Genomic DNA, 56,246 nt, shown 5'->3' with positions numbered 1-56,246 from the left:
TTTGTTTTTGAAAATTCAAAAATATATATAGAAGTTTGTTATTATGAGGATGTTGTAACCGGCAAGATTGTAGAATACGAATTGCGTTATACCGTTAATCCTATATATGAAAAAATCGCAAAAGGGGAATGGCAGCCTGATGAGTGGTATGCAAAAAGTTTTAGTTTTACCGATTTGTCTGAGCTAGAGGAGTAAAACCTATTGAGATGATGCCAAGTTCACCGTTGGATACGGTACAAATACAAGAAGAAAAATTACATGACAATATCGTGATCGGTGTATGCCTCTCGTTAGTGGGAGGCTTTTTGGATGCTTACTCTTATCTATTAAAAGGTAAGGTGTTTGCAAATGCGCAAACCGGTAATCTTGTGTTGCTGTTTATCTCTGCTGCAAATGGGGAACTCCATAAGTTTCTTAAATATATCATACCCATTGTTACGTTTGCGTTCGGCATATTTATTTCAGAATTTCTAAAAAGCAAACATTATGTCAAAAATTATACCCGAATGACAACGGTATTGGTATTTGAAGTATTGGTTATTGCCGCAATCGGATTAATCGGCACGTCTTTTCAGCATGATATTATCAATTCCGTTATTTCTTTTATTGCAGCGCTGCAAGTCGCAAACTTTGATAAGGTTGACGGTAATCCGATAGCCACCACGATGATCACCGGCAACTTAAAAAGCAGTATGATAAATCTTGCAAAGTATCGTGCTGTAAAAGACATCAAATATTTGCACTCTTTTTTTAAGTATCTCCTCATCATCGCAAGTTTCGGTATTGGGGTTATGATTGGTTTTACTACTATAAAATACTATGCGGAAAAATCGATTTTATTGTGCGAACTCTTTATTATTATTGCATTTGTGATGTTGCAAAGAGAGGAACGCTTATTTTAGACAATGCAGTTGGCATTGTCTAAAAACGCTGCGAGTTTGCGTAAGCGCAAACATCGCGTATTAACGTGTGCGCTACCGCGCACGAATGCAACAGTTTCCAAAATTGATATTTTGTCCGACTGTTGCATTTTAAGGAAGGGCTTACGTAGTGTGAAATTTTTGACTTTTCACCGTAACTTTTAAACCGTCTGGTTGCCGGTTTTGAAAAGTGCGTTAGGTAGACGGTAAAAAAATGCTCTGGTATACTAGCGCCTACTATGAAGGAGTTTTTTAATCCATACCGCATTATGTACGGGTTTGGAATCATTGCATTATGCGTTGCTTTAATAATGAATATTACAACCGTTATTCCTTTTGTTTCGTTTATTCCCGGAGTAAAATGGATTGAGATTGCCGTCAACGGTTTTTGTCTGGTACTTTGTTTTATATTATTCATTTTTCCTCATTATAAAAAACTTTCATATATTCTTTTTTTTCTTGAAGGCGGAATGACCACGCACATCGGGTTTATCGGCATCGGTACGCTGCTGTTTATAACAGGTATTATTTTCTGTTTTATTAATGGAGATTTTATCCTAAACAGAAAGAGAAAACTGATTATTCTTGGAATATATTGGATAATTATTGTGTGCGGGTTGTATCTGTCTTTCGGTTTAAAGCTCTTTTTATTTGAAATTGCAGTGAGTTTTTTCTATTTTGCCCTTTTTGCCTGTGTGTATGACAGACTTTCAGAAAAGTTATCCTATCTGCTCCTGCCGACAGAGGTTGTTGCCGCAAAAATTGAACTGCCGCCTAAGGGGTCTTCTTTAAAACTTTCACGCTATAACCTTTCGGAGCGGCAGCAGGCCTTTATCATTGGGTCAATAAAGGAAGGAGAAACATACGAAGTTCTTGCGGAACGCTATAACGTCAGTGTTTCTGTTGTCAAAAAAGACATGGCAGCCGCGTGCAAGCTGTTCGGTGTTACCAACCGCGAAGCATTGCGTATTTTACTGCTACAATACAAGTGGTAACACCTCTGCTTCAATTTTACCGATAAGCCGTTGGGGGCAGTTCATTCAAGTTCTCGCATTGTTTCCTCCAACGTGAAAGCGGTTGATTTAATTGGTAATTGGTAGTTTTAATGTGTAAGTGGTAATGTATAATTGGTAATTATCCATTAGTTCAGCGCTTCGACCTCGGCTTGGGAAAGACCGGTTGCCTGCATTATTTTTTGTACGGAATCACCAAGCTGCTTTAAGATCCGCGCTGTTTCAAGTTTACCTTCTTGCCGCCCTGCATTAAATTGAACCTCTGAAATAGTTGCAATATCACTTTTTAATTTCATCCGTGATTCATAGAGTTTTCGTTCTTCGGGGGTCAAACTGAGAACGTCTATTTTCTCATTCAGCATCTGCAAGATGGGTGATGTCATCGCTAGCATAGTTCTTACCTCCTTATCATCTGTGTTTATAAACTGTAACCAGTTTATCAGTTTTTGCTGTTTCTCGGTAGAGCCTTTCTGTATTACGAATTGACTTGCCAACGAAAGATTTAAAAAATGGATTTCTAATAACTCAGTCAACTGCTGATAACTTTGCTGCTCTAAGATACGATAAGCAGAGTGTATCTGATTATTTAACTTGAATCCTTGCGAAACCAGATTGATCGTAATACACTTGGTAAGACTCGTATATGGTTCGCCTTCTTTAAAGTCTTCGCTATACATTTTTGCCCAATAAAATAGGGTTCTAGGAATAAACTCAAGAGACCACGAATTTTGGATTTCAATGTCAATAGTCGTCCCATTGTTTAAGCGAATCTTCACGTCCAAGATACCGGTTTTATCAGTTACCACATCTTTGGCAAGTTCCTTATCCAGCAATTCAAGACCTTCAATCATACCGGCAGGAATATCCAGTACGCATTCAAGGAAGTCTTGCAAACAAGCTTTATTTTCTTCCGATCCGAGTAATAGCTTAAAAAGATAATCGTTTCTGAGGGTCAGTGTCTGTGTATCGTTCATTGTTTACACCTCCATATTGTCTATATATGTCATAGGTGTAAAAACGGCTAAGAAAATGGAGAAAAATTACAAAAAAAACCGCCCCCATGCCGAAGTTTCCTCCAACGTGAAAGCGGTCGATTTAATTGGTAATTCATAATTATGAATTATGAATTATCCATTGAATTAAACTCCTTCAAACTTTTTTCTTTGTTCGGCTTCGTTGGCGCCGGGAACAGCCATCGTATTAAGTGCGGCAGCTGTAGTGTAGTTGCCGTAATACGCTTGCGGTACTTTTATGCTCTTTTCGCCGAGGGCTGTGCAGTTTTGGAATGCGTTCTCTAAAGAAACATTGACGGGATCATAATTGCATTTAAGCGTAACCGATGTAAGAGCTGTACAGCCTGAGAAGCATTCCTGCATATTCGTAATGCCTGAAGGAACCTCGGAAACGTACTTTAAGCTTGTACAGTTGCTAAAGCACTTTTGCATCCTTGTAACGCTTTTAGGAATATTACGCACGCTCACAAGGCTTTTGCAGGCACGAAAGGATATATCGGTAAGACCTTCTACTTCCTTTGGTAACTCAAGTGCGACTTTTTTAGTCGGATGGGCTTTCAGTTTGTCACCGAGCTTGCACGAATCGTTGTAGCGCTCTTCTAAGTCCGCTTTGGTAAGACCGGTTACTTCGATGTAGTTTACGTCTGCGGCGGAAGAGTTGGTGCCTGCAAGGAAAGCACTAAGCTCTGCGTAGGCAACGCGTACGCCGAACTTTTTTTCCGTTGTTTTCATTTTATTGGCATGGTCCTTGTAGTCTTGCAGCTGCCCCGCCGGTACTTTTATGCCGCCGTCTTCGAGCGAAGCACAGTTTCGGAATAAATCGGAGAATGAACCGTCTCTGTAATTACATTTTAGTACAACAGACTTAATTTTACCGCAGCCTTCAAAGCAGTAGCTTATAAACTGAGCAGTTGCAGGAATTTCGGGTGCTTCTATAAGGCTGCCGCAGGACTGAAAGCTCCCCTGCATATTCGTAACGTTTGCCGGTAGTGCAGGTGCCTTTGTAAGACTGCCGCAGTTCTGAAAGCACTCGTTCATATTCGTAACCGTGTCCGGTATTGCCGAAGGTGCTTTTGTAAGACTGCCGCAGTTTTGAAAGCAGGCGATAATACCTGTAACGGTTGCAGGAATTTCGGGGGCTTCTACAAGGCTGGTGCAGTTCGCAAAGCAGCGGGCAATATTCGTAACGTTTGCCGGTAGTACCGGCGCTTCTGTAAGGCTGGTGCAACCCTCAAAGCAGCTTAGCATATCCGTAACGTTTGCCGGTATTGCAGGTACCTTTGTAAGACTGCCGCAGTTCATAAAGCACTGGCGCATATTCGTAACCGTGTCCGGTATTGCAGGTACCTCTTTAAGGTTGGTGCAGTCGTAAAAGCAGTTTTGCATATTCGTAACACCTTGCGGTATTGCCGGTGCTTTTACAAGACTTGAGCAGCGATTAAAGCACTGGGTAATATCCTGAACGCTTGGCGGTATTGCAGGGGCCTCTGTAAGGCTTGAGCACTCCGTAAAGCAATTGTTCATATTCGTAACGCCGTCCGGTATGTTACGCACTTGCACAAGATTTGTGCATTGTTGAAAGCAGCTGCTCATATCCGTAAGACCTTCTACAGTTTTGGGCAGTTTAAGTGCAACCTTTTTAGTCGGGTTGTCTTTTAGGATTTGTCCGAGCGGGCCCGGGTTGGGATATGTTCCTTTTAAGTGTTCCGCCTTAAGACCGGTTACTTCGATGTAATAGATGCCGTCTGATGCAGGGCTTGCGGTTGTTAGGCAGTTCTTTAAGTCATCGCCGTTTGTGCCGTATGCTACTTTCTTGTATTTGGTAAAGCTCACTTTTACCGTCGTTGCCTCTGTGATTTTGACTTTTGCCGTTGTGCTTCCTTCCGTGCCGCCTTCTTGTAGTGCAGCGCTCGGCGTTACCGTCCACGTATCGACCATATAATCAGTGTTAGGCGTTGCGGTGAATGTTACGGTTTTATCCTTCTCCACGTTTATAGGGCTTGTCTCGGTTTCGGCTTCGCCTTCCGCCTTTGCCTTGAGCGTGCCGCCTGAGCCTTCTACGCTAAAGGCAGCGGCGTATGTAAGTACAAAGCTCACGCTGACTGTTGCAGGCTTGGTTACGGTGAGCTTGTACTCTGTGTTTGTGCCTGCTTCGGTGATGGGCTTGCCGTCGAGCATCCAGCTTTTCACCCTGTAGCCGTCGCTGGCTTTAGCGGTGAATGTTACCTGCTTGCCGTGTTCGACCTTATCGTTCGTGTTGATTACGGTACCGTCAACTTCCGCTTTCAGTGTGCCGCCGGTGCCGTCTATGCTAAAGGTTACGAGGTATTTCTTTAGCTTAAAGCTCACCTTTACTGTCGTTTCTTTGGTGATGTTTACCTTTGCCGTCAGGCTGCCGTTTGTGCCTGTTCCTGTTTCAAATGCATCGCCGGTTATGTTCCACTTATCGACTTCGTAGCCGTCGTTAGGTGTTGCGGTAAAGATAACCGTCTTATCTTTTTGAACCCCGCTGCCGTTTGTAATCTCTTTTCCGTCTACCGTTGCATTAAGCGTGCCGTTACTGCCGTCTACACCGAAGTTTACGGCGAACGTTCCGGGAGGGAGTTTTTCAAAACGTACCGTTACGGTTACCGCTTTCTCAATTTTAAGCTGATAAGAATTGTCGGTGCCGTTCACGGCATTGCCGTCAAGCGTCCAGCCCTTTACCTTGTAACCCGTGTCAGGCGTTGCAGTAAAGGTTACGGTTTTGTTCGCTTCTACTTCGTTACCGCTCTTTATTTCCGTTTCACCTATCTTTGCAGTAAGGGTGCCCCCCCCCCCGTCTACACTAAAGGTTATTTTGTACTTGGACGATGATGTCGGCTTACTTCCGTTTGCATTGGGGCAGCCGGTAAAAAGCAGTACTAAAAATGCAGCTATGATGAGCGCCGCGGCTCCTCTCAAGGTGTGCGCCTTTTTATTGGTTCTCAATTTTGTCATATAGACCTCCTGTCTTTTTTAATGGGTAATTCATAATTATGAATTCTTAATTCTTAATTACAAATTACCCATTAATTTTTACTTCTCATCAAACCGAAACAATCCGCTTGATACTATTATCATTACTCGATATTATCATCATTGCAGATAAAAATGTGGGCTTTTGAAAAGAAAGAACCGCAGTTGCCGCAAAAGAACCATGGTTACTCAATGAAAATGGAAGATATCATTGTTATTGAAGGATTTGAAATCGTCTGTTTACCGGTTTTGAAAATTTAGGACAACATTTCATGCAAAAGGATTGTGTATGATATATGCTGAAAAAGAATATCTTCTAAAAAATAACCGCGTATGTACACTGCGGAGTGCAGCTGTATCGGACGCAGCTGTAATGGTTGAATTTTTGCAGATAACCAATGAAGAAACCTATTTTATGTTGCGGTATCCGGAAGAGATTACACTTACCGAAGAGGAAGAAATAACAATCTTAAAAAACTGGGAAGAGCAGCCGAATAAATTGCTGCTGCTCGCTTTGATAGACGGTAAGGTTGTCGGCAGCTGCGGTATTGCTCCCGCTGCCGAACATCTTAAAACAAAGCACCGCGGACGCTTGGGGATTTCCGTAAGAAAGAAGTATTGGGGCATCGGTATCGGCAGTCTTCTTTTACGGGAAATACTATCCTTTGCAAAAAAGAATGGGATTGAGCAAGTTGAACTGGGTGTTTATTCCGACAATTTACGCGCGCAAAAGCTCTATGAGCGCTTCGGCTTTACCGAATGGGGACGGTTGCCCCATGCGTACAAATTAAAAGACGGTAGTTATCGGGACGAAATCAACATGGTGCTGCATCTTTAAAAGAATCAGTCAGTTTCTCTATTTCTTTGAATAGAATGTATGTCCGGTACATTAACCACCCTCAGGGCAACCGCATTATAAAATATTTTCAGAGGTTGCCTTCCTTCTGTGCGAAATTTCATAGGTATAAGGTGAGCGTCTACAATGACGCCGCTCACCTTAACCGTCAAGTTTTCTTTCGAAAACTTGCGTATTGCTGTGTGCGCTTTTCGCGCACGAATGCAACAGTTTCCAAAATTCATATTTTGTTCAACTGTTGCATTTTAAAGAAATAAAATTTCGCACATTTTTCCAGCAGACGGGTAAACGCCCTGCATCATTCTTGCCAAACAGAGGCATATTGCATATACTCTTTCAATATTATGGAGACCTCTAAAAGTTTCCGTTTTTAGAGGTTGTCCTTAGATTTATTTGCGAGACGCCTTTAACCGTATGTTTGAAAGGTTTCAAGCCGTATTAAAAAAGGATAGACTATGCCCAAGATCGATGTAAACGAACAGCTTTTTTTCAACTTGTTAGGAAAAAAATACGATTATTCCCCCGAATTTGAACATTTATTAAGCTCTGCAAAAGCGGAGCTGGACGAAGCGCCTTCCGCAGCGGCACCTCAAGATGAACGCATTATAAAAATTGAATTAAACGATACAAACCGCCCCGACCTATGGTCAACAGCGGGGCTTGCTCGCCTTTTGCGTATGCACACGGGAGGCGCTTCAAACAAAGCTCGGTATCAAGCATTTTTATCGACATTGAGTGAGCGAAAGGATTCCGGAAAACGGACAGTAACCGTAGACCCCGAATTACAGCATATCCGCCCCTTTATGACGGCGTTTGTCATTTCGGGCAAGCCCATCGACGATGCTATGTTGAAAGATATTATCCAAACGCAGGAAAAACTGTGCTGGAACTTCGGCCGGAAGCGCCGTTCCGTGTCGATGGGAGTGTACCGCAGCGAACTGATCAATTGGCCGGTACACTACCGCGCTGTTGACCCGCACACAACCTCGTTTACGCCGCTCGGCTTCGATACCGAAATGACGTGTGAACGCATTATCACCGAACACCCGAAAGGCAAAGAGTACGGTTGGATACTCAAAGATATGAAGAAGGTACCGCTCTTATCGGATTCAAAGGGCGGCGTGCTTTCAATGGCGCCGATTATCAACAGTGCGGAGATCGGTGCGGTACAGCCGGGGGATGCCGACCTGTTGGTTGAGCTGACCGGTACCGATATGCCCTCTTTGCTGCTTGCAACCAACATCGTTGCCTGTGATTTTTCCGATGCGGGATATATGATTTTACCGGTCAGCGTAGAATATCCGTATGAAACCGGCTTCGGTAAGACGATTACCACGCCGCTTTACTTCCAAGAGCCGACAAAGACGACGGTTCATGCCGTCAATAAACTCCTCGGAACGGAGCTTTCGGCGCAGGATATTGTGGAAGCGTTGGAGCGTATGGACAACACCGTTACCGTCGAGGGGGATTGCCTGTCGCTGATGCCGCCTGCATACCGAAATGACTTTTTACACGAAGTGGATATTATCGAAGACGTGATGATGGGGAAAACCGTCGAGTTCTTTGAACCGGAAACGCCGCGGGAATTTACCATCGGGCGGCTCTCTCCGGTTACCCAGCTGAGCAGAAAGATTAAAAGTTTGATGGTAGGATTCGGCTATCAAGAGATGATTTTTAACTATCTCGGTTCAAAGAAAGACTACATCGACCGCATGAATATAGACGGAGCGGCGGTAATCGAAATTGCAAACCCCATGTCGGAAAACTATCAGTTTGTCCGCCCGTCCATTATTCCGTCGCTTTTATCCGCAGAAACTGTTTCGGGCAATGCGGTCTATCCGCACCGCATCTTTGAAACGGGAAAAATCGCATACCTCGCTCCCGAAGAAAATACCGGTACGCGCACCCGCCAAAGCCTCGGCTTCTTGACTGTAAACCAAGACGCTAACTTTAACGAAGCCGCCAGCCTTGTCGCCGGTCTACTGTACTATCTGCAAATGGACTACAACGTATGCGAAACGCATGACCCGCGCTTTATAGAAGGGCGGCAAGCGGGGGTTCTTGCCGATGGAAAACAGATCGGTATTTTCGGCGAGCTGCACCCGCAAGTGTTGGAAAACTGGTCTGTTACCGTGCCGGCATTTGCGGGCGAACTCGATATTGAAAGTATCCTCGGGTATCTCTAAAAAATTTGAGGTTTTAGAGGTTTTCTCTTACACTTCCGAGCGCTGACCGATAAAGAAAAAACACATTCCGATAAAACATAGTGTGTATGCAAGCAATAACAGCAGCGGCGACAAGCTGTAGGATATGTCGGTAAGCAGGGCAATGATGAGGCGGGCGCAATACCGTCCTGCCTCTACCAGTCCTGTTGCCAGTACAAAAAAGAACGGGAATGCCAGTGCCCACGTATGCTTAAATTGCCGGTGCGGCGGAACTCTGAAACGCCATGCCAGTACGAGCATATAAATCGAAATAATCCAAATAAGAAACACATCGATAATTCTTGCTAATAGTTCCCGATGATATATTTGTGCAGGGAAGCCGTATTGTGCTCCTCGTTGCCGAAATGCATAGAGCTGAGGGAGTGTCATGGATTTTTCACCTTCGTTGGCCGCTATAATCAGCTGAAAATCATTGTATGAAAACGGCAGCCGCAGAGATGTCTGCCGCTCAATCGGCATTGTTCCTTCCAGAACGAACGGTTTTAACACTACTGCATCACGTTGCTTATCCACAGCGCGGAACAGCATGCGGAGCATAGGTACTCCATCTGCACTCTCAATCGGGATAAGTTTAATGAAAGGGATTCGAGACCGATAAAGAATCTTACCGTCGGCGGCGTATTGTGTAAGTTCACAATTCCTTCCATATATTTCCTTGATACCGTTGTTGGTAATATAAGAGAGCCCTTCTATCGTTATCTGTGCCGATGCCCTTGTACCCGAAGCAGGCACGGTAAAATGAATATTACGTACTGTTTCAAGGAGCGGCAGAGAGGCTGTTTCATCAATAAAGAAAACCTCTTCCAATACTTTTTTTCGGGTAATATCTATAAACCGGTCTATATCGGGGTCTTTTTTGAACGGATTATTTTGCTCAAGCATTCGCTTTGCATTCACAAATTGATAGTATGCTTTGATGTAGTTTCCCTGCTGGAGCATCTCGTATCCGGCTTTTTTCGCTTGGTACAAGCGGATATCGAATTCGGCGGTAAGCTCGGCGATTCCTTTTTCAATTTGATTCCATGCCTGTGCTGCCAGCCGTAAAGCTTCTTCGCGATAAGGTGCATTTTCGGCACTCAGCTGATATGCTCTCATGGCATAATAGTGTGCGGTGTAAAAATCATATTTGTTCATAAACCGCTTACTGATGAATAGCGCCCCTTCCGCTGTTAAGTTTTCAGGCTCGACAGTTTCGGAAGATTGCTCGATTTTGTTGTTTTGCTTGCGCTCAGCATTGTATGATTCGTACGATATCTTCGCCTTATCAAAAAGCTGTAATGCTTCAGGATTGTTTTTCCAGATTCCTAACGCTGCCTTCGCCTTATCATACGCTTTTTCGGCATCTCCGTTGCGTAATGAAATATCAGTCTCTTTTATAAAATCGTAATAATCCTGTGTTTTAAGTTCACTGTAGCGCCGATAGTCCACCAGCAGCGGCGATATTATTTCTATCAGTATGATATAAATGGTAATGCACGAGAAAAGCATAATAAATGCTTTTTTTAAGTAACGAAGTAATATGTCGGAAAATCTCGGAACGGTATTTTGGCCGCATGTACCGAAAATAACAGCATATCCTATCAATATGGCGGAGACCAGCAAGCTCGGCATAATCCGTATAAATAAGATGCCTGTTTCCGCTAATTTCCGGCTTAGTAAAAACTGCGGTAGCACATCGATTTTTTTGAAAAAAAACACATATATGAGGCAGCATCCGAGTCCGATCACAAAGTGAATAAAAATGGACAGCCAACCTTTTAGCATCTCAGGCATTTTTATGCGGCGCTCCTTTTTGGGTCTTTGAAGATATCAGCAGCATTTTTAAACCGCCTATGGAATGGAACACTACGGCAACGATACACAAAACAAGCGAAATTCCGTATATGCCGTTTTCCGAATTTGCTATATGGAGATTAAAAAGCGCCGCTCGAAATCCTTCCAGCTGCATATACGGATATACGAGCAACAAGGCGCCGGAAAGGAAAAGTAAGAAAAGAAGGTTGAGCAGATTCCATCGCGTTATGATGCATACAAACCAAAATGAGCTGACGCAGAAAAAAAGTGCACTTACGAAAAAGAGATATGTCGCAAAATTCAACATATAGGCAGCGTATACATCAGAAAAAAGGCTGTCGGATCCCTTTTGTAATAAGGTTAAAAAAATCGGCTTATTTATAAAAGCAGCCAACGCTTTACCGATGGGCGCTGTTGTTTTATAAGCTGCCATTGCGTTTTCGATGATGGAAAACTGCGCATAACAGGCCGGTATGACAACCGTTACGGTAAATATTAAGCACACGAGGAACAGCGTAAGGGCTACGCTCAGCTTTGCAGGGTGCCTCATTAAAAACGTGTACACCCCAATAATGGCGACCATTACCGCAAAGGGAAGCACATAACACGCCTTTTGCACCATGCAGAGAAGCAGGAGCCCCGCTGATTCTGATGCAAACGGGACAGCCATTTCATAACGCACGGCTATTCCGCCGAAAAAGGCAAAGATAACAACAGCGCTTACAAGGCTTACGAAAAAAACGCAGGGAACCAGTAGAGCATTCTTCATAGGTATCCTTAGAGTAGCACGTTATAGCGACAATCTCAAGGGTGCCTTTTGAAATAAACGGTACGGATGCCTTGTGGTTAAACAGCCTACTGCGTTTGCTCTGTCATTATCCTGCCGTTTTTGATGAACAGCGAACGGGTGCAGTACCGTTCAACTTCATCTTTATTGTGGGAAACAAAGAGGACGGGGCAAGCGGCGCGCTCGAGCGTTGCTTTTAAATCTTCGTGGAGGGAATCTTTCAGTTCGTTATCGAGGGCGGAAAACGGTTCGTCCAGCATAATCAGTGCGGGGGAGGCGGCGAGGAGACGCGCAAGGGCAACCCGCTGTTGCTGTCCGCCCGAAAGCTCTTTCGGATAGCGTCCTTCAAAGGAGGCAATATGTAAAAGCTCCAAAAACTGATCGGCTATTTCTTTTTTACGGTTCCGGTCTTTTATTCCGCAGCAAATGTTTTCCCGCACTGTCATATACGGAAAGAGCGCATACGACTGAAACATGTAACCGGCGTTCCGTTCCCGTACCGGTACATTGATGTTCCGCTCGGAATCGAAAAGAACATGCTCGTTTAAGACAATTCTGCCTGAATCGGGTGTTAGAATACCGGCAATGGATTTCAGCGTCATAGATTTTCCGCCGCCCGATTCTCCGAGTAAGCCGACAATTTCCCCCTGCGCGGCTGAAAGACTTACATCAAGGGTAAAACCTTTCATTTTTTTTACAATCGATGCTTCAAGCTTCATACCCGTTTTTCCCTCGAAAACATATTCATGATGAAAAGCGCCGCGCACGAAACGGCAGTAATCACACCGACCCATACCCACGCCGTGTGCATATCGCCGCCCGCGGTCGCAAAGTAAATAGCCATCGGGATGGTTTGAGTACGGCCGGGGATGTTTCCGGCAACCAGCAGCGTCGCGCCGAATTCTCCAAGCGAGCGGGCAAAGCTCAATGCAAGCCCTGCAAGGATGCCCGGCCATGCTTCCGGCAGCATAATGCGGATAAAGATGGCAAGCTCGCTCATACCGAGTGTGCGCGCCGCCCACACATGATCCTCATTTACCTGTTCCAACGCGCCCTTTGCTCCTTTATACATCAGCGGAAACGAAACGACGATCGAGGCAATAACCGTTGCCTGCCATGTAAATATGAGCGAAATTCCTGCTTTTGCGAGCAGCATACCGAGTGGGCTGTTTCTTCCGAATATGACGAGCAGGAAAAAGCCCAGTACCGTCGGCGGCAATACCATCGGCAAGGTAAAAAGCACATCGATAAGAACGAGTAATTTACCGCGGATATTCAAACAGAGCCGCGCCGCTGCCGTTCCCAGTATGAATACGAAAATCCCGGAAAGAACGGCTGCGCGCAGCGAGATAAAAAGCGGCGCGTAGTCAAACATAGTGTAGGTAATCCTTGAGTATCAGTCCGGTTTCAGCCGAACTGATATAAACGATGAACGTTACTTGGAAATAACGGTGAAACCATAGCGCGCAAAGACTTCTTTTGCCGCGTCGGAGAATAGGAAGTCTACAAACTTCTGCGCTTCTGCCGCGTGTTTGCTTGCCTTTACGACACCGATCGGATAAATAACTTTTTTATGACTGCCTTCGGGAGCGGTGGAACAGATGGTAACATCCTTGCTGATTTTCGCATCGGTTTCGTATACGACGCCTGCATCGACGTTGCCTGTTTATACCCACGAAAGGACTTCGCGGACATCTTTTGCAAAGATAAGCTTGGAAGCAACCTTATCGGTAAGGCCGAGATTTTGAAAAATCTGTTCGGTATACTGCCCGACCGGTACGGATTTCGGTTCGCCGACGCCGATTTTCTTTACGGAGCTTTTGGCGAGGTCTTCAAAGAAATCAAGGGCGGCTGCGTTTTTGGGGGTAATCAGAACAACCTTGTTTTCAAGGATGTTCTTTACACTTGAATCTATCATCATCCCCTTTTCCTTGAGCGCATTCATCTGCTTAATACCGGCGGAAAAGAAAACATCTGCCGGAGCGCCTTGTTCAATCTGCTGCTGCAAGGCTCCCGATGCACCGAAATTCGAGGTAATGGTTACCTGCGGATTTTTTTCGGTGTACATAGCCGAAAGATCCTGAATACAGTTTTTCAGGCTGGCTGCCGCCGAAAGCATAATTTCCGTTTTTTCGGCAGGGGCAGCCTTCTCTTTGCTTCCTCCCGCGCAGAGCGGGGCGAGTATGATGCTGCCGATAAGCAGCGCTACAACGGTTTTCTTCATAAGATCCTCCTTACGTGATTGCAAAAAACTCTAAAAAGAATTTCTCTGAAACTCTGAAAAGTTTTCGCAAAATGTTTCAGGCATCTTTAAAAACGGAAGTTTTAAAGATGCTCTTTTCTATCTGCCCCGGCTTGCAGCGCAGTCCTGCGTGCTGCCGGTAAGCATCAAAAGTGCGTGATCCAAAGCGGGCAGAATGCAAGAAAGGTTTTCTTTTACCGCCTTGGGACTTCCGGGAAGGTTGATAATCAGCGTGCGTTTTCGTATGCCCGCGATACCGCGGGAAAGCATTCCGTGCGGTGTTATTTTCATGCTTTCCGCACGCATTGCTTCTGGGATACCGGGGACGGCGCGGTCGATAACCGCAGCGGTCGCTTCAGGGGTTACATCGCGGGGAGCGAGTCCGGTGCCGCCTGTTGTAACGATAAGGTCGGCGCTGCCTTCATCGGCTATGCGTACCATCGCCTTCCGCAGCGCTTCGTACTCGTCGGGGAGCATTACCGTAGCGGTAATCTCATATCCTTGACCGGTGAGTATTTCGGCTATTATAGGGCTGCTTACATCTTTACGCAAGCCCTGAAAGCACCGGTCGGACGCGCAGATAATAGCCGCTCTATACCGGGTAGGGCTACTGTTTTGGACGGTGCTGTCGGTTACGGGCATAAGCCGCCCTCTCCCAAGAGCGCAATATCTTCAACGGTAATGGGGTCGCGGGCAAGGATACGCGGCAACAGCCGATCGAAGACGGTGCGCTTGGCATACATCACACAGCCGGGCAGCCCCGCGATAGGAACATCGCCCGCGTATGCCAACAGCATCATTGCGCCGGGAAGGACGGGGGCACCGTAGCTGACGATACGCGCGCCGCTTGCGCGGATAGCGGCGGGGGTTTTATCGTCGGGGTCGACACTCATGCCCCCTGTGCAGAGTACCATCTGGGAACCTGCTTGTATGGCTTTTTGTATCTCCGCCGTAATAGTTTCCACGTCGTCTCCGGTGTTTACGGTTTTTAACGTTTCCACGCCGTACTCTGCCAGCTTTGCCTGCACGACCGGTGCAAAGGTATCTTTAATAACCCCTGTCAGAACTTCGTGCCCCGTTACCAAAATGGTACAGGTTTTGATGCTGTAAGGGATGACGGACATCAGCGGATTGGCGGCATCGGCAATCGCAGCCACCTCAGCCATTTTTTCTTTTTCGATAAGAAGCGGAATAACCCGCATTCCCGCCGCCGTCTGTCCTTTTTTAAGCGGCACATAATTGCGCTGCGTTGCAATCATCACCTTGCCGAGCTTGTTGATTGCAAAGAGCCGGTCGGTATCGATTTTAAGCATACCGTCAACCGTTGCCTTCAACTCAATCTTGCCTTCCTTGGGGGCGGTTTTTTCCAGATTTTTCCCCATCGCCGCTGCTGCCAGAACTTCAGCCCCTTCATCCTCATGCAGCAGGTTTTCACTCTTTTCCCAAACGAACAAGTGTTCCTTGCCCATCGAGCGAAGCACCGGAATGTCCTCCTCCGTAACAATATGTCCCTTTCTAAACCGAGCGTCCTTCGACACCCCTACGATAATCTGAGTCAGGTCGTGGCACAACACATGCCCGACCGCCTCGGAAAGTGGTATTTCTTTCACTACGATGCTCCTTTATTCGATCCTGATATTCTTTACGAATGCGGTAAAGTCTTGCTGTGCGTTGGTGAGCTGCTCCGTTGCGGTTGTGATGTCTGTTTTCAACTCGTCCAGTTCGGTTTCGAGCTTGAGCAGCTTGGTTAAGAACGCTCTACCCTGCTGACTTTCAGAACCGACCGCCTCAAGATTCCTACGTACACGGTCTTGTTCCTTTCCGATTTCCGTCTGACGATCCTGCAAAGTCTTTAGGGCTTTTTCCGCCGCGGAAACCTTTTCTTTCTCCGTTATAATAGACGCAAATGCCTTCCGTACTTTTTCGGGAATTTCGGCATTGGTCGTGTAGGAAATGAATGTATTTGAATTCATATCGAATATTTTTTGAGTTGATTGATAGGTGCGAGCTTCTTCTACTTTTAGCTCGGTACCGGTATTGCCTGCAGCTTTAAACTTAAACCGATATTTGTTTGCAGTCGTTTCCGCAAGAGCTTGTTTTGATGTCAGCTCAAACCCTGTGTTCTTCGCGTGTTCGACGATAACGGTTCTCTCTTTTTTATTGGCATTTCGTATCAAATAAATCGTGCTTTGGACTTGCCGGTACGACGTTGTCATCACTCCGTCAGCCATCTTTACGGTTTCAATCGTCCTTGTGGAATCGGCTCGCTTTGAACCGGTTACTTCGATATCGTCTCCGTAAGCGATCAGGCGTTTTTCAGCTTCGGGTAAAAACTCCAAAAGAGCATCGCCTGCATATTCACCCCCGTCAAGAACCGTAATGGGGCCGGCAGGAAGTTTTAAGCCTGATGTGTTTTCAATACTGATGCAGAACTTAGGATTAACACGCTCGTTGTATGGAATGGATGAAAATACCGAATACTTTTCCGCAGGAAGAGAGGCAAGAGTGAGCGGAATCATCATACTTTGCTGCCGCTCAAGCGTAACGGGTTTTGACGGCGTAAAGGCAAACATTTCTCCCGCATCACCTGCTTCGGTCTGATTTTCAAAATAGGCGGAATTGTTTTTTTCCTGTAAGTCATCATACTCCGCTTCATCATATTCTGCGGCGACATATCCATAAGCCTCTTTTTTCATCATCGCCGACCGTTTTTCCGCAAGCGGCATAGCTGCGGCATATTCGACCGCTCTATCAGCCGAATCAAAAGTTTCTGCTTCGGCGGCTTGTGCAATTGCAAGCGGCACTTCGGGGCGATACGTATAGTAGGGGGCATAGAGGTTTTGCGTAAAACCGACCGGCCTTCCCGTTGTGAGGGTAAGCGTAATATTCTTCCAGTCGAGGTCGGTTGAATTGTCGATAATCGCCCATGCCTGAAACGCCGCTTTATCGGTACCCATGTCGAGCCGATAACTTGCTTTCCATACCGGCGCTTCCATAACATAAGAAAGACCGATTTTCCGTTCACCTTGCGCATCGATTTTAATGTCCAGTTTTTTGCGGTTCTTTGCCGAAGCGTCGAGGATAAGCGCCAAAGCGGTGTTCAAATCTTCATTTCGTTTTTTATCGGTAAATGTGAAAGACTGAATGTCCGAAAAGGCGATAATATGAATGCCGTCTTTCGCTGCAAGCGAAATAAAGAAAGTATCCGTTTCTTTTGAGCTGTTTTTATCGACGCTTAAAATCTTTCCGATAATTTGATGAGGCGTAAACAGTTCCACTTCGGCGCCCTTTTGCGCTTTTAAAATATCGTAGAGTGTTGTAGCGGCGGAAAGGTCTATTTTTAAACTTTCCAGCGTTTTTCTCAGCGTGTCCTCGGACTGATAATTGACTGCTAAACTTTTTGCGCACGGATCCGTAACGACAAGAGACTTTAGCACATCGTTAATTTGAGCGGGCGAGAACAGAAGTTCTATATTCCCCGAACCGGAAACCGTCCCTTCATGCACGTAATGCGCAACGCCTGATGAATACAGCGTTACCTTTTTAAGCGGAATATCATCCGTACTAAAATTTTTTGCAGTATCGGCTACAGCGCCGACTATACAGGCAGCGGATAAAATCGTAAAAATCATATTCTTCATTAAGGCTTCCTTATTTATTTCCTGATTTTACCATACCTTCATACTTTTGGGACAGCCCCATTTTTTTTCGGCAAGTAACCTCTGTTATTCTGCGGGGATATCCTCAAAACAGCCTGATGCGTTTGTCCGACAATGGCTTGACATTTATTATTCAAAATAGTATAGTCGCTCTGTTCAATTGGATAAACGGCTAGAGTCCGCGTATCCGGTATTCTTTAAGAGTTTTCCGGTACCGTAAAGCCCCTTTTTGGTGCAGGTTTCCGTGTTAGCTGCTTTCCTAAGCGGCTAAGGGGTTCGCCCTATTACTCTGCAGGATGCCAAACCAGTCATCGGAATGGATTCTGATGATGATCAGGTGGATCCGAATAAGGCTTGTCGAATTGCTATGACGAGCTTGCGTAACACGTCTTTTGTAACGGTGTTTACTGTCTGATTATCCCGCATTCTATTCTTTTCTGTATTTGGTATTCGATTTTAGAACATTTTTTTTTCATTTTCAATATGGAAATGGTCTCGCTGTTTGATGGGCGGGGTTTTGTTAGTTGCCTATTGTCTGTTAGGAGGATTTACATGGCAAAGGAAAAGTTCGAGAGAACAAAAGTTCACATGAATGTTGGTACCATCGGTCACGTTGACCATGGTAAGACAACTCTTTCGGCAGCGATCACTACTCATTGTGCAAAGAAGTATGGTGATAAGCTTCTTAAATATGATGAGATTGATAATGCGCCGGAGGAAAAGGCTCGCGGTATTACTATTAATACTCGTCACTTGGAATATCAGTCCGACAAGCGTCACTATGCGCACATCGACTGTCCCGGACACGCCGACTATGTTAAGAACATGATCACCGGTGCTGCTCAGATGGACGGTGCAATTCTTGTTGTTTCGGCTCCGGACTCGGTTATGCCTCAGACTAAAGAGCATATCCTGCTTGCTCGTCAGGTTGGTGTTCCTTCTATTATTGTTTTCCTTAATAAGGTTGACCTTGTTGATGATCCTGAGCTTATTGAATTGGTAGAGGAAGAAGTTCGCGAGACGCTTGAATCTTACGGCTTCCCCCGCGATACGCCGATTATCAAGGGGTCTGCTTTTAAGGCATTGGCTGACGGCGCTTCCGTTGAAGACACTGCTTGTATCGATGAGTTGCTTAATACTATGGATAGTTATTTTGCCGATCCTGTACGTGATGATGCAAAGCCTTTCTTGATGCCGATTGAAGATATCTTTACGATTTCGGGACGCGGTACTGTTGTTACCGGACGTATCGAGCGCGGTGTTATCAATCTTAACGACGAAGTTGAAATTGTCGGTATTAAGCCGACGAAGAAAACTGTTGTTACCGGTATCGAAATGTTCAACAAGCTGCTTGATCAAGGTATGGCCGGTGATAACGTTGGTCTCTTGCTTCGCGGTATTGATAAGAAAGAGGTTGAAAGAGGTCAGGTTTTAGCTAAGCCGGGCACTATCCAGCCGCATACTAAGTTTGAAGCGCAGATTTATGTTCTTTCGAAGGATGAAGGCGGTCGTCATAGCCCGTTCTTCTCGGGTTATCGTCCGCAGTTCTATTTCAGAACGACCGATATTACCGGAACCGTTACACTTCCTGAGGGTGTTGATATGGTTAAGCCGGGTGATAACACTAAGATTATTGGTGAGCTGATCCATCCTATCGCTATGGATAAGGGGCTTAAGCTTGCTATTCGTGAAGGCGGCCGGACTATCGCCTCCGGACAGGTTACGGAGATTTTAGCGTAATAAAAAAACAAGGCGGTCGGGTAGGCGCTATTCGGCCGCTTGTTTTTGTACGGAGGAAATATGGCTAAGGAAAAGATTCGCGTTAAGCTTCGCGGATTTGATGTTGAGTTGGTTGATCAAAGTTCTAAAGCGATTGTGCAAGCTGTGCAGAAAGTTGGGGCAAAGGTGTTGGGGCCGGTTCCGCTTCCTACGCGTATAAATAAATTTACCGTGCTTCGTTCTCCGCACGTAAATAAAAAATCACGCGAGCAGTTTGAAATGCGGACGCACAAACGATTGATCGATATTATTGAGCCTTCTGCAGAAGTGATGAACGCTTTGATGGCGTTGGAGCTTTCCGCAGGGGTTGATGTAGAAATTAAACAATAAAAGAACGGTAGACGGCATTTAATCAGGATGTGCGTACCGGAGAAGCGATGAGTTTCTCAAGGAGTTGTGAGTTATGGTTGGTCTGATTGGTAAAAAAATCGGCATGACCCAGTTATTTGATGATGAGGGGCGGCTGACACCCGTTACCGTTTTGCAGGTAGTGCCGAATACGGTGGTTGCGGTAAAAGATGCGGATCACTTCGGTTATGAAGCGGTTGTGTTGGGAACGGGTGAATTAAAAGAAGGGCGTGTTTCAAAGGTATATGCAAATCAGTTTGCAGAAGGTGTCGCGCCTGTCCGTCTTTTAAAAGAATTTAGAGGTTTTGATAAAGAAGTTACTGTCGGTGCAAAAATCGGCGTCGAAGTTTTGGAATCTGTTCGGTATCTTGATATTACCGCAATTTCAAAAGGAAAGGGCTTTCAGGGTGTTGTAAGGCGCTATGGCTTCGGCGGCGGACGTGCTTCTCACGGTTCAAAGTTTCACCGTGAACCCGGTTCGACAGGGCAGTGTACCAGTCCGGGGCGATCGTTTAAAAACGTGAAGATGCCCGGTCACATGGGTGCCGAGCGAGTAACGGTACAGAATTTGAGGCTTGAAAAAATAGATCCCGAATTGGGCGTCGTTATGGTGCGTGGTTCCGTTCCCGGTAAAAAGGATGCGGTTGTGTTCCTTAAATCCGCTGTAAAACGGGAAAGATAACGGCAGGAGAAGAGGATGGAAAAGAAAGTCTATTCGATTGATGGTAAGGAATTGCGGACAATTGAACTTAACGATGCGGTGTTCGGTTTGCCTGTTAATGAAGATGTCATTTACTATGCCATTACAAATGAATTAGCAAATATGCGTGTCGGTACGGCGTGTACAAAAGGTCGTGCTGAGGTAAACGGTTCTAATGCAAAGCCGTATAAGCAGAAGGGTACGGGACGTGCTCGCCGTGGTGATAAAAAATCACCGCTTTTAATCGGCGGTGGTACGATTTTCGGGCCGAAGCCGCGTGATTACGGCTATGCAATTCCGAAAAAAGCAAAACGGTTGGCGATGAAGTCTATTTTAAGCTTAAAAGCTCAGGATGAAGATCGCCTTGTTGTTATAGAAGATTTTACGGTTGAAACCGGTAAAACGAAAGACCTGGTAAAGATATTGCAGTCATTTGTTCAGGATGAGCGCGCGGTGCTTGTGTTGAAAGATGATGATGCGATGTTGAAGCGTGCAGGAAGAAATATCCCTACGCTGTCGTTTTTAACGTATAACCGTTTGCGTGCGCATGATCTGTTTTATGGACGGAAAGTGCTGATGCTTGAGTCTGCTGCAAAAAATCTTTCGAGCTTTTATGCGGCTGAGGGGGCTGAGTAATGCAATATACTGATATTATTATAGCGCCTGTGCTTACGGAAAAATCAAACGAGATGCGTGAGCAGCGTAAATATGTTTTTAAGGTGGATCCGCGCTCTACAAAGGTGCAGATTAAGGAAGCAGTACGGAAGCTTTTTAATGTGAAAGTGCTTAATTGTGCTGTTGTAAACGTCGACGGAAAAATGCGTCGAGTTCGCTATCGGGCAGGTAAGACTGCAAGCTGGAAAAAAGCTATTGTGACGCTTGCTGAAGGCGAATCGATTAAAGTTTTTGAAGGTGCGTAACAGCACTTATCGCTGCTTTGAAGGGGAAGATAAATGGCTCTTAAATTATATAAGCCTATAACACCGGGTATGCGCGGTCGAATTGACTTGCTGCGTGATGAAATCACTGTGCAGAAACCTGAAAAAAGCCTTACAACCGGAAAAAAATCCAATGCGGGGCGGGATAGCCATGGGCGTATTTCCGTTCGGCATCAGGGCGGTGGACATAAGCGGAAGTATCGTGAGATCGATTTTAAACGCAATAAGTACGGTATTCCGGGTACGGTTCGAACTATCGAATATGATCCGAACCGTAGTGCAAATATCGCATTGATCTTTTACGCCGACGGCGAAAAACGATACATCCTTGCTCCTAAGGGGTTGAAGGTTGGACAAAAGATTATGAGCGGAACAATGGCTGCACTTGAGCTTGCGAATGCGTTGCCGCTTGAATCCATACCGGTCGGTTTTACCGTCCATAATGTTGAGTTGACGCTGGGAAAGGGTGGGCAAATGGCTCGTTCCGCCGGTGCTGCTGCGCTCATTGCTGCAAAAGAAGGTGATTATGTAACATTGCGCCTTCCTTCAGGTGAGACCCGCTTAGTGCATAAAAAATGCTATGCAACAATCGGTGAAGTTGGAAATGCCGATCACATGAATATCAATTTGGGAAAGGCGGGGCGTGCACGTTGGCGCGGTATTCGTCCTTCCGTACGCGGTATGGCTATGAACCCTGTCGATCACCCGCTTGGTGGTGGTGAAGGACGCGGAAAAGGACGTAATCCTGTTACTCCGTGGGGTCAGCCTTGTAAGGGATATAAAACCCGTAAGAAGAAGAATACTTCGGATCGGTTTATTGTTTCACGGCGGAAGTAGGGAGTAGAGAATGTCAAGATCTGTTAAAAAGGGCCCTTTTGTAGAAAAAAGCCTGTACAAAAAGGTTGTTGAAATGAGCAAGACGGGAGATCAGAAAACAAAAAAGATGGTTAAGTCTTACTCCCGATGCTCCACGATTATACCTGAGATGGTTGGTTTTACTATTTCGGTATACAACGGTAAATCATGGATCCCTGTGTATATCACAGAGGAATTTGTTGGACACAAGCTTGGTGAGTTTGCTCCTACCCGTATTTTCCGCGGGCACGGCGGCTCGGATAAAAAAGCGGCGAAAAAGTAGGTGGAAATAATGGCTGAAACAACTGCAAAAAACGGTTACCGCGCTACGATAAAGTATTTTATTGCTTCTCCGACAAAAGTTCGACCGGTTGCGAATGTGATTAAACGCAAGTCTTATACCGATGCAATGGCGATCTTAGAGCACATACCCAATAAAGGGGCAGCGCTGATTTCACAGACGGTTAAGTCTGCTGCTTCGAATGCTTTGAACGGTAATAAAAAACTGGATGAAGATATGCTCTATATCAAAGAGATCCGTATTGATGAAGGACCGAGACTCAAGCGCTTATGGTGCCGCGGCCGCGGACGTGCGGATGTTCAATTAAAACGAATGTGTCACATTACGGTAATAGTTGACGAAAAGGCGGGAGCGTAAGTATGGGACAGAAAGTAAACCCTATCGGGTTAAGACTTGGAATTAACAAAACATGGGCGTCTCGCTGGTATGCAAGTCCGAGAGAATACGCAGATTTGTTGCACGAAGACTTAAAGATTCGCGCAATGCTCCAGACGATGCCTGAGTGTAAAAATGCGGATGTCGCCGACATCGAAATCATCCGTCATCCTCAGCGTGTAACAATTGTTATTCATACTGCGCGGCCGGGTGTTATCATCGGAACGAAAGGTGCCAATATTGAAAAAATCGGCGCTATTATTCAGAAAGAGCTGAATAAAAAAGTTCAGATCAAGATTAAAGAGGTGAAGCGTGCCGAATTAAATGCTTCTCTCGTCGCCCAAAATGTTGCTCGTCAGTTGATGGGGCGCGCCTCTTTTAGAAAAGCCTTAAAGCAAGGCTGCTTTTCTACGATGAAGGCCGGTGCACAGGGAATTAAAATCCGTGTTTCAGGCCGTCTCGGCGGCGCTGAAATGTCCCGAACCGAAGAAATGAAGGAAGGGCGAATACCGTTGCACACACTCCGTGCGGATATCGACTACGGTTTTGCGGAAGCGCATACCACCTACGGGAAAATCGGTGTAAAAGTTTGGCTCTATAGCGGTATGATGTACGGCAGCGACCAAAAAGATGACGCCGGTTTATTGTTAAAAAAACAGCGCAAGGAACGCGCTCCTCGGTCGGAAAAAGGCCGCGGCGAGCGTGCGGAAGCAGGGAGGGATTAAGCGATGGCTTTAAGTCCTAAGAGAGTAAAATACCGCAAGATTCAGCGCGGTAGAGTTAAGGGAAACGCAACACGGTGTAATCATATCGACTTCGGTGAATTTGCATTGGTATCGCTTGAACCCTTTTGGCTGACTAATCGCCAGCTCGAAGCTGCTCGTGTTGCTTTAAACAGAAAGGTAAAGCGCGGCGGTAAGTTGTGGATACGTGTATTCCCCGATAAGCCGTATACAAAAAAACCGGCTGAAACACGTATGGGTAAAGGTAAGGGGGCTCCGGAATATTGGGTCGCTGTTGTAAGACCCGGAACGGTGCTGTTTGAGCTTACCGGTATTGATCGCTCGCTTGCGGAAGAGGCTATGCGTTTGGCAGGAAGTAAACTTCCGTTTAAGACCCGCTTTGCCGAGCAGCCGCGCGATAACTAAGATGGAGTTTTCCGAATGAAAAAGCCGAACTATAAAGATTTATCCCTTGCCGAATTGGTGGCAAAGCGGAGCGAACTTAAACAAAAATATATGGATTTGAGGTTTCAGTTTGTAGTGGGACACGTAGAGAACCCTATGCTGAAACGGTCTATGCGCCGCGAAATTGCAGCGCTGAACACATTTATCCGGCAGAAAGAGCTGTCCGGTGTAAGTGCAGAGTAGGAGCAGGCCCGTGGAAGAAACAACGGCAAAAAAGAAATCCGGGAACCGCGAGTTTGTTGGTTTGGTAACCAGCGATAAAATGGATAAAACCATTGTTGTGCAGGTCGCTACCAAGAAACTTCATCGGCTGTATAAAAAGTATGTGCTCAATACAAAAAAGTATAAGGCGCATGACGAACAAAATACAGCTCACATTGGTGATACGGTGCGTATTGTAGAGAACCGTCCGATCAGCAAGGAAAAATGCTGGCGTTTGGCGGAGATTATTGAGCGTGCAAAATAACGAGTAAGGAGCGTCTATATTATGGTTCAAGTAGAAACAAGATTAAACGTTGCCGATAACTCGGGTGCAAAAATTGTACAGTGTATTAAGGTGCTCGGCGGATCTCACCGCCGGTATGCCGGTATCGGTGATATCATTGTAGTAGCGGTAAAGGATGCCCTTCCGACGTCTACAATTAAAAAGGGTTCTGTAGAAAAAGCGGTTATCGTCCGCGTTTCTAAAGAATATCGCCGTCCTGACGGGACATATATCCGCTTTGACGATAACGCCTGTGTGTTGGTCGATGCGAATAAGAACCCCAAGGGTAAGCGTGTTTTCGGGCCTGTCGCGCGCGAGCTGCGTGATATGGATTTTATGAAAATCGTATCGCTTGCGCCTGAAGTTCTATAAGGAGATTGAGCATTTATGGAAGGAAAAATCAAGATCCGTAAGAACGATACGGTAGAAGTGATTGCGGGAAGCGAGAAAGGAAAGCGCGGCGCTGTATTGCGTGTTTTACCTGAAAAGAATCAAGTGATTATTCAGGGCATCAATATGGGGAAAAAAGCAATGCGCAAGCGTTCTCAGCAGGATCAGGGCGGAATTGCCGAAATCGAGATGCCGATACATATTTCAAATGTCATGATAGTCGGTAAGAAAAGCGGCGTATCTCGCATTGGATATAAGATGGACGGCGATAAAAAAGTGCGTTTTTGCCGTAAGGGTGGAGAAGTATTATAATGAGCAATTATGTGCCACGGCTTAAGAAAATCTATACGGAAACGATAACGCCTGAGCTTACAAAAGAGTTCGGCTATACTACGGTTATGCAGGTGCCGAAGCTTGTTAAAATCGTACTCAGTATGGGGGTTGGCGAAGCATTGACAAATAAAAAATTGCTTGATGCTGCAGTAACCGATCTCGGTATTATTACCGGCCAAAAAGCGGTAAAAACAAAGGCAAAGAAAAGTATTGCTAACTTTAAACTTCGTGAAGGACATGAAATCGGGGCAATGGTAACATTGCGCGGAGCCAAAATGTATGAATTTTTGGATCGCTTTATTAATATTGCGCTGCCTCGTGTTAAAGATTTCCGCGGTGTCAATCCGAATGGGTTTGACGGGAGAGGAAATTATTCATTAGGTGTTACGGAACAGATTATTTTCCCTGAAATCGACTTTGATAAAATCGAAAAGATTGCAGGTTTGAATATCAACGTCGTAACGACGGCAAAAACCGATAAAGAGGCGCGGGCGCTTCTTTTGAAGTTCGGCATGCCCTTTAGAAAGTAAGAGAGGTTTTCATGGCAACAACAGCAATGATAAATAAGGCAAACAGCACGCCGAAGTATTCCAGCCGCCAATATAATCGCTGCAGAGTATGCGGCCGTCCGCGCGGATATATGAGAAAATTTCAGATGTGCCGTATTTGTTTTCGCAAATTAGCAAGTGAAGGCCAGATACCTGGCGTTACAAAATCAAGTTGGTAGGAGGTAAAAAATGAGCGTTTCAGATCCCGTCGCAGATATGCTTACAAAGATTCGGAATGCAGCGGCAGCCGGTCATGAGAAAGTCGATGTGCCTTCTTCAAAGTTAAAACTTGAAATTGTGAAGATTTTGAAAACCGAAGGTTTTATTAAGAACTTTAAAAGACTTAACGAAGCCGGCGCAAGTACGATCCGGATGTTTTTAAAATACGATGATAATGAATTACCCGTTATTCATGGTATTGAAAAAGTGTCTACACCCGGACGCCGCGTATATTCAGGATATAAGATGCTTCCCCGCGTATATAACGGGTACGGTACTCTTATTCTTTCAACTTCGGTGGGCGTTATCACCGGCAAGCACGCAAGCGAAAAGCAGGTTGGCGGCGAGCTTATCTGCAAAGTTTGGTAGGAGGCGACTGTGTCAAGAATTGGAAAACTTCCGGTGGCTGTTCCTGCCGGAGTAAAAATCAATATTGCCGATGGTGCGTTGACCGTTGAAGGCCCCAAGGGGAAACTTTCCCGTACCTATAATTCGCTGGTACAGGTAAAGCTTGAAAACTCTGAGGTTTCCGTAACGCGGGTGAACGATACCAAAGAAGCCCGCTCGTTTCACGGTCTGTATCGGAATTTAATTCACAATATGGTCGTGGGCGTCAGTCAGGGCTTTTCTAAAACCTTGGTCGTTAACGGCGTCGGTTACCGTGCCGAAGTGCAGGGTAAACTGTTGGTAATGGCTTTGGGTTATTCAAACGATTTTATCGCATTGATCCCCGAAGGCATTGAAGTAAAGGTTGAACCGCAGGGAAATAAAATTATTATCTCCGGTATTGATAAGGAAAAAGTCGGCGAATTTGCAGCGCAGATCCGTAAACTCAGATTACCCGAACCCTACAAGGGAAAGGGTATCCGTTATGAAACCGAAGTCATTAAGCGCAAAGTCGGTAAGACCGGTGTTAAATAAGGATAGGTACTATGTTTAAAAAGCGAATCGAGAAAGATAGAAAGAGATTTAAGCGTAAAGTTCATATCCGTAAACGGATTTATGGAACAGCTGAACGTCCGCGTATGACTGTGTTCCGCAGTAATAAGAATATTTCGGTGCAGGTTATCGATGATGATGCACGCATTACCATCGCTTCAGTTTCAACGCTTGAAAAAGATTTTAAGCCGTTGAAGGCAAACACTGAATCAGGGGCAAAGATTGGGGAAGAACTCGGTCGCCGCCTTAAGGAAAAGAATATTACGACGGTTGTTTTTGATCGGAACGGTTATCTGTATCACGGAGTGGTGCAGGCAGTTGCAGACGGTGCCCGGAAAGCGGGAATAAATTTCTAGGAGCGGATATGGATCGTCAGAAAGATTTTAACAGAGACAGTTCGCATCGCGAGAAGGAACTGGTAGAAAAGCTGGTTAAGTTAAACCGGACTGCAAAGGTTGTAAAGGGCGGCCGCCGTTTCTCTTTTTCCGCTTTAACGGTTGTCGGTGATCAGAATGGACACGTGGGATACGGCTTTGGCAAGGCGAATGATGTAAGCCAGGCCATTAAGAAGAGCATTGAAAAGGCGAAAGCCAATATGATTTATATCCCGCTGAAAAACGGTACTATTCCGCATGAAGTGCAGGCTAAGTTCAAGGGTTCTTCGGTATTGCTTCGCCCTGCTCGTTCCGGTACGGGAATTATTGCAGGCGGTACTATTCGTGCAATTATGGAAGCAGCCGGAGCAGCGAATGTTCTTTCAAAATCCTTGGGGTCAAACTCCGCAGTAAATGTGGTGCGGGCGACTTTCGAGGCTGCATCGGGATTAATGGATGCTAAAACGATTGCTAAGAACCGCGGAAAGTCTATTACGGATGTCTGGGGGTAAACTATGGCAAAGAAAATTCGGATTACGTTAGTTAAAAGTACCATTGGACAAAAAAAGCCGGTTCGCGCGACCGTCCGTTCCTTGGGGCTTGGAAAATTGCATTCCGTAGTTGAGCACTCCGCTTCTCCCGCCATCTTAGGTATGGTACGGGCGGTTTCTCACTTAGTTGAAACAGAGGAGCTTGATTAATGTCTGATTTTATATTGAATGCGCCGAAAGGGGCAAATAAGAAAAAGCGCATTGTCGGCCGCGGTTCTTCATCCGGTCGTGGAACGACAGCCGGTAAGGGAAACAAAGGCCAGAATGCGCGCTCCGGCGGTAAAACCTATATCGGTTTTGAAGGCGGACAAATGCCGTTGTATCGCCGCGTTGCGAAAAAAGGCTTTTCCAACTATCCCTTTAAGGAAACCTATTCGATTGTAAATTTATTTATGATTGATGAAAAATATTCCGATGGGGAAACCGTTAATAAAGAAACGCTGAAAGAAAAGGGGCTGCTGAAAAAGCAAACGGCTTTGGTAAAAGTGCTCGCTTCCGGCGATATTACAAAAAAGTTGACGGTTGATGTAGATAAAGTTTCCGCACAGGCGCAAGCAAAGATTGAAAAAGTCGGCGGGACAGTCGTTAAACAGAACGGCTAGGTAGGCGGGCTTCATACATGGCTAACAATGCACTTGTAAATGTATTTCGGATAAAAGAATTACGCGACCGCATCCTGTTTACGATTGGAATTTTGATTGTATTCCGCTTGGGATCGGTACTTACTATTCCCGGTATTGATCCCCACGCCTTATCGGCATATTTTCAATCGCAGGTACGGGGAAATGCTTTTGTCGATTATATGGACTTCTTTGTCGGCGGGGCGTTCTCCAACTTTTCCGTATTCATGCTTGGCGTTATGCCGTATATCTCAACTCAAATTTTGATGCAGCTTGCGTTGTTCGTATTTCCGAGTTTGAAAAAGATTGCGGAAGATGACGGCGGCCGGAAAAAGATACAGGTATGGACGCGAATCCTTACCGTGTTTGTCGCGTTGATTCAATCGTATGCGGTAACTTTCTATGCCTATTCGATACCCGGCGCTATCGTGCTTCAAAGCCGGTTTATGTACATCTTTGTTACGATGCTTACCGTAACGACGGGTACTATGATAACGGTTTGGTTGGGCGAGCAGATTACGGCGCGCGGTATCGGAAACGGTATTTCGATGATTATCTTTGCGGGTATTATTGTCCGGTTACCCCATGCCGTTTCGCAGATGATCCGGCTGGTGCGGCTCGGAGAATTGAACCTCGTTTTTGTCGTTATCGCGTTGATTATGTTTGTCGGTATTATCGTACTGGTTGTTTATGAGCAGCAAGGGCAACGGAAGATACCGGTGCACTATGCGAAGCGGGTTGTCGGACGGAAAATGTATGGCGGTCAAAACACCTACATTCCGTTTAAGATCAATCCGTCGGGTGTTATTCCGATCATCTTTGCCTCATCGTTTTTGACGTTCCCGATTTCGATTGCGACAACGATAGGACCGAATGTTCGCTGGCTGAACAGTCTTGCTCATTTCTTGCGCCCGAACGGTTTGTGGTACAATATTTTCTATTTGATCCTTATTGTGTTTTTTGCATATTTTTATACACAGATTTCGTTAAACCCCACAGAAATTGCAAAGCAGATAAGGGAAAACGGAGGCTCTATTCCCGGAATTAGAACCGATAAAACCGAGGAATACTTGCAGCGGATTTTAAACCGGCTGATTTTACCCGGTTCGTTGTATTTGGCGCTGATTGCTGTCTTGCCGACTGTAATACAGACCATTTTCGGCTTCCCTCAATCGATTTCGATGCTGATGGGCGGTACCTCGCTTCTCATCTTGGTTGGCGTTGATCTTGATACGATGAGTCAAATCGAAGCGCAGCTTAAAATGCACCATCACGAGGGGTTGGTAAAACGAGGAAAGCTCAGATCACGGAATCTGTAGTATTTCGGGAAAGGTTATTCTTTTGTTAAGGAGTGTAAAATAAAAGCCGTATAAATAGCACGGCTTTTATTTACCCAAGTTTGCTCGATCGCAAACTTGTATATCATCTGCACGTTCTCACTTCGTTACGAACGTGCGTAAAAAGTCAATCGAAAGTTGATACTTTCTTCTTGACTTTTTATGGGAGAAAAACAATATGAAAGTAAGAACCAGCGTAAAGCCTATTTGCGATAAATGTAAGGTTATTAAACGCAATGGAATTGTGCGGATTATCTGCACTAATCCCAAACACAAGCAGCGCCAAGGCTAATGGAGGAAACTGAAGAATGGCTCGTATTTCTGGGGTCGACCTCCCCAATAAACATGTTAATATCGCGTTGACGTATATCTATGGAATATCTCACTCATCTGCAAAAGCAATTTGCGAAAAGTCGAAAATTGATCCGATGCGGATGATCAACGATTTAAATCAAGATGAACTTGCCGCTATCCGTGCCGTTATCGATCAGGATTACAAGGTTGAAGGTCGGCTTCGCACCGAAGTTGCCTTAAACATCAAACGCTTGATGGATATCGGTTGCTATCGCGGTCTTCGGCATCGAAAGGGTTTGCCCGTCCGCGGACAACGTACAAGAACCAATTCCCGTACTCGCAAAGGTAAGAAGAAGACCGTTGCAGGTAAGAAGAAGTAATTTTGGAGGATAAGCTGTGGCTACAACTGCAAAAAAACGAAAAGAAAAGAAAAGCGTATATGAAGGAAATGTCTATATTCAGGCAACCTTTAATAATACCATTATTACCATAACCGATTTGAAGGGCAATGCGCTGTCTTGGGCATCCTCCGGCGGTCTGGGATTTAACGGTGCGAAAAAATCCACCCCCTTTGCTGCACAGACAGTCGCGGAAACGGCTGTACAGCGTGTTCAGCAGTATGGATTACGGGAAGTTCACGTATTTGTGAAGGGACCCGGTGTCGGCCGCGAATCCGCAATTAGAACACTTGGCGTTATGGGGTTAAAAGTTCGCTCTATTAATGACGTAACCCCTATTCCGCATAACGGTTGCCGTCCCCGCAAGACCCGCCGCATCTAATAAAAAGGAGTTTAAATGGCTCGTAAAAATCTTTTGAAAGGATTCAAAAAACCAAAAGGTCTGGAATTTGCGGCAGATGTCTCGAATGACAGCTATGGTAAGTTTACGGCGTCTCCCTTTGAAACAGGCTTCGGTACAACGATCGGCAATTGTTTGCGGCGTGTTTTGTTGTCTTCGATACAAGGGTATGCTATTTCCGCTGTAAAGATTACCTCTTACGGTGATGATGATGTTCCGCATGGTATCTCAAGCGAGTTTGAAGCAATTCCAAACGTAACCGAAGACACGATGGAAGTTTTGAATAACCTGAAACAAATGCGGCTGCGGCTCCCGAATGAGATTGAGCAAGATGTCTTTTTGTTTGATTTTAAAGGTCCCTGCTCTGTTAGTGCAGCCGATTTTGCAAAACCCGGTCAACTTGAAATTTTATCCGGCGATCTCCATATTATGGAGTTGATGGAAAATGCTCATATTGAGATAGAGGTTCAGGTTGATTTCGGCCGCGGTTATGTACCGGCAGAAACGAATGAAAAATACGTTGAAGTGGTCGGAACAATTTCGTTGGATACCATCTTTAGCCCGGTTCGGAAAGTCAGCTATGAAATTCAGCCGTGTAGAGTAGGGCAGCGCAACGATTATGACAAGCTTGTACTTGAAATCTGGACGGACGGTACGATACGGCCTGAAGACGCTTTAGCGGAAGCTGCAAAAATCGCGAAAGAACATTTTACCGTTTTTGTCAATTTCAACGAAAATGAATTGCTCGGTGATGATGAAGCCGATGAAAGCGATGAAATGATAAAGCAGTTGCTTGACACACCGATCACCGAGCTTGATCTTTCCGTGCGGGCTTCCAATTGTTTGAAAAACGCAAACGTTTCAACAATCCGCGATTTGACAATGATGACCGAGGATGAGATTTCGAAAACTCGAAATGTCGGAAAGAAGAGTTTGCAGGAAATACAAGAAAAGTTGGCGGAACGTAATTTGAGTTTGGGTATGACTGATTACAGTCATTTAAAGAATTCGATCAAGTTATCGAGACAAAAGGAAGAAACAGATGAAGCATAAAAACGGCTTTAATCCGCTTTCACGTACCAGTGCACATCGCCGCGCATTGCATCGTAACATGGTTACATCACTGTTTAAGTACGAGCGGATTACTACGACAAAACAAAAGGCGATGGAGATTCGGAGAACCGCAGAAAAGCTTATTACCCGTGCTAAGGTCGATTCAGTACATAATCGGCGGCAGGCTGCAACCTATATTTGGGATGAGGCAATCTTGAATAAATTGTTTACCGACATCGGTCCGCGCATGAAGGATCGGAACGGCGGATATACTCGCGTACTTAAATTAGGGTTGCGTGAGGGTGATGCCGCACAGGTCGCAATTTTAGAGCTGGTTGACTATACGCTCGATAAGAGCACGAAGAAGTCGGCAGATGCAAAGAAAGACGGTGCAGACAAGGGCGCTGCAAAGTCAAAGGCAGCGGAGGGCTAAACTATGTCGAAAGCACATCGCGGAAAGGGAATTAAAAGCGTTCCCAATCATGGGCGGGGAACCTGCCCCGTAACCGGACAGACCGGAGTTAAGCTCTTGTATGAGCAGGAAATTGACGGAAAGAAAGTCAATATCTCTAAAGTCGGCCGTGCAATGCTGAAAAACAAGAAGGCCGCCGAAGCTAAGGCGTAAATAACGCTACGCTCTGAATAAAAACGCTCGCTCTGCCGAGCGTTTTTTTATGCCCTATTGTTTTTACCGATACAAAAGAAAACACTATTATGATAATTAATTTGTGTAAAATTGCCGCTGCAAAACCTTATGGGACTATTTGTAAATTAGCCGGTAAGGCATGGATACCGGTGAAAGGTTTTGAATCGCATTTGGATGAAGAATTGGCTTTGCAGACGGGCGGCGCTCTTGAGCATATATGGCGCTTTTCTTCTGCTTCTGAAAGCTTGACTGATTTTAAGTTAAATGATAGGGCAGTTCAATCAAGCAAGCTTGTGTACTGTGAAGATATACGGCAGGAAGTATTTTGGAAGCAGCTGTGTTGGGAAGAACCGTTTGTGGTGCGGTTCCGCAGTATCGGGGAGGCGGCGAAGCTGTTGCGGGGGATTCAGCGGAATTGGGCGCACTATCCGCTTAGCTGTTTTAGGCGGGCGGAACTGATCGGAGAAAAACTGCCGTATATCAGCAAAAAAGAAAAAACGTTTCCTTATACCGTGTCGCTTGCCGGTATGGGGGTGTGGTCGCTGTTGGATGAACATACGCTGGTTGCATCTGCAAAAACATCTTCCCCGTTTCCGCTCGGTGTTATCCGCTTTACCGAAGATCATCAAAATCCGCCGAGCCGCGCCTATCTTAAATTATGGGAAGCCTTAACCCTGTTAGACTTTTACTATCGGTGTGCTGCAGAGCAAAAGGGAGAGGCTGTTTCATCGGTAATACCGGTAGACTGGGCATTACCTCAGCGCGGCTCCCATTGTGTGGATGCGGGGGCCTGTCCCGGCGGTTGGACATGGGCGCTGAATAATCTGGGGGCAGAGATAACTGCTATCGACCGAAGCCCGCTGGCGGATTTTTTGATGCGTGAACCGCGGATTACCTTTATGCAGCATGACGCATTTACATTAACTCCCGAAAGTCTCGGTAAACAGGATTGGGTGTGTTCCGATGTTATCTGTTATCCGCCTCGCTTACTGGAATGGGTTGAGCGGTGGCGGGCAAGCGGCCTTTGTTCAAAATTCATCTGTACAATCAAAATGCAGGGGGCTCCCGATTTCGATACCATCCGCCGCTTTGCGGAAATTCCTCACTCAAAAATCGCTCATCTTACTGCAAATAAACACGAACTGACGTGGCTATGCGCTCCGTTTATCGATGGGGTAGGGGAAGCCGCATTAAATAATGGGTAATGCGATAATTGTAAATTATTCTATAAATTGCAAGAGGTATTGCCGTACAGAGAGCAGAATGGCTTTTGCCGATGGTAGAGCGCAAGGAATATCGCAAGGTTCTCGCCAAGCAAAGCTCGAAACAGCTAAGCTATTAAAACAGCTTGGTGATTCTGTACAGAAGATAATGCAGGTTACCGGATTAAGCAAAGCGGATGTGGAAGGAGCCTAAAAACGAAGCTTTCTCTATTTTATAGAGCACCATATTCCGCTTGGGAATACCGAGGAGCGCATTTATTCAGCACTTCCCCTTACATTTTCCGATATTGTCTATAATTACAAATTCGTCCGGTATTTACGCAAAAAATTCCGAAGCCGCCGGGCGCGTATAGTTTTGTTCCAGCATAGCTTTATGCGCCAGGAACAGCGGGTCGTCGAATGATTTTGCTTTTGTGCGGCAATGCACAATACAGGCTTGGCACTTTATGCAGATGCCGGGGACTAACGAAACATCATTTTTGTCGATAGAACCCATCGGGCATACGGCCGCGCAAACGCCGCAGTTGTCGCATTGCGCCTTATCGGTAACCGGTTTTGCCTTTAAAAAATTGACCGGCTTTCCGTCGGTTCCGAGCGGCACATAATAGGCGGTGAGCGCCTCGTTTCTTTTTATCGAAGTATTGGAGAGCGGCTGGCCTGATTGTTGAAGTTTTTCAAAAACGGTATCGGCAAAAGCGGCTATATGTTCCTCATCGGCAGCATCCGGCCGTCCAATGCCTACCTCGGCAAAAGCGTGTCGGCATACGACTGCGCCGGCAGCGATTACCGAAAAATTATTTTTTTCCAATTCCATGTGAAGCTCGCTCAAGGAATTGTCAAAACTGCGGTTTCCAAAGGTAACCACCGCTATTGCGCGTGTTTGCTCCCCTTTAAATAGGGTTTGCACAAAGGGCAGTACCTTATTCGGAATGCGCCCTGCATACGTCGGCACGCCGAAAATGACCAAATCTTCAGACGAATACGTTCTGGTATCGGCATGAGCCGCCGGCAGCGTAAAGTCATCCGATTCAACCGGCACGGAAAGTTTTTGCGCCAACCGACCGGCAATCAATTCGACTACCCGCTTGGTATTGCCGGTAGGACTAAAAAAAACCGTTTTTATGTTTTTAATTGATTGCATACTCTTTATCCTTTTTTGAAAAATTGCGTAAAGTTTTTAGCAATCATCCCCCGGCGCAGAGCATCGGAGAATGAACCCCTCTGCATGCATAACGCTTCATGCAGAGGGAATACTTCCTATCGAGAAAACTCGCTCTTCATATATCGCTATCAGTTTTCAGGCTCCAGTTCAATACGAGAACCGTCATGGGAATATTTATATGCTTTTCCGTTTGCATGTTCAAGCATATAAATTTGAGGGGGAGTTTTAAAATGCCATGTAAGGGTTGCTTCATCCTGCTCATACACATCCCTGCAAAACCATGTTTTTCCAGCTTTCGTTGTCTGGTATAGTTGGTTTCCACGAGCCAATCGGATACGCTTCAGTTGCCCGCCGCCCTCTATTGGATAAGCTCCTATTTCAAGCCCGGTAAAAGACGCCTCACCCGGAACATCACACAGTATTCTTCCCGTAATAAAAATATTCGTATCATTTTCAACCACATTAAATATTGAACGTGCATCAGGTTTACTGTAAATAATATGTGTATATTCAAGTTTTACCGGATTCAAACTATTCACCTTGTATAACAGCCGATGACATGTTTCACCACCTACTACATTTACCTTGCAATAGACATTTTTTGCATCGGCATACTGATTCGTCAATTCAAGCGATGTTATAAACTCTTCCGGAACAGGGGTTATCTTGTTATCACTAAAGAAACCGGCGGGGAAAACAGCATGGTACGGTATTTCTTGTACATATTCCTCATTGTCTGCACTGAGATTCACAAGCCAGTACACTCCTTTATTTTCCTTAGCGGGATAAAGGTCTTTATGTGAATCTGCTAATAACTGATATTTACCCTCTCTGTAATGCATTCGGTTCACACCAGTTATCTCAATATCTTCCGTGGTAATATTACACTTTTTTACGATTGTTCCGCTTTGGTCAAGACGGCGAATTGCACACCCAATACCCCGGGCGCTATACGTTGCAATCCATAACGCTCCTTTTCCTCCTTCAGTATCATTAAAAGCAATAACTGTTTCGGGATGGCAGTCAAGATCGATAAAAGACATTTTTCCGCTGGCAGGATCAAGACGGGCAATATGATTACCGATATTGGCTGAACAAATCCAAATACTACCGTGAAACTCCGCAATACCGGTAATCCATAAATCCGCATAGAACTTTTTTTTATCGTCTTTCACAAATAATTCATACACCTTTATCAGTTTTCCGCTTGCGCTGTCCCACACCTGTACCTGCGGTAAGTAATTACTCGCAGAAAGGATATACGAATCTTTCCATTCAAGAGGGCCGTAATCTATCTTTGTAAAAATTTTTTCATAATCTTCGGGTCCTGCCATCCTGTACATGGGACATGAAAGCAAGACGGCAGTAAGACAAACTATGCATAATGCAAAAGTTATTGTCTTTTGTTTCATCGCTCCCTCACTTCAATCAAATCTCCGGTAGCCGCATAGGTTTGCCATGTATAAGTCTTTGACCACCATAAATAAATCATTAAGTTTTGCATTAAATCCATAAAACGCAGTCATTTCGCCGAGCAAATCAGTGTTGTTTGTATGAACGGACCGGGCAACAGGAGAGTCATTATCCACTGTTAAATGAGCATCGCACTGAACAACCGCTTTATCAAGATTATCACGAATCATTTGTTTTTCTTCTTCGCTGAGGGATTCCCAAAGACCTGCAAAAAGTTCATCCTCAGGAATTACAGATGCATCAACAAATATCTTAATATATTCTAACACTCCCATATTCTACTGTCAATCTTACGCATAAATACAGGGGAATTCCGCATTATAAGGGCTATAAGAGAATCTATAAAGGCAATCTTCCTGTATTTATAATGCAGCATATCCCTGAGAGCGACAGCCTTAAAGACCGTTGTCTCGTTGCCCTGCCTTAAAGACGGTATCTAAGGCTGTTGAAAGATGGAAGTTCGAAAGCGCCCTACCGTTTATTGGAGCGCTTCCATATATGGAGCTTTTCCGCTTCGGCAATGAGCGAATCTCTAAAATCGGGGTGCGCGACCGAAATCAAGGCTTCTGCCCGCTGCCATGTCGATAAGCCCTTTAAGTTGACCTTTCCGTATTCGGTAACGAACCAATGGACATTGGTTCTTGTGTCCGTAACAACGGAACCCGGCGCAAGCGTCGGCCGGATACGGGAGGTAAGCGCCCCTGTTTTATCCTTAAAGGTGGACGAACAGCAGATAAAGCTTTTTCCACCCTTGGATAGATAGGCGCCCAATACGAAGTCGAGCTGGCCCCCCGCTCCTGAAATATGCTTGGTTCCCGACGTTTCGGCATTCACTTGACCGAATAGGTCGATATCCACTGCATTGTTGATAGACATAAAGTTATCGATTTGAGCAATCACCCGCGCATCATTCGTGTAAGAGACCGGTGCCCCCATACATGCCGGATTGTTGTGCACATAATCGTAGAGCTTTTTTGTTCCTGCGGCAAAGGCAAATACCTGCCGACCCGAATCAATCGCCTTCTTTGCGCCGGTTATTTTTCCGGCTTTGGCAATATCGACAAAGGCATCAACATACATTTCCGTGTGTACGCCGAGGTCTTTTAAGTCGGACTTTGCGATCATCGCGCCGAGCGTATTAGGCATCCCGCCGATACCGAGCTGCAAACATGCTCCGTTCGGAATTTCTTCGATGATGAGCTTTGCGACAGCCTTGTCTACGTCGGTCGGTTCACCCTTATCGACGAGTTCGTCTATCGGCGGATTATTCCCTTCGATAATCATATCAACATTGGAAATGTGAATCTTATCATCTACCCCGTTTACGCAGTTCGGCATATTGGTATTGACTTCCACAATGACGATATCCGCACAATCCGTAACCGCTTTGAGGTGCGAGGCGTTCAATCCGAAATTGAAAAAACCATCCTTGTCCATCGGCGTTGTTTGGAAAATCGATACGTTAAGGCGCTTAATATTTTCGTAATACCAGCGCGGTAATTCCGAATAGCGGAGCGGAATATAATAGCCGAATCCGCCTGTAATGGTTTTACGCTCATAGCCGGACATGTGCCAAGAATTCCACGTAAGATGAGCCGCCGGATCTTTTATTTTAAAAATTTCCGGCTCCCGTAATAGGACACCGCCTCTGATGTGGATGTGTTCAAGTTCGGGCAACCGCGCTGCAAATGCCTTATCGAAAGCTACAGGGGTATTATTTCCCCATCCATAATCGAGCCAATCACCCGACTTAACTACCTGCGCTGCTTTTTCCGCTGTGGTCAACTTTTGTTTGTATAACGAATGATAATCCATGACTATTCCTAACGATTATTGAATTTTTCAACCTTTTCTTTTTTGACAAAAGCGTTCATAGCCATTTTTTGATCTTCCGTTGCGAAACACTGCGCAAATTCTTCCGTTTCGATGGCGATTGCTTTATCAATGCTTACCTGCAAGCCTCTGTTGATAGTTTCTTTTGCCTTTTTAATAGCAAAGGGCGCTTTTTGGCAAATGGTCTGTGCCATAGCAAGAGTTTCCTGCATTAAAGCTTCCGGCTTTGTTACCTTATTGACAAGGCCGATTGCAAGCGCTTCGTCCGCTTTTACGGTACGGCAGGTGTAGATAAGCTCTTTTGCACGTCCCGCGCCGACAAGCCGTGCGAGCCGTTGCGTACCGCCGAATCCCGGCGTAATCCCTAAGCCTGTTTCGGGTTGAGCAAAGCGGGCAGTCTCTGAAGCGATACGGATATCGCAGGCCATTGCAAGCTCACAACCGCCTCCCAGTGCAAAACCGTTCACTGCGGCAATGACGGGGCAGTGGAAATTTTCTATGCGGAAAAATATCCCATCGGCAAACTGTGCGTATTGGGTCGCTTGTTTGGGGTCTTTATCTTTCATTTCTGCGATGTCCGCACCTGCTACAAAGCTTTTTTCACCGGCGCCGGTAAGAATTACCGCGTAAATGTTGTCTACTTTTTCAATCTCATCCAGCGCCTGATTAAGGTCAGTCAACACCTCGGTACTGAGCGCATTTAAAACCTGCGGTTTATTAATGGTAATTGTAGCGATATGCCCGTCTATATGAAATAATACCGTATTCATCTGTATACCTCCGCTTTGTTACTTTGAATAATCGTAAAAGCCTTTTCCGGTTTTGCGTCCGAGTAATCCACCGCGCACCATCTTACGGATAAGCGTACAGCAGCGATATTTGCTGTCGCCCGTTTCGCGGTACAATACGTCCATAATTGCCAACACAACGTCAAGACCGATCAAATCTCCGAGTGCAAGCGGTCCCATCGGATGATTTGCGCCGAGCTGCATTGCCGTATCGATATGTTCTGCAGTCGCGATACCTTCCTGCAGAATAAAAGCTGCTTCGTTAATCATGGGGATCAGTATCCGGTTTACAACAAAACCGGGTCCTTCCTGTACCTCAACGGGTGTTTTTCCCAAACTCTTAGCTGTTTCAATAATGGTGTTTTTTACTTCAACAGGCGTACTGATTCCTGAAATAACTTCTACCAACTTCATTCTATCGGCAGGGTTAAAGAAATGCATCCCGATAACGGGGTGTTTAATGCCCTTGGCAATTTCGGTAACGGACAGAGAAGAGGTGTTTGTTGCAAAAATGGCAGACTCTTTGCAAATACCATCCAATTCGGTAAAAAGCGTTTTTTTAGCTTCGCTGGTTTCCAAGATGGCTTCGATAATTAAATCACTGTCAGCCAAATCTTTGTATACGCCGGTCTTTAAATTCCCTTTTATGGTAGCGACTGCTTCCGCCGTTATTTTGCCTTTCGCGGCCAATTTATCGTAATTTGCTGCGATTTTATCTATTCCCGATTGCGCCCATTCGATTTTTAGATCGCATACCGTAACCTGATACCCGTTTGAAGCAAACGAGGCGGCAATTCCTTGTCCCATCGTGCCTGCACCTACAACACCGATTTTCTTCATAGCATAGCTCCTATACATACCATTTTGTAAAACCTACTGCCCGAAAAAGGTATCTCGGACAGTATCCGCCGGCAACGCCGGTAAAAAATGTCTTATAGACATCTCGAAAAACTTTGTTGTTTTTTCAGGAATGCCTGTCTTTAAAAACAAATATAGCATACCACAAAAGGTACCCAAAATAAAGCCCTGAATTGCGATTGAAATTTTAAGGTTCGCTCACTTCATTTGAAAATGATATTGACGATTACGGATAATTTAGTAGATTTTATAAGAAGGCTCAGAGAAAAAATACAGTAAACAAAAAAACGCATCGGTAGGTTACAAATATGAAATATGGGAAAAATTACGCATATACTGTGATAATGGTTATCGCAGCTATCACCGTGCTTTTCGGTTTTATGATTCCAAAAATCGATATGGATAATGAACTGCGTCACTTTTTCCCGGAAAAGCATCCGTCAAATATAAGGTTCAAGCAACTGACAGCGGATTTCGGCGATCAGTATGCAATGGATATCGTAATTGAAACAAAGGAAGATACGATCCTTCGCTCAGACTATGTTGCCGCCGTCAAAAATATTTCCGAAGAGCTTGCTTTAGTCGATAATGTTGTGAAAGTACGCTCTTTAACCAATATTGAGTTTATCACGGCAAAAGATGGTTCCCTTGTTGTAGAAACCTTGCTCCCCGAACCCTTTTCGGGGACTGCAGCGGAAATTCAGGCGATAAAACAAAAAATCTTTGAATGGCCGCATGCCTATCTCGGTACGATTATTTCCGATAATTTTAAAGGTGTGCAGATTGTCGTAACACTGTCGTCAATTTGTACCCCATCTGAAATCAGTGCGCTTTATAACAATACGGTAGAAATAGTCAAGCGGAATTTGCAAACGCTGAACGGGATGTCTTATAAAATTGCCGGTGATCCGGTACTTGCCGAATATGCAACGCTTTTTATGTATGCCGACTTGCGCAATCTTATTCCGTTAATCACAGTGGTAGTTTTATTCTGTTTGTTTTTATCCTTTAAGAATATTGAAGGAACAATTCTGCCGCTGCTTGCGGTGCTTATCAGTACGGTATGGACAATCGGTACGATGGCTGTCTTGGGAGAGCCGCTAACGATCGTATCAAGCTGTCTACCGGTATTGCTTATTGCCGTCGGTTCCGCTTACGGTATTCACATTGTCAATCATTATTATCAGCATCTTGAAATGCAGCCGCTGATAACTTCGCAGGAATGCCATTGCACCGCCGTTGCCGAATCGCTGAAAGAGATCCGCGCACCGGTATTGCTTGCAGGTATTACAACTATCGCAGGCTTTATATCTACCATCACCAGCCCGATAAAACCGCTAAAATCCTTTGCAACATTTAGCGCCTACGGTATTGTAATCGAATTGGTTGTTGCCTTTCTGCTCATTCCTGCATTGCTGGTACTGAAACCAATAAGGCTTGTACAAAAACAGCAAAATAGGATGAAGATGCATGTGGTAAAACAAACTGCACGACTTGCCGCGTTGGGAATAAAAATAGACGAAAAAGGATTTACCCATAAGATATACCTCTTTTTTAATCGACATCGGACGGGATTTATCATTATGCTGCTTGTCATTATCAGCCTTTCGATATGGGGTATTCATCAGTTAAATATCGAGTCGGCATTTTTGGAATATTTCCCCAAGAATTCTGAAATACGCGAAGGCGTTTCCTATATAGACGACCACTATGTCGGCTCTACGGGATTCAGTTTGCTGATTGACGGTAAAAAGAAAGGCGCGCTCTGCAATCCTGAAATCTTAAAACAAATGGATGATCTTTCCGGCTTCCTCACCGATAATTATGCCGAGATCGGAACGATATTATCATTCTCCGATTTTATCAAGCGGCTTAATCAAGTGATGCATAAAGATATGCTGCCGGAATCTTTCGATGCAGCCGAGGCTGTCGATGAAAATTCACAAGCCACCGAGAGTTTCTTTTCGGACACCGAAAGTTTCTTTACCGATTCCGATGCTGAACAAGACGGCGGAATGACGGATGTGTCTTCACCGGATCGCCTTACGGTGCAGAGTGTATCAAGCGCGGTCTCTGAACCATCTTCTTTTGCAGCACGCTATCGCGGAAAAACACTGACAACCGACGACGTGATGGAGCTTTTTATCGCTGCGTATGCCCAATCGGGAGGAAAGAACGTTACGCTTCCTGATTTTATGACCGCGCTGCAAAAAGAACTAAATTACAACGGAGCTGCTTATGATGAAATTCCCTACGACATTTCAAAATATCCGGTTGCTCATCGTGAGGAATTAAAAAATTTAATCTCACAGTATCTTCTATTGTATTCAGGTTCACTTGACGATCTGGTTGATGAACAGCTGGAGCCGTCAAAGACTCGTATGCAGATAATGATGCGTGTTCACGATACCGGCAAGATAAAAGCGGTTATCAACGCTGCCGAACAGTATGCACAACAACATTTTCCCGAAGGCTACACGTTGGAAGCGTCCGGACTTGGAGAGCTTGAAACCGCAATGACCTCGATGATTATTGATAGTCAGGTGTCGAGTTTGCTACTTGCTATTGTGATTGTGTTCTGTATTTTGTCTCTCTATTACCGTTCTCCGATTGCCGGACTTATCGGTGCGGTTCCGCTTGGTATTTCTATCCTTATGAATTTCGGCATTATGGGATTAGCCGGTATCAATCTTGATATGGTAACCAGTCTGGTAGCTGCGATCGCCATTGGAATCGGTATCGACTATACCGTTCACTTTATGAATAACTACCATAAAGAACGATTGAGAACAGACGATTTAACTGTGGTAACGGTCAATACGTTACAACTTTCGGGAAAGGCTATTATGGTCAATGCCGCATCAGTCGGCTTCGGCTTTGTTGTGTTGTGTTTTTCACGCTTTGTGGTGTTGCGATTTGTCGGATTTTTAGTTGCAGTTGTTATGCTGACCGGATCCGTCGCGGCAATGACGATTTTACCGGTACTGCTCAATATTTTTAAACCACGCTTTATGGCTGTCAACCGATGAACTTCCGTGTCCATCGGTTGATAGCGAATTTTGGCAACGCCAAAATATCGCTTCTGCTATAACCACCGCCATCCGTGGCGGTATTGTATAGGAGGAAAAAATGAAACACTTACTGAAAACAGTTTTGATACCGTTGTTTGCTGCCGGTATCATTGGGACGCTTGTTGCCGAAGACGGTAAAAGTGTCGTACAAAAGTCGCTGGATGTACCGCGTCCGCGTTTTACGCACAGCGCTGTAAAAATGGAATTGATCGATTCAAACAATTCCGTTGACGAACGCATGATCGAAGAATGGGCAAAAGATCCCGGTGATAAAACCGGAGCGGCGTTGATTATATTCCGGCAGCCTGCTTCGGTAAAAGATACGCGATTTTTGCAGATCGTGAATAAAGACCGTGCCAATGATAAATGGATATATATGCCCGCACTGCGCACAACTCGACGCATTGCTTCCTCCGATGGTTCAAAATCCTTTATGGGAACCGATGCGAGCTATGACGATTTAGAAACACGTAAGATTGACGAGGATACACACGAGCTGCTGGGAACCGAAACAGTCGGTGCTTACACCTGTTATAAGATTGAATCGATACCGGTTAACGCAAAGTCAAGCCAGTACCTTAAGCGAATTTCATACATCGATCAAAAAACATCCATACCGATAAAAATTGAAATGTATGATAAAAAAGGTTCGTTGCTGAAAGTTTTGGAAATTGAAAAACTCGAACAACAAGGAGCCTATTGGATTCCTATGCAGGGGAAAATGACGAACGTACAAACGAAGCATACTACTCGCATCACCATTCTCAAGCTCGAATTGGATAAACCGATCAACGATAAAATGTTCACGCAGAATTTTTTAAACACAGGAAAACTGTAATATAATTGGTAATTCATAATTTGTGATGGGTAATTACTTATTACAAATTACCAATTACAAATTGATTACGCATTACCAATTAGCCATTGGAATTGTCGCAGGAAGCCGTTGCGGGGCGATGAATACGGAGAGGCTTAATATGAAGAAAAAGTTTTTGATGTGTGTGCTGATTGCAGTTGCGCTACTGGGAACGCTGTTTGCGCAGGAGTCTTTTTTTGACGATGCAGGAGAAATAGCGTCCGACTCTGCGGAAACGAATTTCACTTCGGCAGAAACGGATACAAGCAGCGCAATGAGTTCAGCTTCGATGAGCAAATCGGAAAAAACGCTGGAATGGCACGGCTTCGCTAAACTGGATACACGATTTTGGGTACATCCCGATGTAAAGCGGGCTGATGCAATTCCTGTGTTCGGACTTACGGTGAGTCACAGCAACGCTAAAACGGAGTTGTCCGCCGATTTGCAGTTGAATGTGCGGACGATAAAAGATTATCCGCTTGATATTCTGAATGAATTGACGATGCGTGTCTATTTAGGCGACTGCGTATTGTCTGCAGGAAAACTGAAATTGGTATGGGGCAAGGGCGATATGATTCACGTACTCGATGTGTTTAATGCAAACGACCTTACCGACTTTACCATTCCAGCCTATATAGACCGCAGAATAGGCGAACCGATGGTACACTTTGCCTATAATGCGCCGATCCCGCTGCGGCTTGAACTTGCATGGGCTCCGTCAATGACGCCCGACCGTATCGCGTTGAATGGTCCGTGGGTTCCTACACAGATTATGACGGTGCAAGCAAAGGCAAAAACACTCGCAGAATCCTATATTGAAAAATTTTCTCAAGCAGCCTTACTGCCGAATATTACCGTACCGTCTGCCGATAAACTGTATGCTTCTTTATATGATCCGATTGAACGTACCGCTAAAGCGTTATATGAGAGTATTGACCCTTCGGCTTTTCCTTCCGAAATTCCTCTTAGCGCATTACTGAAAGATGCCGATTTTAAACAGTTTACTCAAACAGTGCAATCCGCCATCGGGAAGGACGCACAACTCATCGCCGAACTGCAGCAAGGGATTGGCACAAATAAAAAAGCGATAAAAGACCTCCTTATAAAAAAACGGGATGATGCAAAAGCTGCATGGGAGAATATCCCTGGTGGTATCTTCAACGCAGTCGATAAGCGTGTCGCAGCAGAAAAATACAAGACGTTAAAAGAATTGGTAGAAAGCATCGATGCCTACGAAAATAGTCCCGTATACAATGCCTTGCTCGAAACGGTTGAGAAGGTCGCACGGCTGCCCGATAACGGTGAGGTCGTTAAATTGTTGAAAGATCCCGCAAGTCTATTAAGCAGTGTTATTGTGAAGCTGCCTGATGAGGCAAAGAGGCAGATTATCGAATTGATTAAAAAAGCTGCACCGCCTGAAAAGATTGCAGAGATCATCGCTCGCAACGCGGCGGATGCCCTTGCCGGTTTCCTTAAAACAGAGAGTGACCTTATCACAAAAGAAATAACGAAAACCGTTGCTGCCTATAAACAGCAGGTAATCACGGCTGCGCATTTTGCCGTCAATAATGTGCCGCTCAATCCGCTTACCAAATTGGGGGTAGCTGCCTTTTTACCCGATATACATAACATCAAATACGGACAGTACGGCATACGGCTTTCCGGTTCGGCAGGGCCGGTGGATATGGCGGGGCAGTATTATTTCGGTCACTATAAGACACCGTCATTTGACGTAGAAGCCATGGTTGCCAATGCGCTTGCAGGTAAAAGCCTCGCCGATTGCGTGCACTATGATCCGGTACATATCTTCGGCATCGATATTGGTGCAGCTATTGCAATGTTTAATTTAAAATCGGAATTAGCCTATTACATGACAGGTGACTTTAAAGGTACCGATCCCGCAGTACATAACAATAGTATTCAGTGGGTGATAGGATTTGACGTTGATATTCCTTTAAATAATATCAATATTAATATCCAAAACCTCGGCGCATGGACACTCGGCTTCAAACAGGTAAAAGAAAATAACGGAAACGGGAAATTCGATATGGATTGGGATACATCAGAAAAAGCTACCAACAATAAATTGATTGTCAACATTTCCGATTCTTGGTTGCATGAAAACCTTACCGATTCCATAACCTGTATCTGGGGCATAGAACATAACGATTTTGTCATAATGCCTAAGCTGCGTTACCGTATTAAAGACGAATTATATGTAGAAGGTACCGGCGCCTATATCTATGCTGCAAACAAAAAGAGCGAGTTTTCAAATTGGAAAAACAACCATTTTATCCAAGCAAGTCTTGAATACCGGTTCTAAAAAGATGCTCATTGTAAAGAGAGTATTTTCTCCTCTTGATAGATGTGTTCAAGTGTATACATAGCGCGATTGTTTTCTATTGAATCAAAGGCATACAACGTTTGCTGTTGAACAGAGACTATGAATAAACCGTATAATATTCATTGACATAAAGCTTTCAATTTGCTATATTAGCAATGAATATTATGCAATATATTCACACATATATAAAAAGGGATTAGTATGCCGAAAGCATTTACCGAAGAGGAAAGAATAAAAATAAAAGAAGCGCTTATGGAAACCGCGCTCGATTTATTTCACGATAAAGGAACAAAATCCTTGAGCATAGCGGAATTGACCAAACGGGTCGGTATTGCACAGGGGAGTTTTTATAATTTTTGGAAGGATAAAGATGCTCTGATTATAGAACTCATTGTGTACCGCTCAAATCAAAAACTACGCAATATTGAAAAAAAGTTTTCAACTTCACTTGCCGACCCGGCGGCATTTCTTACGGATATGATATACAAATCTTCGATTGATCTTATGATAAAAATTCAAAGCCAACCTATTTATCAGGATGCGTTTAAGCTCTTTGAAGCAAAAGGGCAAAATGAGGCACATAAAATTGAAATTCTGTATCAAGATTTTTTAGCAAAGCTAATATGGTATTGGGAACAGCACAGTGCAATTACGTGGGTAGATCAAAAAGGGTTGATGAGCGCATTTATCGGGAGTGCGGTTTTGTGTTCTCAGTGTTATCAATTTGATGAAGCGTATTTTAATGATGTGCTGCGAACATATATTGCCGGAGTTGTGCACAAATATATAGAAGTATGAATGTAAGCGTTTAAAAGAAAAAGGCATACAGAGAAACCGCACTGAAAATACTGTAAGCGTTTTTCCTTAAAGGAGTTGAATAATGCGGATAGCTGATTTTACACAGATACATAAAGATGATGTATTCATTGCAGGCGGTAAGGGAGCCAACCTTGGTGAGATGACTGCTGCAGGAATACCGGTTCCTAAGGGATTTGTGATTACCGCAGATGCGTATCGGGAATTTCTTAAAGAAAATAACATAGATGAAATTATCTTGCGTGTTCTTACAGAGGCGCAAACGGATGAACAAGCATTGTTATCCGCAGTCGGTACATTTCGGAAGAAAATCATAATAGGACATTTCCCCGCTCAATTGGAAACGGAGATACGGAATAAATATGCGGAACTCGGAGAAGCTGCGAGAGTTGCAGTACGCTCATCGGCAACAGCGGAAGATTTACCCGATGCAAGTTTTGCAGGTCAGCAGGAAACGTATTTAAATGTGCAAGGGATAGAAGATGTCCTGCTTCAAATACGCCATTGTTATGCTTCACTATGGGGAGAGAGAGCGGTACGCTATCGATTTAACCAAGGATATAATCAAAGCGGTGTTGCGATTGCCGTTGTCATTCAAGAAATGGTAGAAAGCGAGAAAGCGGGCGTTCTGTTTACCGTCAATCCGGTAACACAAAACAAAGATGAAATACAGATCAATGCAAGTTACGGATTGGGGGAAAGTGTGGTAAGCGGCCGTGTAACGGCAGATAGCTATATTGTAAATAAATCAGGCGATGTGCTAGAAGTAACTATCGGAAGTAAAGAAACGCAAATTGTTTATGCAGATAAAAACACAAAAGAAGAATCGGTAAGCGAGGAAAAAAGAACAGCGCGGGCATTGAATGATACTGAGATTGCAGCTCTATTGAGCGCTGCACTAAAAATAGAAAAACACTACGGTATGCCGATGGATATTGAATGGGCAATACAAAAGAACGAAATATATATTTTGCAAGCACGCGCAATAACAACCTTAAAAAACAATGATGATGAAAAGCTAGTTCAGGAATATCTCAAAGGTAGTAAATTAACACGAATGATGAAACAAAATATGGCTTTTCAGTTTGAAAAAATGCCGTTTGCATACCGTGCACTGGACTTTGATTATATGCTAGCAATTAACAACCAAAAAGCACGGATATTCGCAGAAGGCGGTATTGTTTTTAATTCAAACCCTGTAATTGATGACGATGGTATTCAGACGCTTCCGGAAAACAAAAAAGGGTTTACGCTGCGTATTTTTCATATTTTTAAAATTATTCGGATGCTTAAAAATTTTGACTATTGTGTAGAAGTATGTAAAAATTTTATGACTCAATATGAACAAGAAATAGCGCATATTAAAACCTTAGATTTTGAAAATATGAGTTTAGCCGAATGTACTGCATTTATGGAACGAAGTTATGTGCTGACAGAAAAACTTGCATACGATAGATTTAAGTATGCATTATTCCCGTCTTTTTTAATGAGCAAAAAATTCACCAAAATAATACAACGTGTAGATACGAATTATTCCGCCTTTGATTTTTATTGGGAACTCAATAATAAAACAGCGGTCGTTACCAATGCTGTTTCTCGCATAGCGGATACGATACGGAAAAACACAGCCCTAACGGAAGCCATACTATCAGGCGAAAGATTCAACACACTGTGTGCCGATTTTCCTGCATTTAAGCAGCTTGCGGATGATTTTATTAAAGAGAATGGTTTTAAGTCTGACTACAACTGCTATTGCATCGAAGCAAAAACATTTATCGAGGATCCCTATAGGCTTGTCAATATTATACGCCCGTTATTAAACACCGCTGATACATCCGATCAGCATTCTCATGATAACAAGAATTATACGGATTTAATACAGCAATTAAAGCGTATTTATGGAAACAAATATCCGCGTATAGAAAAAGACATACAGCGCTTCCGGTATTTTCATGTTGTTCGAGAAGAATCGCAGTATCTCTGGGAAACACTCTTTTATTATGTCAGACAGTGTGTAAAGCGGATAAATATTCTGCTCTTAAACAGCGGAGATTATAAAAACGGAATTGCAAATCTTTTTCATCGTGAATTACTGGAAGTGTTGAAAGCCGGATATATCAGTGATGTTTATAAAGAAAAGATCGCAAGACGGAATGAAAAATTTCCGCTTGCGGGAAAAGTTTGGGAAGCTTCAAAATTACTGGTGTTTGATTCAAAAGGGGATGTGCTGAAAGGGGTGAGCGGAAGCCCGGGAACTGCTGTAGGAACGGTGCGCATTATTCGCACGCCTAAAGAATTTTATAAGATGCAAAAAGGAGATGTGCTGGTGTGTCATCTCACCGATCCTGAATGGACACCGCTTTTTAAACTTGCAAGCGCTGTCGTTGCAGATACCGGCTCTGCACTCAGCCATGCAGCGATTGTTGCACGGGAATTTAATATACCGGCAGTATTGGGTGTCGGTTTCGCCACCGCCAAATTCAAGGACGGCGACCTCATCACCGTTAACGGAAACAAGGGTGAAGTACGGAGCTGTGCAGACGCATCAGGTGCTTTTTAGCTATGCCGCAGAATACGTGAGTCCGTTCAACCGGAGTTTCGCCGCTTTGCGGCTCAAATGGTTGCTCTGCCTCACGTATTCTGCGTTACTTGATCCACACTTCCTGATGCATCTGCACTGAGTTTGAAAAAATGGTGGGAAATTTTATTTAAAATTTTCCACTAAAGGAAAGCAACCGTTCAAAAGATTTCCGATACGGTTGCCTTACATTACGGAGTTGCTGGGATGGATTTAAAAGAACAAAGGCGATTGAATATTTTAACAAAACCGATTTTTCCGTTGCTCATTAAAACGGCAATTCCGACTATAATCGGTATGCTGATCAGTGTTATATACAATTTAACCGATACCTTTTTTGTCGGACAATTACACAATAGATCGATGATTGCGGCAATCGGTGTGGTGTTCAGTTTTGTCAGTGTTATTCAAGCAATCGGGTTTTGGTACGGTTACGGCAGCGGTAATGCAATGTCAAAGAATATCGGAGAGCACGATTATGCGGAAGCGGAAATCATTTCTTCGATAGGTATTGTCATTGCAATCGTAACCGGCATCATGATCGCAATCGCAGCATATATTTTTGTTGTACCGCTTGCAACACTGATCGGCGGCAACGCATCGCAGGACGTACTCACCTTTACCGTGCAGTATTTAAAGATCATTATCATTAGTATTCCGTTCAGCTTATATGCAATAACCGTGTATAATCAGCTGCGCTTATGCGGAAATGTACGCGATGGAATGATCGGATTATTGTCCGGAATGCTGAGCAATATGGTACTGGATCCGTTATTGATGTTTCCGCTTAATATGGGATTTATCGGCGCCGGATATGCAACACTGATCGGTCAGATTATCGGGTGTATTGTATTGACCGCACTTGCACAAAGCCGCGGAAATATTCCTGTCAGTATAAAAACAGCGCACTATAGCAAAGCACGTATGTATCATATTCTTGCGGGAGGACTGCCTAATTTTTCACGACAGGCAATTACCGGTGCTGCATTGGTGCTGCTCAATGTTACGGCGGCGAAGTACGGCGAAAGTATGATCGCTGCTTTAACAATAAGTTCAAAAATTGTTGCAGTGGCTTTTATGATTATGATCGGTTGGGGACAAGGCTTTCAGCCTATTTGCGCGATGAATTACGGTGCTCAACAATATGATCGGGTAAAAAGAGCCTTTATTACGACTGTTACCGTGGGAACAATTTTTTTAACAGTCGCTTCAATAATCCTATTCATCTTCGCCGAACAATGTATTCATCTTATGTCCAATGATGATGAAGTTGTGTCTACCGGAATTACGATACTCAGGATGCAATGCTTTTCGCTTCCGTTGCTCGGCGCTTTTGCCGTCAGTAGTATGTTCATGCAGAATATCGGCAATTATTTTTCAGCGCTCCTCATATCAATTTCACGGCAGGGTTTCTTTTATGTACCACTCCTATATCTTCTGCCTGCCGTATACGGCAAAACCGGCATCTACCTGCTGCAACCGGTTTCCGATTTTTTATCCTTCCTATTTGCCGTTGCAGTCGTGTATAGGTGGTATAAAAAAATGCGGACGATTTGGAATTAAAAAAGCTCGTATATATTCTCTGTCGGAATATATTTTTTTAAGATATAAAATAGCGTTGAAATAGTATGAACTGCTGCAACTCCCGTTATTTCTTCATTTTTACACTTTTTAACAATACACTGTGCATTATTAAAAAACTGAGGACGTTTTGCTAAAAAATCAACTAAGATATTTGTGTCAAGTAATACTGTCATATTTCTTAACCGTTTCTTCTACAATAGCGTGTTTATAATCAATATCTGGTGGGATACAACCTACATACTGTACTAGAGTTTCATACGCTTTATTTTTTTCTCGCTGCGTTATATTTCCACGAGTTTTTTTACTCAGCGTTTTATTTTTTAGAAATAAATATTCAATATAATGTTGCACTTCCTGCTGTAATTCGGTAGAAAGTAAATTATATTGATGTAACATTATCTCATTCATACACACCTCTCTTGCAATCTTTTTTCGGTAAGTGGAAGAAGTTTTTTAACTTCATCAAGTGTCAAGGTTTTCGTATTACCTCTTGTCTTTATTGTCCGATGCGAGAACTCGTTGACCTATTTGAAACCGAAAGTTTCAGAATAGGTCTGTTATTATAGAAAAAATGCATCTTACAATGCTTCTATTTCTGCTTGAGATAGTCCGGTTATCTCAGTAATTAGAGACACCTCAAAGTTTTTTAACTTCATAAACCTTGCCGTTTCCTTTTTTCCGTCTAAAAAACCTTGTTGTAGCCCCTCACGTCTTCCTTGCTGTATACCAAGCATGAGGCTTTCTCTCCGCTGTACGGCAATATCAGTATCATAATCGTATTCTGCTATGAGCATATTAATAACCTCCCTCGATTTCCTTTGTAAGTACTCTTTTGCTTTTTCATCGGTACTAAAAAGATCGACGAATACAGAGTCTTTATAGTTGCGATTATCTGGTCCGGACTTAATCATAGCGTTAGTATATCACATTTTGCCGTTTATTCGAATTGCCTGTCACTCATCATCTTCTTCATATACGGGAGGATGAACAATGTTGAGGCTGTAGCCGGTTTTGCCGAATTCGCATTTTTTAAGCAGCATTTGGGGGATTTTTTTGACGGTGATATTGGGACATGTTTTCGCTGCTGCGGAATCAAATGAGGTACAGGCGATGGTAAGATATTCTCCCTCCTGCATGATGTTTTGGATGAATTGCAGGTAAGCAGCGCTTACATAGCGGGTTGTAACGAATAAAAAGGACTTTTCGCTTGAAACGGACTGCTTCCAAAAAAGGTCGGCATCGGGCTTGTAGATAAAGCCTTCGTGCAGGGCAGCGGCGGCGCTGAGCATATCGGGGCTGTATGCTTCGTTGATGACCGACTGTCCAAAAGAGTCGAGGTTGATAAGGGTTGGCTCTAATGTGTAGAAGATGTAACCCCTGCCGCCCTGCCGGTTGACGGCTTTTGAAATACCGCCTTGGTCTTCACCCGAAATAACCTTATCAAGCCTGACCTTACAATGGGTGTAGGCGTGCTCTCCCATTTCGATGCCGATCCACCGTCGCCTCATTTTGTGTGCAACGGCAGCGGTTGTCCCCGAACCGAGGAAGGAGTCAAGCACGAGGTCATTGGGATTACTCGCAAGGGTAATGATGCGCTTCATCAGCCGTTTAGGTTTGGGGGGGGGGCAAACACGGATTCCGAATTAAATACCTTTACTTCTTTGCGTGCATCCTAATTGTGGCCGACTTCAGTATATTTCCAAAGCGTCGTTGCAGTGATACCTTGCTTTTTGCAGCATGAGGAAGAGTATAGCACAAAATTGCAGCTACTTGTATACCACTGCAATATTAAAAAGAACCTATTAACGGGTTTGTCGATATAGGTTTGTCTGTCAACGTTGACATAGCGCCCGCCTTAAAGTATTCTATGTTAAGATATTTACCATTTAGTAGGATTTTTTATGAATAAAACAAAGAGCAAAATTATCAGTATAATATGTACCGCCATTACCGCACTGCTTTTGTTTGCCACCGGCGGCTGCCCGGGATCGCTCACCTCTATTCGCGGGAACGGGAACGTAAAACAACAGAACTTTTCACTGAATAGTTTTAAGACCGTTTCCATCAGCGGCGACTGGACTGTCGAGATAACACGGAACGGAACATTTTCCGTTACCGTAGATGCCGATGAAAATCTTTTTGACTATTTAGATATACAAGTCAACGATAGTGGTAATAACCTCCATATCGGCTTCAAAAAAGGGTACGCTATAAGCAACGCCCACTGCAAAGCTTCTATTACGATGCCGGTTTTAACACAATTAACAGCCTCCGGTTCGATTGCCGGGGAAATTCAGTCATTTAATAATATGTCAGGAGAAGCAATGTCAATTGCTATTTCAGGATCCGGCGATATTACCGCAAACGACATTAATGTAAAAAACTTAGCCTTGGAAATATCCGGTTCGGGTTCTTTTGAAGCGACAGGGGAAGCTCAAACGTTTAAGGTAGACATTTCCGGTTCCGGCGAGATTAGAACTACCGGCTTGAAAACCAAGAAGGCGGATATTTCCATTTCCGGCTCAGGCTCTGCCGAAATATGGGTTACAAACTTTTTAAAAGCCCGTATCAGCGGGAGCGGAAAAGTCCGTTATAAAAACCTCACCCCCCCTCCGCATATTGACGGTTCGGGCGACATAGCTTCTCTGTAAGAAGAAGCGCCGCGTCCGTTATTCTGAAGCATTGCTGGTATACATACCATGACCGTAGAAGATGAAGTACGTTTAGTTGATTCGATGATCGATCTCTATGCCGCGGCACATCGGCATAATCCTTCAAAGTCTAATAGGGAAGTCATTGATGCAGCGGTGCCGGACGTGGAGGCGTTAAAAGCATATACACACAAACGGATTGAACAATGCCGGTATCGCGGTAAGCAGGAAAAGCCGTTTTGTAATGTTTGTCCCGTGCATTGCTACAAGCCGGAGATGCGCCGACAAATCCGTGCGGTTATGCGCTACAGCGGTCCGCGTATGTTATTCCGCCATCCAGTTTTGAGCTTACAACATCTTATCGGCACCATTCGTAGCAAAAAGAAGGCAAAGGATACTGAAATGAAAACAACTGAACAAGAGCATCTTCCAATACTCGGTATCGGTCCGATTTGTATTGCAATTATGATTGCGTTCACTGCCGCAGGTATTGCAGCGGTAACATTCGGTATGCTGACAAGCGGAAACATTCGCAGTGCAATCATTGCAAGTGTGTTTGTCATTGCCGGGGTTTTGTGTATTGCAGGCGGTATTGCATTGTGGTGCACTGCAGTATTCGGTGTCCGCATCGACACCAAAATAAAAGCAAATCAACTTGCAACGGATGGTGTTTACGGCCTTGTGCGTAACCCGATCTATTCCGCCTTTTTATTTATCTGTACCGGAGCGCTGCTATTTTGCCGGAACTGGTATGTATTGATATTGTCTCCGCTCTTTTGGCTATACCTCACCATATTTATGAAATTGACGGAAGAGCAATGGCTTACCGAACGTTTCGGTGATGAATACGCTGCGTATTGCAAACGGGTCAACCGCTTTATTCCGTGGAAAAGACGAAAATAATGTTTAATTGATAATGTGTAATTGGTAATCGGTACTGCATAATTAAAACGGCTTATATGAAGCACTTAAAGAAGCGGTTGTTGTCTACAAGTATCTTTGTTAGATGTTGTTGACAATCTGTTTCTGTTTGGATATATTTTTTCATATTAAACAACTGACGATGCCGTCGATTATTTGATATGGAGGACTATTCTCTATGAATGATACAAAAAAGAATGATATAAAAAAACCGCAGGAGAAAAGCGCTGCAAAGGAGCGGCAATCCCCGGCAAATACTACAGAGGAAAATCCGGCACGGGGAGAAAAGACACCGCAGCAGCAGGAACGAAATCCGGCAAAACAGCAAGCCATTAAGCGGCTGTTAAGCTATGCGGGAAGCAGCAAGAAATTTTTATCGCTGTCGCTGGTGCTTTCCGCTTTAAGCGCACTCGTCAGTTTTGTGCCGTATATTATGGTGTTCTTTGTGATGCGCGATGTTATTTCCGCAGTTGCGGCAAAAGAAGCGGTGAACGCAGCAGCTCTTGCATGCTACGGGCTGTGGGCGGTCGGTGCTGCGGCGGCGGGCTTTGTGCTGTATTATGCGTCGCTGATGCTTTCGCACGCGACGGCATTTACTATCCAGCAAAATCTTTCGATTTTGTTGACGGAAGCGTTGGCAGAGCTGCCCATCGGGTGGCATATTACGCATGTCAGCGGCAAGGTGCGCAAGGTGTTTGAAAAAAATGTTAATCAGCTTGAAACGCTCATTGCTCATAATATGCCTGACATTGCGCAAAACATGGTTTCTCCCTTTGCGATACTCGCGCTTATGCTGGTCTTTGATTGGCGGCTCGGGCTTATTTCCCTTTTGCCGCTCGTGCTTGCGTTTGTTTTACAAGCTGCTTTAATGCGGATCAGTACGAACTCAGGCTTTATGCAAAAGTACGAAGATGCACTTGAACAAATGAACAATGCCGGTACCGAATACGTGCGCGGCATTTCGGTTATCAAAACCTTTAACCAATCGGTGTATTATTTCAAAAACTTTTATACTTCTATTATGAACTATAAAGAATTTGTATATAAATATTCGAAGTCGTGGGAAAACGGTTACGCCATTTTCTTATCGCTCATTAAATTAGGTTTTTTATTTTTGCTGCCTGCCGCACTGTTAATAGCAGGCGCTACAACGCTCGATCCTCACTTTTTTTACAGCTTTGTGTTTTATCTTGCCTTTGCGCCGGTTACCTATACCATGCTGATGAAAATTATGTACGCAAATTCATTTCATCAGCAGTCGAATGACGCGCTCAACCGTATTGAAGATATTTTACAAGCTCAGCTGACCAAAGAACCGGAAACATCCATACTGCCCGAAAAGTACGATATTGCATTTAAGAACGTGGTGTTTTCGTATAAGACGGAGACAGCACCGGAAGCGGCGAAAACGATAAAGACCGCCGCAGCGCAAAATAACAGCGAGGGAGGAGCTGCGGCATCCGAAGCAGCAGAAAAAGACTGTACCACGGCTACAGGAACAGGAACTACTGAC

At 44.5% G+C, this 56,246-nt stretch carries 64 protein-coding genes and 3 pseudogenes (2 of these 67 cut by a window edge); 47 read left to right on the top strand and 20 right to left on the bottom strand.

What is annotated here, in order from left to right:
* From ABK01_RS00570 to ABK01_RS00560, 3 genes are all read left to right on the top strand, one after another.
* Positions 1 to 195, top strand: the final stretch of a protein-coding gene (locus tag ABK01_RS00570; protein WP_253675827.1) for a hypothetical protein. The gene continues 852 nt to the left of window position 1, outside the view; the window shows 195 of its 1,047 coding nt (coding positions 853-1,047); the start codon falls outside the window, past its left edge; the stop codon is at positions 193 to 195.
* Positions 196 to 206: 11 nt separating this feature from the next.
* Complete coding sequence (locus ABK01_RS00565; RefSeq protein ID WP_253675826.1) at positions 207 to 902, top strand: YoaK family protein; 696 nt, start codon at positions 207 to 209, stop codon at positions 900 to 902.
* Positions 903 to 1,159: 257 nt separating this feature from the next.
* Complete coding sequence (locus tag ABK01_RS00560) at positions 1,160 to 1,915, top strand: helix-turn-helix transcriptional regulator (protein ID WP_253675825.1); 756 nt, start codon at positions 1,160 to 1,162, stop codon at positions 1,913 to 1,915.
* A 146-nt stretch (positions 1,916 to 2,061) separates the two neighbouring features.
* Here ABK01_RS00560 and ABK01_RS00555 read toward each other — a convergent pair whose 3' ends face one another.
* Together ABK01_RS00555 and ABK01_RS00550 are read right to left on the bottom strand one after the other, a co-directional pair.
* Complete coding sequence (locus ABK01_RS00555) at positions 2,062 to 2,907, bottom strand: Rpn family recombination-promoting nuclease/putative transposase (protein ID WP_253675824.1); 846 nt, start codon at positions 2,905 to 2,907, stop codon at positions 2,062 to 2,064.
* A gap of 165 nt (positions 2,908 to 3,072) precedes the next feature.
* Complete coding sequence (locus ABK01_RS00550; RefSeq protein ID WP_253675823.1) at positions 3,073 to 5,925, bottom strand: leucine-rich repeat protein; 2,853 nt, start codon at positions 5,923 to 5,925, stop codon at positions 3,073 to 3,075.
* A 153-nt stretch (positions 5,926 to 6,078) separates the two neighbouring features.
* On the opposite strand from ABK01_RS00550, the gene ABK01_RS11670 reads away from it, so the two are divergent.
* The 3 genes from ABK01_RS11670 to pheT all read left to right on the top strand — a co-directional run bounded on the left by ABK01_RS11670 (position 6,079) and on the right by pheT (position 8,985).
* On the top strand, positions 6,079 to 6,204 hold the full coding sequence (locus ABK01_RS11670; RefSeq protein WP_256481850.1) for a hypothetical protein: 126 nt from the start codon (positions 6,079 to 6,081) through the stop codon (positions 6,202 to 6,204).
* Between the two features lie 28 nt (positions 6,205 to 6,232).
* On the top strand, positions 6,233 to 6,781 hold the full coding sequence (locus ABK01_RS00545) for a GNAT family N-acetyltransferase (RefSeq protein WP_253675822.1): 549 nt from the start codon (positions 6,233 to 6,235) through the stop codon (positions 6,779 to 6,781).
* Between the two features lie 473 nt (positions 6,782 to 7,254).
* Positions 7,255 to 8,985, top strand: coding sequence for a phenylalanine--tRNA ligase subunit beta (gene pheT, locus ABK01_RS00540; RefSeq protein WP_253675821.1), 1,731 nt, complete (start codon positions 7,255 to 7,257; stop codon positions 8,983 to 8,985).
* Between the two features lie 27 nt (positions 8,986 to 9,012).
* On the opposite strand, the gene ABK01_RS00535 is transcribed toward pheT, so the two are convergent.
* From ABK01_RS00535 to ABK01_RS00500, 8 genes and pseudogenes are all read right to left on the bottom strand, one after another.
* Entirely contained in the window at positions 9,013 to 10,797 is a 1,785-nt protein-coding gene (locus tag ABK01_RS00535; RefSeq protein WP_253675820.1) for a hypothetical protein, read from the bottom strand.
* A complete protein-coding gene (locus ABK01_RS00530) occupies positions 10,790 to 11,587 on the bottom strand; it encodes a hypothetical protein (RefSeq protein ID WP_253675819.1) in 798 nt (265 codons plus the stop codon). Before ABK01_RS00530 ends, ABK01_RS00535 begins: the two co-directional genes overlap by 8 nt.
* Before the next feature lie 86 nt (positions 11,588 to 11,673).
* Positions 11,674 to 12,324, bottom strand: coding sequence for a sulfate/molybdate ABC transporter ATP-binding protein (locus tag ABK01_RS00525; protein ID WP_253675818.1), 651 nt, complete (start codon positions 12,322 to 12,324; stop codon positions 11,674 to 11,676).
* Positions 12,321 to 12,980 carry a molybdate ABC transporter permease subunit gene (gene modB, locus ABK01_RS00520; protein ID WP_253675817.1) on the bottom strand — a complete coding sequence of 220 codons (660 nt, stop codon included), beginning with the start codon at positions 12,978 to 12,980 and terminating at the stop codon, positions 12,321 to 12,323. Before modB ends, ABK01_RS00525 begins: the two co-directional genes overlap by 4 nt.
* A 60-nt stretch (positions 12,981 to 13,040) precedes the next feature.
* A pseudogene (modA, locus tag ABK01_RS00515) lies at positions 13,041 to 13,673 on the bottom strand (molybdate ABC transporter substrate-binding protein).
* Between the two features lie 273 nt (positions 13,674 to 13,946).
* Positions 13,947 to 14,489 (bottom strand): MogA/MoaB family molybdenum cofactor biosynthesis protein, encoded by a 543-nt coding sequence (locus ABK01_RS00510; protein ID WP_253675816.1) that lies wholly within the window; start codon positions 14,487 to 14,489, stop codon positions 13,947 to 13,949.
* Positions 14,480 to 15,457 (bottom strand): molybdopterin-binding protein, encoded by a 978-nt coding sequence (locus ABK01_RS00505; RefSeq protein WP_212565614.1) that lies wholly within the window; start codon positions 15,455 to 15,457, stop codon positions 14,480 to 14,482. Before ABK01_RS00505 ends, ABK01_RS00510 begins: the two co-directional genes overlap by 10 nt.
* A gap of 12 nt (positions 15,458 to 15,469) precedes the next feature.
* Entirely contained in the window at positions 15,470 to 17,488 is a 2,019-nt protein-coding gene (locus ABK01_RS00500) for a DUF4139 domain-containing protein (RefSeq protein ID WP_253675815.1), read from the bottom strand.
* Positions 17,489 to 18,058: 570 nt separating this feature from the next.
* Between ABK01_RS00500 and tuf the strand changes: the two genes are divergently transcribed.
* The 31 genes from tuf to ABK01_RS00345 all read left to right on the top strand — a co-directional run bounded on the left by tuf (position 18,059) and on the right by ABK01_RS00345 (position 33,991).
* Positions 18,059 to 19,246, top strand: a complete 1,188-nt coding sequence (gene tuf / locus ABK01_RS00495; protein WP_253675814.1) for an elongation factor Tu — start codon at positions 18,059 to 18,061, stop codon at positions 19,244 to 19,246.
* Positions 19,247 to 19,306: 60 nt separating this feature from the next.
* The gene (gene rpsJ, locus ABK01_RS00490; protein ID WP_044014196.1) at positions 19,307 to 19,615 is read left to right on the top strand and encodes a 30S ribosomal protein S10; all 309 of its coding nucleotides are present in this window, start codon (positions 19,307 to 19,309) and stop codon (positions 19,613 to 19,615) included.
* A gap of 73 nt (positions 19,616 to 19,688) precedes the next feature.
* On the top strand, positions 19,689 to 20,315 hold the full coding sequence (gene rplC / locus ABK01_RS00485) for a 50S ribosomal protein L3 (RefSeq protein WP_253675813.1): 627 nt from the start codon (positions 19,689 to 19,691) through the stop codon (positions 20,313 to 20,315).
* 15 nt (positions 20,316 to 20,330) lie between these two features.
* Positions 20,331 to 20,969 carry a 50S ribosomal protein L4 gene (gene rplD, locus ABK01_RS00480; protein ID WP_253675812.1) on the top strand — a complete coding sequence of 213 codons (639 nt, stop codon included), beginning with the start codon at positions 20,331 to 20,333 and terminating at the stop codon, positions 20,967 to 20,969.
* Positions 20,969 to 21,253: a 50S ribosomal protein L23 gene (locus ABK01_RS00475; RefSeq protein ID WP_253675811.1), complete on the top strand. Its 285-nt coding sequence runs from the start codon at positions 20,969 to 20,971 to the stop codon at positions 21,251 to 21,253. The genes rplD and ABK01_RS00475 overlap by 1 nt, the downstream gene beginning before the upstream one ends.
* 33 nt (positions 21,254 to 21,286) lie before the next feature.
* A complete protein-coding gene (rplB, locus tag ABK01_RS00470) occupies positions 21,287 to 22,108 on the top strand; it encodes a 50S ribosomal protein L2 (protein WP_253675810.1) in 822 nt (273 codons plus the stop codon).
* 10 nt (positions 22,109 to 22,118) lie between these two features.
* Positions 22,119 to 22,409 (top strand): 30S ribosomal protein S19, encoded by a 291-nt coding sequence (gene rpsS, locus ABK01_RS00465; protein ID WP_016522594.1) that lies wholly within the window; start codon positions 22,119 to 22,121, stop codon positions 22,407 to 22,409.
* 9 nt (positions 22,410 to 22,418) lie between these two features.
* Positions 22,419 to 22,784: a 50S ribosomal protein L22 gene (gene rplV / locus ABK01_RS00460; protein WP_212565611.1), complete on the top strand. Its 366-nt coding sequence runs from the start codon at positions 22,419 to 22,421 to the stop codon at positions 22,782 to 22,784.
* 2 nt (positions 22,785 to 22,786) lie between these two features.
* A complete protein-coding gene (gene rpsC, locus ABK01_RS00455; protein WP_162664403.1) occupies positions 22,787 to 23,527 on the top strand; it encodes a 30S ribosomal protein S3 in 741 nt (246 codons plus the stop codon).
* A 3-nt stretch (positions 23,528 to 23,530) separates the two neighbouring features.
* Complete coding sequence (gene rplP / locus ABK01_RS00450; RefSeq protein ID WP_016522591.1) at positions 23,531 to 23,950, top strand: 50S ribosomal protein L16; 420 nt, start codon at positions 23,531 to 23,533, stop codon at positions 23,948 to 23,950.
* Between the two features lie 15 nt (positions 23,951 to 23,965).
* Entirely contained in the window at positions 23,966 to 24,172 is a 207-nt protein-coding gene (gene rpmC, locus ABK01_RS00445; RefSeq protein WP_253675809.1) for a 50S ribosomal protein L29, read from the top strand.
* Between the two features lie 10 nt (positions 24,173 to 24,182).
* Positions 24,183 to 24,455, top strand: coding sequence for a 30S ribosomal protein S17 (rpsQ, locus tag ABK01_RS00440; RefSeq protein WP_006188379.1), 273 nt, complete (start codon positions 24,183 to 24,185; stop codon positions 24,453 to 24,455).
* Positions 24,456 to 24,476: 21 nt separating this feature from the next.
* Positions 24,477 to 24,845 (top strand): 50S ribosomal protein L14, encoded by a 369-nt coding sequence (rplN, locus tag ABK01_RS00435; protein WP_044014180.1) that lies wholly within the window; start codon positions 24,477 to 24,479, stop codon positions 24,843 to 24,845.
* Between the two features lie 15 nt (positions 24,846 to 24,860).
* Positions 24,861 to 25,175: a 50S ribosomal protein L24 gene (rplX, locus tag ABK01_RS00430; RefSeq protein ID WP_006188381.1), complete on the top strand. Its 315-nt coding sequence runs from the start codon at positions 24,861 to 24,863 to the stop codon at positions 25,173 to 25,175.
* Positions 25,175 to 25,726 (top strand): 50S ribosomal protein L5, encoded by a 552-nt coding sequence (gene rplE, locus ABK01_RS00425; protein ID WP_253675808.1) that lies wholly within the window; start codon positions 25,175 to 25,177, stop codon positions 25,724 to 25,726. Before rplX ends, rplE begins: the two co-directional genes overlap by 1 nt.
* 11 nt (positions 25,727 to 25,737) lie before the next feature.
* Complete coding sequence (locus tag ABK01_RS00420; protein WP_081984397.1) at positions 25,738 to 25,923, top strand: type Z 30S ribosomal protein S14; 186 nt, start codon at positions 25,738 to 25,740, stop codon at positions 25,921 to 25,923.
* Between the two features lie 10 nt (positions 25,924 to 25,933).
* Entirely contained in the window at positions 25,934 to 26,332 is a 399-nt protein-coding gene (rpsH, locus tag ABK01_RS00415; RefSeq protein WP_162664397.1) for a 30S ribosomal protein S8, read from the top strand.
* 9 nt (positions 26,333 to 26,341) lie between these two features.
* Complete coding sequence (gene rplF / locus ABK01_RS00410) at positions 26,342 to 26,884, top strand: 50S ribosomal protein L6 (RefSeq protein ID WP_212565610.1); 543 nt, start codon at positions 26,342 to 26,344, stop codon at positions 26,882 to 26,884.
* Positions 26,885 to 26,895: 11 nt separating this feature from the next.
* A complete protein-coding gene (gene rplR, locus ABK01_RS00405; protein WP_016522587.1) occupies positions 26,896 to 27,258 on the top strand; it encodes a 50S ribosomal protein L18 in 363 nt (120 codons plus the stop codon).
* 8 nt (positions 27,259 to 27,266) lie between these two features.
* Complete coding sequence (gene rpsE, locus ABK01_RS00400) at positions 27,267 to 27,788, top strand: 30S ribosomal protein S5 (protein ID WP_212565609.1); 522 nt, start codon at positions 27,267 to 27,269, stop codon at positions 27,786 to 27,788.
* Between the two features lie 3 nt (positions 27,789 to 27,791).
* Positions 27,792 to 27,977 (top strand): 50S ribosomal protein L30, encoded by a 186-nt coding sequence (gene rpmD, locus ABK01_RS00395; protein WP_006188388.1) that lies wholly within the window; start codon positions 27,792 to 27,794, stop codon positions 27,975 to 27,977.
* Positions 27,977 to 28,429, top strand: coding sequence for a 50S ribosomal protein L15 (rplO, locus tag ABK01_RS00390; RefSeq protein WP_253675807.1), 453 nt, complete (start codon positions 27,977 to 27,979; stop codon positions 28,427 to 28,429). The genes rpmD and rplO overlap by 1 nt, the downstream gene beginning before the upstream one ends.
* 17 nt (positions 28,430 to 28,446) lie before the next feature.
* Positions 28,447 to 29,766, top strand: a complete 1,320-nt coding sequence (secY, locus tag ABK01_RS00385; protein ID WP_212565608.1) for a preprotein translocase subunit SecY — start codon at positions 28,447 to 28,449, stop codon at positions 29,764 to 29,766.
* Between the two features lie 196 nt (positions 29,767 to 29,962).
* On the top strand, positions 29,963 to 30,076 hold the full coding sequence (rpmJ, locus tag ABK01_RS00380; protein WP_002672206.1) for a 50S ribosomal protein L36: 114 nt from the start codon (positions 29,963 to 29,965) through the stop codon (positions 30,074 to 30,076).
* 16 nt (positions 30,077 to 30,092) lie between these two features.
* Complete coding sequence (gene rpsM / locus ABK01_RS00375) at positions 30,093 to 30,458, top strand: 30S ribosomal protein S13 (RefSeq protein WP_016519026.1); 366 nt, start codon at positions 30,093 to 30,095, stop codon at positions 30,456 to 30,458.
* Positions 30,459 to 30,474: 16 nt separating this feature from the next.
* Positions 30,475 to 30,858, top strand: a complete 384-nt coding sequence (gene rpsK, locus ABK01_RS00370; RefSeq protein ID WP_006188392.1) for a 30S ribosomal protein S11 — start codon at positions 30,475 to 30,477, stop codon at positions 30,856 to 30,858.
* Between the two features lie 15 nt (positions 30,859 to 30,873).
* Positions 30,874 to 31,929, top strand: a complete 1,056-nt coding sequence (locus ABK01_RS00365; RefSeq protein ID WP_212565607.1) for a DNA-directed RNA polymerase subunit alpha — start codon at positions 30,874 to 30,876, stop codon at positions 31,927 to 31,929.
* Entirely contained in the window at positions 31,919 to 32,362 is a 444-nt protein-coding gene (rplQ, locus tag ABK01_RS00360; protein ID WP_162664393.1) for a 50S ribosomal protein L17, read from the top strand. Before ABK01_RS00365 ends, rplQ begins: the two co-directional genes overlap by 11 nt.
* A 3-nt stretch (positions 32,363 to 32,365) precedes the next feature.
* Positions 32,366 to 32,554 carry a hypothetical protein gene (locus ABK01_RS00355; protein ID WP_006188395.1) on the top strand — a complete coding sequence of 63 codons (189 nt, stop codon included), beginning with the start codon at positions 32,366 to 32,368 and terminating at the stop codon, positions 32,552 to 32,554.
* An 89-nt stretch (positions 32,555 to 32,643) separates the two neighbouring features.
* Complete coding sequence (locus ABK01_RS00350) at positions 32,644 to 33,780, top strand: SAM-dependent methyltransferase (RefSeq protein ID WP_253675806.1); 1,137 nt, start codon at positions 32,644 to 32,646, stop codon at positions 33,778 to 33,780.
* A 58-nt stretch (positions 33,781 to 33,838) separates the two neighbouring features.
* Positions 33,839 to 33,991, top strand: coding sequence for a hypothetical protein (locus ABK01_RS00345; RefSeq protein ID WP_212566626.1), 153 nt, complete (start codon positions 33,839 to 33,841; stop codon positions 33,989 to 33,991).
* Between the two features lie 123 nt (positions 33,992 to 34,114).
* Here ABK01_RS00345 and ABK01_RS00340 read toward each other — a convergent pair whose 3' ends face one another.
* From ABK01_RS00340 to ABK01_RS00315, 6 genes are all read right to left on the bottom strand, one after another.
* Positions 34,115 to 34,939, bottom strand: a complete 825-nt coding sequence (locus ABK01_RS00340) for an EFR1 family ferrodoxin (protein ID WP_253675805.1) — start codon at positions 34,937 to 34,939, stop codon at positions 34,115 to 34,117.
* 149 nt (positions 34,940 to 35,088) lie between these two features.
* Entirely contained in the window at positions 35,089 to 36,372 is a 1,284-nt protein-coding gene (locus ABK01_RS00335; protein ID WP_253675804.1) for an NHL repeat-containing protein, read from the bottom strand.
* A gap of 12 nt (positions 36,373 to 36,384) precedes the next feature.
* Positions 36,385 to 36,708: a hypothetical protein gene (locus tag ABK01_RS00330; RefSeq protein WP_253675803.1), complete on the bottom strand. Its 324-nt coding sequence runs from the start codon at positions 36,706 to 36,708 to the stop codon at positions 36,385 to 36,387.
* Positions 36,709 to 36,904: 196 nt separating this feature from the next.
* A complete protein-coding gene (locus ABK01_RS00325) occupies positions 36,905 to 38,248 on the bottom strand; it encodes a butyryl-CoA:acetate CoA-transferase (protein ID WP_212565602.1) in 1,344 nt (447 codons plus the stop codon).
* A gap of 8 nt (positions 38,249 to 38,256) precedes the next feature.
* Positions 38,257 to 39,036: an enoyl-CoA hydratase-related protein gene (locus tag ABK01_RS00320; protein WP_212565601.1), complete on the bottom strand. Its 780-nt coding sequence runs from the start codon at positions 39,034 to 39,036 to the stop codon at positions 38,257 to 38,259.
* A gap of 18 nt (positions 39,037 to 39,054) precedes the next feature.
* Positions 39,055 to 39,894 carry a 3-hydroxyacyl-CoA dehydrogenase family protein gene (locus tag ABK01_RS00315; RefSeq protein ID WP_212565600.1) on the bottom strand — a complete coding sequence of 280 codons (840 nt, stop codon included), beginning with the start codon at positions 39,892 to 39,894 and terminating at the stop codon, positions 39,055 to 39,057.
* Between the two features lie 326 nt (positions 39,895 to 40,220).
* Here ABK01_RS00315 and ABK01_RS00310 point away from each other — a divergent pair, with 326 nt between their 5' ends.
* From ABK01_RS00310 to ABK01_RS00285, 6 genes are all read left to right on the top strand, one after another.
* Positions 40,221 to 42,941 carry an efflux RND transporter permease subunit gene (locus ABK01_RS00310; RefSeq protein ID WP_253675802.1) on the top strand — a complete coding sequence of 907 codons (2,721 nt, stop codon included), beginning with the start codon at positions 40,221 to 40,223 and terminating at the stop codon, positions 42,939 to 42,941.
* 100 nt (positions 42,942 to 43,041) lie between these two features.
* On the top strand, positions 43,042 to 43,821 hold the full coding sequence (locus tag ABK01_RS00305) for an outer membrane lipoprotein-sorting protein (protein ID WP_253675801.1): 780 nt from the start codon (positions 43,042 to 43,044) through the stop codon (positions 43,819 to 43,821).
* A 139-nt stretch (positions 43,822 to 43,960) separates the two neighbouring features.
* Entirely contained in the window at positions 43,961 to 46,162 is a 2,202-nt protein-coding gene (locus tag ABK01_RS00300; protein WP_253675800.1) for a hypothetical protein, read from the top strand.
* A 222-nt stretch (positions 46,163 to 46,384) separates the two neighbouring features.
* The gene (locus ABK01_RS00295) at positions 46,385 to 46,981 is read left to right on the top strand and encodes a TetR/AcrR family transcriptional regulator (RefSeq protein WP_212565597.1); all 597 of its coding nucleotides are present in this window, start codon (positions 46,385 to 46,387) and stop codon (positions 46,979 to 46,981) included.
* A gap of 82 nt (positions 46,982 to 47,063) precedes the next feature.
* Positions 47,064 to 49,559, top strand: a complete 2,496-nt coding sequence (locus ABK01_RS00290) for a PEP/pyruvate-binding domain-containing protein (RefSeq protein WP_253675799.1) — start codon at positions 47,064 to 47,066, stop codon at positions 49,557 to 49,559.
* 225 nt (positions 49,560 to 49,784) lie between these two features.
* Entirely contained in the window at positions 49,785 to 51,140 is a 1,356-nt protein-coding gene (locus tag ABK01_RS00285) for an MATE family efflux transporter (RefSeq protein WP_253675798.1), read from the top strand.
* On the opposite strand, the gene ABK01_RS11750 is transcribed toward ABK01_RS00285, so the two are convergent.
* The 4 genes and pseudogenes from ABK01_RS11750 to ABK01_RS00270 form a co-directional block, all read right to left on the bottom strand.
* Positions 51,137 to 51,334, bottom strand: coding sequence for a PIN domain-containing protein (locus ABK01_RS11750; RefSeq protein WP_212565595.1), 198 nt, complete (start codon positions 51,332 to 51,334; stop codon positions 51,137 to 51,139). The genes ABK01_RS00285 and ABK01_RS11750 overlap by 4 nt on opposite strands.
* Entirely contained in the window at positions 51,318 to 51,569 is a 252-nt protein-coding gene (locus ABK01_RS00280) for a hypothetical protein (RefSeq protein WP_212565594.1), read from the bottom strand. The genes ABK01_RS11750 and ABK01_RS00280 overlap by 17 nt, the downstream gene beginning before the upstream one ends.
* A gap of 170 nt (positions 51,570 to 51,739) precedes the next feature.
* Positions 51,740 to 51,994, bottom strand: a pseudogene (locus tag ABK01_RS00275) (hypothetical protein); the annotation flags it as partial.
* 120 nt (positions 51,995 to 52,114) lie between these two features.
* A complete protein-coding gene (locus ABK01_RS00270) occupies positions 52,115 to 52,798 on the bottom strand; it encodes a DNA methyltransferase (RefSeq protein WP_256481860.1) in 684 nt (227 codons plus the stop codon).
* 264 nt (positions 52,799 to 53,062) lie between these two features.
* Here ABK01_RS00270 and ABK01_RS00265 point away from each other — a divergent pair, with 264 nt between their 5' ends.
* From ABK01_RS00265 to ABK01_RS00255, 4 genes and pseudogenes are all read left to right on the top strand, one after another.
* Positions 53,063 to 53,812, top strand: a complete 750-nt coding sequence (locus ABK01_RS00265; RefSeq protein WP_253675796.1) for a head GIN domain-containing protein — start codon at positions 53,063 to 53,065, stop codon at positions 53,810 to 53,812.
* Between the two features lie 48 nt (positions 53,813 to 53,860).
* Positions 53,861 to 54,145, top strand: a pseudogene (locus tag ABK01_RS11745) (nitrous oxide-stimulated promoter family protein); the annotation flags it as partial.
* Positions 54,146 to 54,214: 69 nt separating this feature from the next.
* Complete coding sequence (locus ABK01_RS11740) at positions 54,215 to 54,715, top strand: methyltransferase family protein (protein WP_371922052.1); 501 nt, start codon at positions 54,215 to 54,217, stop codon at positions 54,713 to 54,715.
* Between the two features lie 196 nt (positions 54,716 to 54,911).
* Positions 54,912 to 56,246, top strand: partial view of an ABC transporter ATP-binding protein gene (locus ABK01_RS00255; protein WP_253675794.1) — the 5' portion only. It continues 720 nt past the right edge of the window; only the first 1,335 of its 2,055 coding nucleotides appear in the window; its start codon is at positions 54,912 to 54,914; its stop codon lies off the right edge, out of view.

Source organism: Treponema sp. OMZ 305 (assembly GCF_024181325.1).
In the GTDB taxonomy this organism is placed as follows: Bacteria; Spirochaetota; Spirochaetia; order Treponematales; family Treponemataceae; genus Treponema.
The sequence above is the reverse complement of the archived record's forward strand: the minus strand, read 5'-3'. Positions and strand labels throughout refer to the sequence as shown.

Bases quoted from the DNA above. Each gene is read 5' to 3' on its own strand.
- ABK01_RS00565 (WP_253675826.1), top strand. From the start codon at position 207: ATGATGCCAAGTTCACCGTTGGATACGGTACAAATACAAGAAGAAAAA.
- ABK01_RS00560 (WP_253675825.1), top strand. From the start codon at position 1,160: ATGAAGGAGTTTTTTAATCCATACCGCATTATGTACGGGTTTGGAATC.
- ABK01_RS00555 (WP_253675824.1), bottom strand. From the start codon at position 2,907: ATGAACGATACACAGACACTGACCCTCAGAAACGATTATCTTTTTAAG.
- ABK01_RS00550 (WP_253675823.1), bottom strand. From the start codon at position 5,925: ATGACAAAATTGAGAACCAATAAAAAGGCGCACACCTTGAGAGGAGCC.
- ABK01_RS11670 (WP_256481850.1), top strand. From the start codon at position 6,079: ATGTGGGCTTTTGAAAAGAAAGAACCGCAGTTGCCGCAAAAGAACCAT.
- ABK01_RS00545 (WP_253675822.1), top strand. From the start codon at position 6,233: ATGATATATGCTGAAAAAGAATATCTTCTAAAAAATAACCGCGTATGT.
- pheT (WP_253675821.1), top strand. From the start codon at position 7,255: ATGCCCAAGATCGATGTAAACGAACAGCTTTTTTTCAACTTGTTAGGA.
- ABK01_RS00535 (WP_253675820.1), bottom strand. From the start codon at position 10,797: ATGCCTGAGATGCTAAAAGGTTGGCTGTCCATTTTTATTCACTTTGTG.
- ABK01_RS00530 (WP_253675819.1), bottom strand. From the start codon at position 11,587: ATGAAGAATGCTCTACTGGTTCCCTGCGTTTTTTTCGTAAGCCTTGTA.
- ABK01_RS00525 (WP_253675818.1), bottom strand. From the start codon at position 12,324: ATGAAGCTTGAAGCATCGATTGTAAAAAAAATGAAAGGTTTTACCCTT.
- modB (WP_253675817.1), bottom strand. From the start codon at position 12,980: ATGTTTGACTACGCGCCGCTTTTTATCTCGCTGCGCGCAGCCGTTCTT.
- ABK01_RS00510 (WP_253675816.1), bottom strand. From the start codon at position 14,489: ATGCCCGTAACCGACAGCACCGTCCAAAACAGTAGCCCTACCCGGTAT.
- ABK01_RS00500 (WP_253675815.1), bottom strand. From the start codon at position 17,488: ATGAAGAATATGATTTTTACGATTTTATCCGCTGCCTGTATAGTCGGC.
- tuf (WP_253675814.1), top strand. From the start codon at position 18,059: ATGGCAAAGGAAAAGTTCGAGAGAACAAAAGTTCACATGAATGTTGGT.
- rpsJ (WP_044014196.1), top strand. From the start codon at position 19,307: ATGGCTAAGGAAAAGATTCGCGTTAAGCTTCGCGGATTTGATGTTGAG.
- rplC (WP_253675813.1), top strand. From the start codon at position 19,689: ATGGTTGGTCTGATTGGTAAAAAAATCGGCATGACCCAGTTATTTGAT.
- rplD (WP_253675812.1), top strand. From the start codon at position 20,331: ATGGAAAAGAAAGTCTATTCGATTGATGGTAAGGAATTGCGGACAATT.
- ABK01_RS00475 (WP_253675811.1), top strand. From the start codon at position 20,969: ATGCAATATACTGATATTATTATAGCGCCTGTGCTTACGGAAAAATCA.
- rplB (WP_253675810.1), top strand. From the start codon at position 21,287: ATGGCTCTTAAATTATATAAGCCTATAACACCGGGTATGCGCGGTCGA.
- rpsS (WP_016522594.1), top strand. From the start codon at position 22,119: ATGTCAAGATCTGTTAAAAAGGGCCCTTTTGTAGAAAAAAGCCTGTAC.
- rplV (WP_212565611.1), top strand. From the start codon at position 22,419: ATGGCTGAAACAACTGCAAAAAACGGTTACCGCGCTACGATAAAGTAT.
- rpsC (WP_162664403.1), top strand. From the start codon at position 22,787: ATGGGACAGAAAGTAAACCCTATCGGGTTAAGACTTGGAATTAACAAA.
- rplP (WP_016522591.1), top strand. From the start codon at position 23,531: ATGGCTTTAAGTCCTAAGAGAGTAAAATACCGCAAGATTCAGCGCGGT.
- rpmC (WP_253675809.1), top strand. From the start codon at position 23,966: ATGAAAAAGCCGAACTATAAAGATTTATCCCTTGCCGAATTGGTGGCA.
- rplN (WP_044014180.1), top strand. From the start codon at position 24,477: ATGGTTCAAGTAGAAACAAGATTAAACGTTGCCGATAACTCGGGTGCA.
- rplX (WP_006188381.1), top strand. From the start codon at position 24,861: ATGGAAGGAAAAATCAAGATCCGTAAGAACGATACGGTAGAAGTGATT.
- rplE (WP_253675808.1), top strand. From the start codon at position 25,175: ATGAGCAATTATGTGCCACGGCTTAAGAAAATCTATACGGAAACGATA.
- ABK01_RS00420 (WP_081984397.1), top strand. From the start codon at position 25,738: ATGGCAACAACAGCAATGATAAATAAGGCAAACAGCACGCCGAAGTAT.
- rpsH (WP_162664397.1), top strand. From the start codon at position 25,934: ATGAGCGTTTCAGATCCCGTCGCAGATATGCTTACAAAGATTCGGAAT.
- rplR (WP_016522587.1), top strand. From the start codon at position 26,896: ATGTTTAAAAAGCGAATCGAGAAAGATAGAAAGAGATTTAAGCGTAAA.
- rpsE (WP_212565609.1), top strand. From the start codon at position 27,267: ATGGATCGTCAGAAAGATTTTAACAGAGACAGTTCGCATCGCGAGAAG.
- rpmD (WP_006188388.1), top strand. From the start codon at position 27,792: ATGGCAAAGAAAATTCGGATTACGTTAGTTAAAAGTACCATTGGACAA.
- rplO (WP_253675807.1), top strand. From the start codon at position 27,977: ATGTCTGATTTTATATTGAATGCGCCGAAAGGGGCAAATAAGAAAAAG.
- secY (WP_212565608.1), top strand. From the start codon at position 28,447: ATGGCTAACAATGCACTTGTAAATGTATTTCGGATAAAAGAATTACGC.
- rpmJ (WP_002672206.1), top strand. From the start codon at position 29,963: ATGAAAGTAAGAACCAGCGTAAAGCCTATTTGCGATAAATGTAAGGTT.
- rpsM (WP_016519026.1), top strand. From the start codon at position 30,093: ATGGCTCGTATTTCTGGGGTCGACCTCCCCAATAAACATGTTAATATC.
- ABK01_RS00365 (WP_212565607.1), top strand. From the start codon at position 30,874: ATGGCTCGTAAAAATCTTTTGAAAGGATTCAAAAAACCAAAAGGTCTG.
- rplQ (WP_162664393.1), top strand. From the start codon at position 31,919: ATGAAGCATAAAAACGGCTTTAATCCGCTTTCACGTACCAGTGCACAT.
- ABK01_RS00355 (WP_006188395.1), top strand. From the start codon at position 32,366: ATGTCGAAAGCACATCGCGGAAAGGGAATTAAAAGCGTTCCCAATCAT.
- ABK01_RS00350 (WP_253675806.1), top strand. From the start codon at position 32,644: ATGATAATTAATTTGTGTAAAATTGCCGCTGCAAAACCTTATGGGACT.
- ABK01_RS00345 (WP_212566626.1), top strand. From the start codon at position 33,839: ATGGCTTTTGCCGATGGTAGAGCGCAAGGAATATCGCAAGGTTCTCGC.
- ABK01_RS00340 (WP_253675805.1), bottom strand. From the start codon at position 34,939: ATGCAATCAATTAAAAACATAAAAACGGTTTTTTTTAGTCCTACCGGC.
- ABK01_RS00335 (WP_253675804.1), bottom strand. From the start codon at position 36,372: ATGAAACAAAAGACAATAACTTTTGCATTATGCATAGTTTGTCTTACT.
- ABK01_RS00330 (WP_253675803.1), bottom strand. From the start codon at position 36,708: ATGGGAGTGTTAGAATATATTAAGATATTTGTTGATGCATCTGTAATT.
- ABK01_RS00325 (WP_212565602.1), bottom strand. From the start codon at position 38,248: ATGGATTATCATTCGTTATACAAACAAAAGTTGACCACAGCGGAAAAA.
- ABK01_RS00320 (WP_212565601.1), bottom strand. From the start codon at position 39,036: ATGAATACGGTATTATTTCATATAGACGGGCATATCGCTACAATTACC.
- ABK01_RS00315 (WP_212565600.1), bottom strand. From the start codon at position 39,894: ATGAAGAAAATCGGTGTTGTAGGTGCAGGCACGATGGGACAAGGAATT.
- ABK01_RS00310 (WP_253675802.1), top strand. From the start codon at position 40,221: ATGAAATATGGGAAAAATTACGCATATACTGTGATAATGGTTATCGCA.
- ABK01_RS00305 (WP_253675801.1), top strand. From the start codon at position 43,042: ATGAAACACTTACTGAAAACAGTTTTGATACCGTTGTTTGCTGCCGGT.
- ABK01_RS00300 (WP_253675800.1), top strand. From the start codon at position 43,961: ATGAAGAAAAAGTTTTTGATGTGTGTGCTGATTGCAGTTGCGCTACTG.
- ABK01_RS00295 (WP_212565597.1), top strand. From the start codon at position 46,385: ATGCCGAAAGCATTTACCGAAGAGGAAAGAATAAAAATAAAAGAAGCG.
- ABK01_RS00290 (WP_253675799.1), top strand. From the start codon at position 47,064: ATGCGGATAGCTGATTTTACACAGATACATAAAGATGATGTATTCATT.
- ABK01_RS00285 (WP_253675798.1), top strand. From the start codon at position 49,785: ATGGATTTAAAAGAACAAAGGCGATTGAATATTTTAACAAAACCGATT.
- ABK01_RS11750 (WP_212565595.1), bottom strand. From the start codon at position 51,334: ATGACAGTATTACTTGACACAAATATCTTAGTTGATTTTTTAGCAAAA.
- ABK01_RS00280 (WP_212565594.1), bottom strand. From the start codon at position 51,569: ATGAATGAGATAATGTTACATCAATATAATTTACTTTCTACCGAATTA.
- ABK01_RS00265 (WP_253675796.1), top strand. From the start codon at position 53,063: ATGAATAAAACAAAGAGCAAAATTATCAGTATAATATGTACCGCCATT.
- ABK01_RS11740 (WP_371922052.1), top strand. From the start codon at position 54,215: ATGAAAACAACTGAACAAGAGCATCTTCCAATACTCGGTATCGGTCCG.